47 protein-coding genes and 1 tRNA gene are annotated in these 55,470 nt (G+C 71.9%); 24 read left to right on the plus strand and 24 right to left on the minus strand.

All coding sequences use genetic code 11. The features are described from left to right. Nucleotides 1-119: 119 nt before the first annotated feature. Together MRBLMG1_RS03550 and MRBLMG1_RS03555 are read right to left on the minus strand one after the other, a co-directional pair. The gene (locus tag MRBLMG1_RS03550; protein ID WP_015032448.1) at nt 120-1,007 is read right to left on the minus strand and encodes a tRNA (adenine-N1)-methyltransferase; all 888 of its coding nucleotides are present in this window, start codon (nt 1,005-1,007) and stop codon (nt 120-122) included. Nucleotides 1,008-1,026: 19 nt separating this feature from the next. Next, nucleotides 1,027-2,160: a site-2 protease family protein gene (locus tag MRBLMG1_RS03555; protein ID WP_367820695.1), complete on the minus strand. Its 1,134-nt coding sequence runs from the start codon at nt 2,158-2,160 to the stop codon at nt 1,027-1,029. A 180-nt stretch (nt 2,161-2,340) separates the two neighbouring features. Here MRBLMG1_RS03555 and MRBLMG1_RS03560 point away from each other — a divergent pair, with 180 nt between their 5' ends. Together MRBLMG1_RS03560 and MRBLMG1_RS03565 are read left to right on the plus strand one after the other, a co-directional pair. Further along, nucleotides 2,341-3,243 (plus strand): RecB family exonuclease, encoded by a 903-nt coding sequence (locus MRBLMG1_RS03560; protein ID WP_367820601.1) that lies wholly within the window; start codon nt 2,341-2,343, stop codon nt 3,241-3,243. A 64-nt stretch (nt 3,244-3,307) separates the two neighbouring features. Then, nucleotides 3,308-3,982 carry a response regulator gene (locus tag MRBLMG1_RS03565; RefSeq protein ID WP_367820603.1) on the plus strand — a complete coding sequence of 225 codons (675 nt, stop codon included), beginning with the start codon at nt 3,308-3,310 and terminating at the stop codon, nt 3,980-3,982. Nucleotides 3,983-4,068: 86 nt separating this feature from the next. Here MRBLMG1_RS03565 and MRBLMG1_RS03570 read toward each other — a convergent pair whose 3' ends face one another. The 4 genes from MRBLMG1_RS03570 to metH all read right to left on the minus strand — a co-directional run bounded on the left by MRBLMG1_RS03570 (nt 4,069) and on the right by metH (nt 12,196). After that, a complete protein-coding gene (locus MRBLMG1_RS03570; protein ID WP_367820605.1) occupies nt 4,069-5,649 on the minus strand; it encodes an ABC transporter substrate-binding protein in 1,581 nt (526 codons plus the stop codon). Nucleotides 5,650-5,725: 76 nt separating this feature from the next. Further along, the gene (locus MRBLMG1_RS03575; protein ID WP_367820607.1) at nt 5,726-7,318 is read right to left on the minus strand and encodes an ABC transporter substrate-binding protein; all 1,593 of its coding nucleotides are present in this window, start codon (nt 7,316-7,318) and stop codon (nt 5,726-5,728) included. A 466-nt stretch (nt 7,319-7,784) separates the two neighbouring features. After that, entirely contained in the window at nt 7,785-8,483 is a 699-nt protein-coding gene (locus MRBLMG1_RS03580) for an HAD family hydrolase (protein ID WP_367820609.1), read from the minus strand. A 200-nt stretch (nt 8,484-8,683) separates the two neighbouring features. Beyond that, nucleotides 8,684-12,196, minus strand: a complete 3,513-nt coding sequence (metH, locus tag MRBLMG1_RS03585; protein ID WP_367820611.1) for a methionine synthase — start codon at nt 12,194-12,196, stop codon at nt 8,684-8,686. Nucleotides 12,197-12,440: 244 nt separating this feature from the next. On the opposite strand from metH, the gene MRBLMG1_RS03590 reads away from it, so the two are divergent. The 6 genes from MRBLMG1_RS03590 (at nt 12,441) to MRBLMG1_RS03615 (ending at nt 19,873) form a co-directional block, all read left to right on the plus strand. Continuing rightward, nucleotides 12,441-13,205, plus strand: a complete 765-nt coding sequence (locus MRBLMG1_RS03590; RefSeq protein WP_367820613.1) for an IclR family transcriptional regulator — start codon at nt 12,441-12,443, stop codon at nt 13,203-13,205. Between the two features lie 278 nt (nt 13,206-13,483). Further along, nucleotides 13,484-14,242: an MIP/aquaporin family protein gene (locus MRBLMG1_RS03595; protein WP_367820615.1), complete on the plus strand. Its 759-nt coding sequence runs from the start codon at nt 13,484-13,486 to the stop codon at nt 14,240-14,242. A 35-nt stretch (nt 14,243-14,277) separates the two neighbouring features. Then, nucleotides 14,278-15,804 carry a glycerol kinase GlpK gene (gene glpK / locus MRBLMG1_RS03600; protein ID WP_367820617.1) on the plus strand — a complete coding sequence of 509 codons (1,527 nt, stop codon included), beginning with the start codon at nt 14,278-14,280 and terminating at the stop codon, nt 15,802-15,804. Nucleotides 15,805-15,810: 6 nt separating this feature from the next. Continuing rightward, the gene (locus tag MRBLMG1_RS03605; protein WP_367820619.1) at nt 15,811-17,415 is read left to right on the plus strand and encodes a glycerol-3-phosphate dehydrogenase/oxidase; all 1,605 of its coding nucleotides are present in this window, start codon (nt 15,811-15,813) and stop codon (nt 17,413-17,415) included. A gap of 100 nt (nt 17,416-17,515) precedes the next feature. After that, the gene (locus MRBLMG1_RS03610; RefSeq protein WP_367820621.1) at nt 17,516-18,577 is read left to right on the plus strand and encodes an LLM class flavin-dependent oxidoreductase; all 1,062 of its coding nucleotides are present in this window, start codon (nt 17,516-17,518) and stop codon (nt 18,575-18,577) included. 153 nt (nt 18,578-18,730) lie between these two features. Continuing rightward, nucleotides 18,731-19,873 (plus strand): PAC2 family protein, encoded by a 1,143-nt coding sequence (locus tag MRBLMG1_RS03615; protein ID WP_367820623.1) that lies wholly within the window; start codon nt 18,731-18,733, stop codon nt 19,871-19,873. A gap of 72 nt (nt 19,874-19,945) precedes the next feature. Here the strand turns inward: MRBLMG1_RS03615 and MRBLMG1_RS03620 are convergent, their stop codons facing one another. The 6 genes from MRBLMG1_RS03620 to MRBLMG1_RS03645 form a co-directional block, all read right to left on the minus strand. After that, on the minus strand, nt 19,946-20,920 hold the full coding sequence (locus tag MRBLMG1_RS03620) for a superoxide dismutase (RefSeq protein ID WP_367820625.1): 975 nt from the start codon (nt 20,918-20,920) through the stop codon (nt 19,946-19,948). 102 nt (nt 20,921-21,022) lie between these two features. Continuing rightward, nucleotides 21,023-24,079, minus strand: a complete 3,057-nt coding sequence (locus tag MRBLMG1_RS03625) for an NPCBM/NEW2 domain-containing protein (protein ID WP_367820627.1) — start codon at nt 24,077-24,079, stop codon at nt 21,023-21,025. A gap of 114 nt (nt 24,080-24,193) precedes the next feature. Continuing rightward, nucleotides 24,194-25,423, minus strand: coding sequence for a cysteine--1-D-myo-inosityl 2-amino-2-deoxy-alpha-D-glucopyranoside ligase (gene mshC / locus MRBLMG1_RS03630; protein ID WP_367820629.1), 1,230 nt, complete (start codon nt 25,421-25,423; stop codon nt 24,194-24,196). 151 nt (nt 25,424-25,574) lie between these two features. Continuing rightward, complete coding sequence (locus MRBLMG1_RS03635) at nt 25,575-26,381, minus strand: SCO1664 family protein (protein WP_367820631.1); 807 nt, start codon at nt 26,379-26,381, stop codon at nt 25,575-25,577. Continuing rightward, on the minus strand, nt 26,378-26,968 hold the full coding sequence (locus tag MRBLMG1_RS03640; protein WP_367820633.1) for a DUF3090 domain-containing protein: 591 nt from the start codon (nt 26,966-26,968) through the stop codon (nt 26,378-26,380). The genes MRBLMG1_RS03635 and MRBLMG1_RS03640 overlap by 4 nt, the downstream gene beginning before the upstream one ends. A gap of 67 nt (nt 26,969-27,035) precedes the next feature. After that, nucleotides 27,036-27,725 carry a histidine phosphatase family protein gene (locus MRBLMG1_RS03645; RefSeq protein WP_367820635.1) on the minus strand — a complete coding sequence of 230 codons (690 nt, stop codon included), beginning with the start codon at nt 27,723-27,725 and terminating at the stop codon, nt 27,036-27,038. Between the two features lie 97 nt (nt 27,726-27,822). On the opposite strand from MRBLMG1_RS03645, the gene corA reads away from it, so the two are divergent. Next, nucleotides 27,823-28,815: a magnesium/cobalt transporter CorA gene (corA, locus tag MRBLMG1_RS03650; protein ID WP_367820636.1), complete on the plus strand. Its 993-nt coding sequence runs from the start codon at nt 27,823-27,825 to the stop codon at nt 28,813-28,815. A gap of 12 nt (nt 28,816-28,827) precedes the next feature. Here corA and MRBLMG1_RS03655 read toward each other — a convergent pair whose 3' ends face one another. After that, on the minus strand, nt 28,828-29,613 hold the full coding sequence (locus MRBLMG1_RS03655) for a ferritin-like domain-containing protein (protein ID WP_367820637.1): 786 nt from the start codon (nt 29,611-29,613) through the stop codon (nt 28,828-28,830). A gap of 360 nt (nt 29,614-29,973) precedes the next feature. Then, nucleotides 29,974-31,023, minus strand: a complete 1,050-nt coding sequence (locus MRBLMG1_RS03660; RefSeq protein WP_367820639.1) for an LLM class F420-dependent oxidoreductase — start codon at nt 31,021-31,023, stop codon at nt 29,974-29,976. 129 nt (nt 31,024-31,152) lie between these two features. Here MRBLMG1_RS03660 and MRBLMG1_RS03665 point away from each other — a divergent pair, with 129 nt between their 5' ends. Together MRBLMG1_RS03665 and MRBLMG1_RS03670 are read left to right on the plus strand one after the other, a co-directional pair. Then, a complete protein-coding gene (locus tag MRBLMG1_RS03665; RefSeq protein WP_367820641.1) occupies nt 31,153-32,130 on the plus strand; it encodes an aldo/keto reductase in 978 nt (325 codons plus the stop codon). Next, complete coding sequence (locus tag MRBLMG1_RS03670) at nt 32,127-34,535, plus strand: helix-hairpin-helix domain-containing protein (protein ID WP_367820643.1); 2,409 nt, start codon at nt 32,127-32,129, stop codon at nt 34,533-34,535. The genes MRBLMG1_RS03665 and MRBLMG1_RS03670 overlap by 4 nt, the downstream gene beginning before the upstream one ends. 115 nt (nt 34,536-34,650) lie before the next feature. Here the strand turns inward: MRBLMG1_RS03670 and MRBLMG1_RS03675 are convergent, their stop codons facing one another. Further along, complete coding sequence (locus MRBLMG1_RS03675; protein WP_367820645.1) at nt 34,651-35,394, minus strand: hypothetical protein; 744 nt, start codon at nt 35,392-35,394, stop codon at nt 34,651-34,653. A 47-nt stretch (nt 35,395-35,441) separates the two neighbouring features. Here MRBLMG1_RS03675 and MRBLMG1_RS03680 point away from each other — a divergent pair, with 47 nt between their 5' ends. Further along, complete coding sequence (locus MRBLMG1_RS03680) at nt 35,442-35,630, plus strand: DUF5703 family protein (RefSeq protein ID WP_017241661.1); 189 nt, start codon at nt 35,442-35,444, stop codon at nt 35,628-35,630. Nucleotides 35,631-35,700: 70 nt separating this feature from the next. Here MRBLMG1_RS03680 and MRBLMG1_RS03685 read toward each other — a convergent pair whose 3' ends face one another. The 3 genes from MRBLMG1_RS03685 to MRBLMG1_RS03695 form a co-directional block, all read right to left on the minus strand. Continuing rightward, nucleotides 35,701-36,501 (minus strand): chaplin, encoded by an 801-nt coding sequence (locus MRBLMG1_RS03685; RefSeq protein ID WP_367820646.1) that lies wholly within the window; start codon nt 36,499-36,501, stop codon nt 35,701-35,703. A 138-nt stretch (nt 36,502-36,639) separates the two neighbouring features. Further along, complete coding sequence (gene chpH / locus MRBLMG1_RS03690) at nt 36,640-36,873, minus strand: chaplin ChpH (RefSeq protein WP_318107813.1); 234 nt, start codon at nt 36,871-36,873, stop codon at nt 36,640-36,642. A gap of 140 nt (nt 36,874-37,013) precedes the next feature. Next, nucleotides 37,014-38,348, minus strand: a complete 1,335-nt coding sequence (locus MRBLMG1_RS03695) for a M20/M25/M40 family metallo-hydrolase (RefSeq protein ID WP_367820648.1) — start codon at nt 38,346-38,348, stop codon at nt 37,014-37,016. A 209-nt stretch (nt 38,349-38,557) separates the two neighbouring features. Here MRBLMG1_RS03695 and MRBLMG1_RS03700 point away from each other — a divergent pair. Further along, nucleotides 38,558-38,645, plus strand: a tRNA-Leu gene (locus MRBLMG1_RS03700). Between the two features lie 53 nt (nt 38,646-38,698). Further along, a complete protein-coding gene (locus MRBLMG1_RS03705) occupies nt 38,699-39,625 on the plus strand; it encodes a pseudouridine synthase (RefSeq protein ID WP_367820649.1) in 927 nt (308 codons plus the stop codon). On the opposite strand, the gene MRBLMG1_RS03710 is transcribed toward MRBLMG1_RS03705, so the two are convergent. The 4 genes from MRBLMG1_RS03710 to MRBLMG1_RS03725 form a co-directional block, all read right to left on the minus strand. Then, nucleotides 39,609-40,238, minus strand: coding sequence for an MBL fold metallo-hydrolase (locus MRBLMG1_RS03710; RefSeq protein WP_367820651.1), 630 nt, complete (start codon nt 40,236-40,238; stop codon nt 39,609-39,611). The genes MRBLMG1_RS03705 and MRBLMG1_RS03710 overlap by 17 nt on opposite strands. Next, the gene (locus tag MRBLMG1_RS03715) at nt 40,238-41,323 is read right to left on the minus strand and encodes an S-(hydroxymethyl)mycothiol dehydrogenase (RefSeq protein WP_367820653.1); all 1,086 of its coding nucleotides are present in this window, start codon (nt 41,321-41,323) and stop codon (nt 40,238-40,240) included. Before MRBLMG1_RS03715 ends, MRBLMG1_RS03710 begins: the two co-directional genes overlap by 1 nt. A 121-nt stretch (nt 41,324-41,444) precedes the next feature. Beyond that, on the minus strand, nt 41,445-42,905 hold the full coding sequence (locus MRBLMG1_RS03720) for an amino acid permease (RefSeq protein ID WP_367820655.1): 1,461 nt from the start codon (nt 42,903-42,905) through the stop codon (nt 41,445-41,447). 156 nt (nt 42,906-43,061) lie between these two features. Then, nucleotides 43,062-43,763: a FadR/GntR family transcriptional regulator gene (locus MRBLMG1_RS03725; RefSeq protein WP_367820657.1), complete on the minus strand. Its 702-nt coding sequence runs from the start codon at nt 43,761-43,763 to the stop codon at nt 43,062-43,064. 156 nt (nt 43,764-43,919) lie between these two features. Here MRBLMG1_RS03725 and MRBLMG1_RS03730 point away from each other — a divergent pair, with 156 nt between their 5' ends. From MRBLMG1_RS03730 to MRBLMG1_RS03740, 3 genes are read left to right on the plus strand one after another with little or no spacing between them, the layout of a single operon-like run. Beyond that, nucleotides 43,920-44,444 (plus strand): gluconokinase, encoded by a 525-nt coding sequence (locus MRBLMG1_RS03730; protein WP_367820659.1) that lies wholly within the window; start codon nt 43,920-43,922, stop codon nt 44,442-44,444. A gap of 52 nt (nt 44,445-44,496) precedes the next feature. Next, nucleotides 44,497-45,894, plus strand: coding sequence for a gluconate:H+ symporter (locus MRBLMG1_RS03735; protein WP_367820660.1), 1,398 nt, complete (start codon nt 44,497-44,499; stop codon nt 45,892-45,894). Nucleotides 45,895-45,949: 55 nt separating this feature from the next. Further along, nucleotides 45,950-46,387, plus strand: coding sequence for an ASCH domain-containing protein (locus MRBLMG1_RS03740; RefSeq protein ID WP_367820661.1), 438 nt, complete (start codon nt 45,950-45,952; stop codon nt 46,385-46,387). Nucleotides 46,388-46,548: 161 nt separating this feature from the next. Here MRBLMG1_RS03740 and MRBLMG1_RS03745 read toward each other — a convergent pair whose 3' ends face one another. Continuing rightward, nucleotides 46,549-48,204 carry an FAD-binding dehydrogenase gene (locus MRBLMG1_RS03745; protein WP_367820663.1) on the minus strand — a complete coding sequence of 552 codons (1,656 nt, stop codon included), beginning with the start codon at nt 48,202-48,204 and terminating at the stop codon, nt 46,549-46,551. A gap of 94 nt (nt 48,205-48,298) precedes the next feature. On the opposite strand from MRBLMG1_RS03745, the gene MRBLMG1_RS03750 reads away from it, so the two are divergent. From MRBLMG1_RS03750 to MRBLMG1_RS03775, 6 genes are all read left to right on the plus strand, one after another. Continuing rightward, nucleotides 48,299-48,928: a TetR/AcrR family transcriptional regulator gene (locus tag MRBLMG1_RS03750; protein WP_367820665.1), complete on the plus strand. Its 630-nt coding sequence runs from the start codon at nt 48,299-48,301 to the stop codon at nt 48,926-48,928. A 21-nt stretch (nt 48,929-48,949) separates the two neighbouring features. Beyond that, the gene (locus MRBLMG1_RS03755; RefSeq protein ID WP_367820667.1) at nt 48,950-49,714 is read left to right on the plus strand and encodes a glucose 1-dehydrogenase; all 765 of its coding nucleotides are present in this window, start codon (nt 48,950-48,952) and stop codon (nt 49,712-49,714) included. 160 nt (nt 49,715-49,874) lie between these two features. Next, nucleotides 49,875-50,408, plus strand: a complete 534-nt coding sequence (locus MRBLMG1_RS03760; protein WP_367820669.1) for an NUDIX hydrolase — start codon at nt 49,875-49,877, stop codon at nt 50,406-50,408. Nucleotides 50,409-50,432: 24 nt separating this feature from the next. Further along, the gene (locus tag MRBLMG1_RS03765) at nt 50,433-50,828 is read left to right on the plus strand and encodes a YidH family protein (protein WP_367820671.1); all 396 of its coding nucleotides are present in this window, start codon (nt 50,433-50,435) and stop codon (nt 50,826-50,828) included. Then, on the plus strand, nt 50,825-51,142 hold the full coding sequence (locus MRBLMG1_RS03770; protein WP_367820672.1) for a DUF202 domain-containing protein: 318 nt from the start codon (nt 50,825-50,827) through the stop codon (nt 51,140-51,142). The genes MRBLMG1_RS03765 and MRBLMG1_RS03770 overlap by 4 nt, the downstream gene beginning before the upstream one ends. A 261-nt stretch (nt 51,143-51,403) precedes the next feature. After that, on the plus strand, nt 51,404-52,786 hold the full coding sequence (locus MRBLMG1_RS03775; protein WP_367820673.1) for an FAD-binding oxidoreductase: 1,383 nt from the start codon (nt 51,404-51,406) through the stop codon (nt 52,784-52,786). A 67-nt stretch (nt 52,787-52,853) separates the two neighbouring features. Here MRBLMG1_RS03775 and MRBLMG1_RS03780 read toward each other — a convergent pair whose 3' ends face one another. Next, complete coding sequence (locus tag MRBLMG1_RS03780; protein WP_367820675.1) at nt 52,854-53,783, minus strand: NADP-dependent oxidoreductase; 930 nt, start codon at nt 53,781-53,783, stop codon at nt 52,854-52,856. Nucleotides 53,784-53,992: 209 nt separating this feature from the next. On the opposite strand from MRBLMG1_RS03780, the gene MRBLMG1_RS03785 reads away from it, so the two are divergent. Then, a complete protein-coding gene (locus MRBLMG1_RS03785; RefSeq protein ID WP_367820677.1) occupies nt 53,993-54,904 on the plus strand; it encodes an MBL fold metallo-hydrolase in 912 nt (303 codons plus the stop codon). Nucleotides 54,905-55,470 lie beyond the last annotated feature (566 nt).

Raw genomic sequence — 55,470 nt, forward strand, 5'->3', positions numbered from 1 at the left:
CGGGCGGCGCGGTCGGGGGCGCGGGCGGCGGGATCCGGAGGCGAACATGAGGACGCCGCCGTCGAGTTCTCTCCCGTGGGCGGGGAACTCGACGGCGGCGCTGTGCGGATGTCGGGACGTCAGCCCTTGTTGGGGCCTTCGTAGTCCTCGCCGTACGCGCCCTTGGCGGGACGGCGGCGGCGCATCGGGGGCTCGACACCGTCCGCGAGGCGGCGGGCGGTGACGAGGAAGCCGGTGTGGCCGATCATGCGGTGATCGGGGCGGACGGCGAGGCCCTCGACGTGCCAGTTGCGGATCATGGACTCCCAGGGCTGCGGCTCGGCGTAGCAGCCGAACTCGCGGATGGACTCCACGGTGCGGGCGAGCTGGGTGGTGGTCGCCACGTAGCAGCAGAGGATGCCGCCGGGGACGAGCGCCTTGGAGACGGCCTCCAGGCACTCCCAGGGAGCCAGCATGTCCAGGATGACGCGGTCGACGTCGGTGTCGGACAGGTTGTCCTGGAGGTCGCCCACGGTCAGCTGCCACGCGGGGTGCGGGCCGCCGAAGTAGCGCTCGACGTTGCCCTTCGCGATCTCGGCGAAGTCCTCGCGGCGCTCGTAGGAGTGCAGCATGCCGCTGTCGCCGATGGCGCGGAGCAGGAAGCTGCTGAGCGAGCCGGAGCCCACACCCGCCTCGACGACGCGCGCGCCGGGGAAGATGTCGGCGAAGGCGAGGATCTGACCCGCGTCCTTCGGGTAGACCACGGCGGCGCCGCGGGGCATGGACAGGACGTAGTCGGGGAGCAGGGGGCGCAGCGCGAGGTAGGCGACGTTTCCGGTGGTACGGACAACGCTGCCCTCGGGGGCGCCGATCAGTTCGTCGTGCGGGAAGGAACCCTTGTGGGTGTGGAAGTTCTTTCCCTCTTCGAGCGTGAACGTGTAGTGACGGCCCTTGGGGTCGGTCAGCTGAACCTGGTCCCCGACCTTGAAGGGCCCGCGTCGGCGGGCGGCACCGGTCGGTTCGGACATGTGAACAAGAGTACCGGGGTTACGAGGACGGTCGTGCCATGGCCTTGACGAAGGCCCGCTCGACGTCGGTGGTGGCCAGGACGCCGTAGATCTCGCCGGTGTCCTCGACGACGAGGTACTCGGTGGCCGGGCTGGCGCGGAGGTGGTCGAGGAGGGGCTGGCCGGTGAGTTCGGCGGGGACCCGCATGCCGTCGGCGATGTCCTGGGCGAGGGTGCTGACGGCGACCCAGGGGCGGCGGTGCTGGGGGACGGCGGCGATGGCGGCCTCGCGGACGATGCCGGTGGGCTCGCCGCCTCCGTCGACGACGACGAGGGCGCGGGCGCCTGCCTCGTTGGCGCGGCGGAGGGCCTCGGAGAGCGGGGTGGTGTGCTCGACGGGGATGGCGCGGCGGGTGAGGACGCGGGCGCGGAGCTCGGGGAGGTGCTCGCGGAGCCGGGCCATGCGGAGGCTGTTGCCGGCGCCGGTCCAGATGATGGCGGCGAGGATCGCGGCGAGCAGGGCGTCGGTGACGGTGGTGAAGCCGCTGATGTCGTCGGTGGAGTTGCCGAGGAGGCCGGTGCGGGTGAGCAGGGGCAGGCCGACGAGGACGAGGACGGCGAGGGCGCGGCCGACCCAGGCGGCGGCGACGGTGCCGCTCATGGGCTTGCCGGTGATCTTCCAGACGACGGCGCGGAGCATCCGGCCGCCGTCGAGCGGGAGGCCGGGGAGCAGGTTGAAGGCGGCGACGATGAGGTTGGAGATCATCAGGCCGGCGAGGAGGACGCCGGGGACGGTGCCGGGCTCGACGGCGTACAGGGAGAGATAGAACACGCCGGAGAGGACGAGGGAGAGGAGGGGCCCGACGAAGGCGAGGACGAACTCGCGGCCGGGGGTCTCGGTCTCCTTCTCGATCTCGGAGACGCCGCCGAAGAACTGGAGCTGGATGCGGCGCACCGGGAGCTTGAAGCGGAGCGCGGCGACGGTGTGCGCCAGTTCGTGGACGAGCACGGAGGCGTAGAACGCGACGGCGAAGAAGAGGGAGACGAGGTAGCGTGCGGCGCCGAGTTCGGGCAGGACGCGTTCGATCTGGTCGCCGAAGACCCAGGTGATGAGGGCGGCGACGAGGAACCAGCTGGGGGCGACGTAGACGGGCACGCCGAAGGGGCGGCCCATGAGGATGCCGCCGCCGGGCTCCTCGGTCCGCTGCGGCTTGGGCTCGTCCTGGTTCACGGGTTCCTCTCGTCGCGTGGTGTGACCCGCGTCGGTGCGTCACGGTTCGATCATGCAGTGCGACGGGGTCCCGGGTCGATGGTATTCCGCGCGATGTCGGTGGCGGGTCGTAGGGTCTTCGTCATGAGTACGAGCGAGCAGGTGCCGGCGGAGCCCCGGGCGCCCATGTCGTTGTCGCCGTCGCGGGCGAGCGATTTCATGCAGTGTCCGCTGCTGTACCGGTTCCGGGTGATCGACCGGCTGCCGGAGAAGCCGAGTCCGGCGGCGACGCGGGGCACGCTGGTGCACGCGGTGCTCGAGCGGCTCTTCGACGATCCGGCGGTGGACCGGACGGCGCCGCGGGCGAAGGCGATGGTGCCGGGGCAGTGGGACCGGCTGCTCGAGTCGAAGCCGGAGCTGGGCGAGCTGTTCGCGGAGGATCCCGACGGGGAGCGGCTCGCGGGCTGGCTGGGCGAGGCGGAGCGGCTGGTCGAGCGGTGGTTCACGCTGGAGGACCCGTCGCGGCTGGAGCCGGCCGAGCGCGAGCTGTTCGTGGAGACGGAGCTGGACTCGGGGCTGCGGCTGCGCGGGGTGATCGACCGGATCGACGTGGCGCCCTCGGGTGACGTGCGGATCGTGGACTACAAGACGGGGAAGGCGCCCCGGCCCGAGTACCGCGACGGCGCGCTGTTCCAGATGACGTTCTACGCGCTGGTGGTCTGGCGGCTGCGGCGGGTGCTGCCGCGCCGGCTCCAGCTGGTCTATCTGGGCAGTGGGGACGTGCTGACGTACGACCCGGTGGAGGCGGACCTGCTGCGGGTGGAGCGGAAGCTCCTCGCGCTGTGGGACGCGATCCGGCTGGCGACGGAGACGGGTGACTGGCGGCCGCGTCCGACGAAGCTGTGCGGTTGGTGCGACCACCAGGCGGTCTGCCCGGAGTTCGGGGGCACTCCCCCGGTCTATCCGCTGAAGATCGTCTCCGCGCGCCCGCCGGAGTCGGGTGAATCGGGGCAGGGCAGAATGGACCCGGCCCCGCCCGCACCGTGAGCCTTGCCCGCACCGTGAGCCGGGTCGCCGTCGTGTGCCCGGCCCGCCCCGTGAAGGAGCCCTTGTGACGATCCGCGTCCTCTTGGTCGACGATCAGCCGCTGCTGCGCACCGGCTTCCGGATGATTCTGGAGGCGGAGCAGGACATCGCGGTGGTGGGTGAGGCCGGGGACGGTCTCCAGGCGCAGGAGCAGGTGCGCGCGCTCCAGCCGGACGTTGTGCTGATGGACATCCGGATGCCGCGGATGGACGGCGTCGAGGCGACCCGGCAGATCACGGGTCCCGGCCGCGACGGTCCGGCGAAGGTGCTCGTGCTGACCACGTTCGATCTGGACGAGTACGTGGTGGAGGCGCTGCGGGCGGGGGCGAGCGGCTTCCTGCTCAAGGACGCTCCGGCGAACGAGCTGGTGCAGGCGATCCGGGTGGTGGCGGCGGGCGAGGCGATGCTGGCGCCGTCGATCACGCGCCGGCTGCTCGACAAGTACTCGGCGCACCTGCCGACGGGCGAGGAGCGGATGCCGGACACGCTGAGCACCCTGACCGACCGTGAGGTGGAGGTGCTGAAGCTGGTGGCGCGGGGCCTGTCGAACGCGGAGATCGCGGCGGACCTGTTCGTCAGCGAGACGACGGTGAAGACGCACGTGGGCCATGTGCTGACGAAGCTGGGGCTGCGCGACCGGGTGCAGGCCGCGGTGTACGCCTACGAGAGCGGTCTGGTGCGGCCGGGCGCCGGCCAGTAGCGGGTCCGCCCGGTCCAGGGCACGGGAAGGGCCCGGCACGCGGTGCGTGCCGGGCCCTTCCCGTGTGCCGTGCGGCGCGCCGGCGGTCAGCCCTTCCGGATCTCCCAGAAGCGGAAGACGGTGGACGCGTCGAGGGTCCATTCGAGGCCGGTGATGTCGTCGCGGGCGACGGCGTACTGCTTGCCTTGCCACAGCGGGAGCATCGGGAGCTCCTCGGCGACGAGGTTCTGGAGCTGTCCGTACTCGTCGCCGGTCCCGGCGCGGTCGGTGATGGCGGCGGTCTCGGGGAGGAGGCGGCCGGTGATGGCGGCGTTCTCGTAGTGGTTGCCGAGGACGTTGCCCTCGCCGAAGAACGGGGAGGTGAAGTTGTCGGCGTCGGGGTAGTCGGGGACCCAGCCCTTGACGTAGACGCCGTACTTGCCGGCCTCGATGTCCTTCTCGTACTGGTCGTAGGCGACGGACTTGACGTCGGCGTCGAAGAGGCCGCTCTCGTTGAGCTGGCCTGCGATGGCCTTCAGCTCCTGGTCGGTGGCCGGGCCGTAGCGGCTGGGGGTGGACCAGAGGGTGAGCTTCACCTTGTCGGTGATCCCGGCGGAGCGCAGGGCCTTCTTGGCCTTGGCCGCGTCGGGGGTGCCGTAGGTGTCGAAGAAGGCGGTGTTGTGGCCGGCTATGCCGGTCGGGACGATCGAGTAGAGCGGGGTGGCCGTCGACTTGTAGACGTGCTCGACGAGGGCCTCGCGGTCGACGAGGTGGGCGATGGCCTTGCGGACGCCGAGCTTGCCGACGACCGGGTCCTTCATGTTGAAGACGAGGTGCTGGACCTCGGCGCTGCTGCCCTGGATGACCTCGATGCCCTTGTCGTCCGTGGTGTCGGAGGTCTCGAGGGCGGCGATGTCGTCGGCGGAGAGGCCTCGGTAGGCGATGTCCACGTCGCCGTCGGCGAGGGCCTTGGCGAGGGCGGCGCGGTCGCCGCGGTACAGCTTGAGGGTGATCCCGTTGTTCTTGGGCCGGGCGAGGCCGCGGTAGCCGTCGTTGGCGGTGAAGGTGGCCGCGGTGTCGCTGATGGATTCCAGCTTGTACGGGCCGGAGCCGGTGGCCTTGCCGTCGGTGCGCAGGGCGTCGGCGGGGTACTCGCGGTGGTCGACGATGGAGCCGGCGCCGGAGGCGATCTTGCTGGGGAAGGTGGCGTCGGGGACCTTGAGGTGGAAGACCACGGTCCGCTCGTCCGGGGTCTCGATCTTGTCGATGGTGGAGAGCAGCGGCGCCGGGCCGGACGGGTCGTCGATCTTGAGGGCGCGCTCGAAGGAGAACTTGACGTCCTCCGAGGTGAGCTTGTTGCCGTTGGAGAAGGTGAGGCCGTCCCGCAGGGTGCAGGTGTAGACCTTGCTCCCGCCGGCGAAGCCGCACTTGTCGGCGGCCTCGGGCTCGGGCTCGAAGCCGCCCTTCGGGAAGGCGAGCAGCGACTGGAAGACGTTGTTGAACAGCAGCCAGGAGCCGGGGTCGTAGCCGGCGGCCGGGTCGGTGGCCAGGATCTCGTCGGACATGCCGACGCGCACGCCGTCACCGGAGCCGCCGGAGCCGCCCTGTTCGGTGCCGCAGCCGCTGAGGAGCGCGGCGGACAGGCCAGCGGCGAGCGGGGCCGTCAGCCACTTGGAGTGTGCCTTCACAGAACGTGCCTCTTGATCTCTATGTCAGACCGGCCGCGCCCTGGTGGCGGCCGGTACCACCGATCGGGACAAGGGGTTATGCGGTCCCGCGGCCCAGTTCCCAGAGGAGCAGGTCGGAGGAGGTGTTGAGGGCGTACTCGACCCCGTTGAGGTCATTGCGCGCGGCGACGTACTGCTTGCCCTGCCACAGGGGCAGGACGGGCACGTCCTGGGCGACGATCTTCTGGATCTGCGCGTAGACGGGGGTCGCCGCGGTGCGGTCGGCGATGCGGCGCGAGCGCGGGATCAGCTGGTCGCGGACGACCTTGTTCACGTAGGGCGTGTTGAGGAAGTTGTCGCTGTCGAGGAAGGGCGCGACGTAGTTGTCGGGGTCCGGGAAGTCCGGGAACCAGCCGAGGCCGTAGACGGCGTAGTCGCCGCGCTTCTGGGCGGTGCGGAACTGCGACCACTCGGAGCCCTTGACGGTGGCGTCGAAGAGTTCGGAGGCGACGAGCTGCTTCTTGATCGCCTCGAACTCCTGGGCGGTCTCGGAGCCGTAGTGGTCGGTGGTGTAGTTCAGGGTCACCTTGACCGGGGTCTTGACGCCCGCGTCCTTGAGGAGCTTGGCGGCGCGCGCGGTGTCGGGCTCGCCGTACTCGTCGAAGAAGGGGGTGGCGTGGCCGGTGATGCTGGAGGGGATGAGCGAGTACAGCGGCTCGGCGGTGGGGCCGTAGACGAGGTTGACCAGGGCGCCGCGGTCGACGACGGAGGCCATCGCCTGGCGGACGGCCTTCTCCTCCACGGAGGGGGCCTTGGTGTTGAAGCCGAGGTAGCGGATCTCCAGGCCGGGGACCTCGGTGATCTCGATGCCGTCCTTCGGCGTCTCGGTGAGGTCCTTGATCTGCTTCTGCGACAGGGAGCGGGCCATCATGTCGATGTCGTCGCTCTCCAGGGCCGCGCCCATGGCGCCGGCGTCGGCGTAGGGACGCAGCTCGACCTTGTCGTTGCGCAGCGTGATGTCGCCCTTGTAGGACGGGTTCTTGGTGAAGACGAACCGGGTGGCCTTCTCGCCGTCACGCTCGACCTTCAGGGTGTACGGCCCCGAGCCGTCGACGTCGAAGCCGTCGCGGAGCCGGTCGGCGGCGTACTTGTCCTTGCTGAGGATGCCGGCGACGGGGGTGGAGAGCTTGTACGGGAAGGTGGCGTCGGGGCTCTTGAGGTGGAAGACGACGCCGTCGGTGCCCTGGGTCTCGACCGTGTCGACGTTCGCGAGGAGCGCGGCCGTGCCGTTGTCCGACTTGATCTTCAGGACGCGCTCGATGGAGTACTTGACGTCCTCGGCGGTGACGGGGGTGCCGTCGGCGAAGGTGAGGCCGGGGCGGAGCTTGCAGCGGTAGCTCTCGCTGGCCTTGTCGGAGAAGCCGCAGCTCTGGGCCGCCTCGGGGACGGGCTCGCCGCCGCCGCGGGGCGTGTGCATCAGGGTCTGGACGGTCTGCCGGAGGATGTTCCAGGCGCCGGTGTCGTAGGCGAAGGCCGGGTCGAGCGGGGCGGGCGCGTCCTCGGTGGCGATGAACTGGTCCGTGGTGCCGACGACGATGGTCGCGGCGCCGTCCTCCACTCCTCCACAGGCGGCGAGCAGAGGGGCGAGCAGTCCGGCCACGGCCGGCAGCACCAGGGTCTTGCGGTTCATCAGGGACGATCTCCTCATCCGGCACTGGGATACAGCGGTCAGTGGGAACTCCGCCGCCGGCCGCCCGGTCGGGGCGGGAGCGATCGGGCCGGGTGTTGCGATCGGTCCTGTGCTCACGGCGGCTTGGGTGTGCGCCGGTGCACGCGGTTATACGGCGAAGTACTCGCGAAAGATTAGTGGGCGGCGCCGCTATTGCCGGACCGCCGGCGGCGGCGGGGGCTGCCACAGTGTGATCATGAATGCGTGGTTCCCGATAGTCATGCGCCGTCACGACAGGGACGCGCATGCCCGAATCGGGACACATGAGGGCAACAGAACAGGCCCATTTCGGACGGGAAACACAGACGGGCCACCCACCGCCGGGCACTCTGCGTGACGAAGGTCACGAGAATGCCGCCTCGGTGAATGGCCCGCCGGATTCCCTCGCGGGAAAGCGCATTAGCTCCCGGGAAAGCTCAGATAAAGCTCAGATTCCGGAGATCAGAGTACGCAGGAAAGGCACGTCGACCTCTTCGAGGGAGCGCACGACGACCCGGCCGGCGGAGGCGGCGATCGGGGCGACCGAGGGGACGGCGACGACCCGGCAGCCGGCGGCCTCCGCGGCCGCCACACCGGTCGCCGTGTCCTCGATGACCGCGCACAGCGCGGGCTCGGCCCCGACCCCGCGGGCGGCCGTCAGATACGGCTCCGGGTGCGGCTTGGTCCGCACGACCTCGTCCCCGGCGACGGTCAGGGTGAAGCGGTCGCGGCCGAGCGAGGCGAGGACCCGGTCGATGATCCGCCGGTGCGAGGCGGAGACCAGGGCGGTCGGGATGGAGTGCCGGGCCAGTTCGGCGAGCAGCCGCTCGGCGCCCGGCATGAGCGGGACGCCCTGGTCGATGCGCTGCTCGAACTTCTCGTTGAGCAGCACGGTCAGCTCTTCGAGCGTGATGTCGGCGCCGGTGGACTCGATGAGGTAGCCCGCGCTGCGGGTCATCGGACCGCCGACGACGACGTCCCTCCACGCCTCGTCGAGCCGGTGTCCGAGGTCGGCGAAGACCTCGACCTCCGCGTCCCACCAGAACCCCTCCGTGTCGACGAGGGTCCCGTCCATGTCGAGGAAGACCGCCTGCAGGGCGGAGCTGCCGTTCGTACGGAACAGGGACGCGGGGACCGTACTGGTCATCCGGCACACCTCCATGGAGGGACGAGAAGGCCGGCCCCCCTCCCCGGTACGGGGAGGAAGACCGGCCTGCACTGGACCGACAAGTGTACGTCCGGATCATCGCGGACGCGTGGATTTAGCCGACGCGTCGACGGCGTCGGTCCCCGGGCGGCCGCCCGGGGGCGTCGGTCACGTCGGTCACCGGGCGGCCGCCCGGGCGGTCACCGTGCGTTGAAGTACTTCGCCTCGGGGTGGTGGATCACGATGGCGTCGGTGGACTGCTCCGGGTGGAGCTGGAACTCCTCCGAGAGGTGGACGCCGATCCGCTCCGGGCGCAGCAGGTCCGCGATCTTCGCGCGGTCCTCCAGGTCGGGGCAGGCGCCGTAGCCGAGGGAGAAGCGCGCGCCGCGGTACTTGAGGTCGAACATGGACTGGACGTCCGCCGGGTCCTCGCCCGCGAAGCCGAGCTCGGCGCGGACGCGGGCGTGCCAGTACTCGGCGAGGGCCTCGGCGAGCTGGACGGAGAGGCCGTGCAGCTCCAGGTAGTCGCGGTAGGAGTCCGACTCGAAGAGCTTGGCCGTGGCCTCGCCGATCTTCGAGCCGACGGTGACGACCTGGAGGCCGACGACGTCGGTCTCGCCGGACTCCTCCGGGCGGAAGAAGTCCGCGAGGCAGAGGCGGCGGCCCCGGCGCTGGCGGGGGAAGGAGAAGCGGGTCCGCTCGTGGCCGGCCTCGTCCAGGATGATCAGGTCGTCGCCCTTGGAGACGCACGGGAAGTAGCCGTGGACGACGGCCGCCTCCAGGAGGTTCTCCGTGTGGAGGCGCTCCAGCCAGCCGCGCAGCCGCGGTCGTCCCTCGGACTCGACGAGCTCCTCGTACGAGGGGCCGTCGCCGGCGCGGTTCTGCTTGAGGCCCCACTGGCCCTTGAAGAGGGCGCCCTCGTCGAGCCAGGAGGCGTAGTCCTTCAGCGGGATGCCCTTGACGACCCGGGTGCCCCAGAACGGCGGGGTCGGCACCGGGTTGTCGGTGGCCACGTCGGAGCGGCCGCCGGGCTCGGGCTCGTCGACCTGGAGGGCGGCGGTGTCGCGCTTGACGACGCGGCGCTGCTTGAGCTCGGGGAGCGCGGCTCCGGGGACGCCCCGCTTGACGGAGATGAGGGCGTCCATGAGGCGCAGGCCCTCGAAGGCGTCGCGGGCGTAGCGGACCTCGCCCTGGTAGATCTCGTATAGGTCCTGCTCGACGTACGCGCGGGTGAGGGCGGCACCGCCGAGGATCACGGGGTACTTGGCGGCCAGCTCGCGCTGGTTCAGCTCCTGCAGGTTCTCCTTCATGATCACGGTGGACTTCACGAGGAGGCCCGACATGCCGATGACGTCGGCGGAGTGCTCCTCGGCGGCTTCCAGGATCGCGGAGACGGGCTGCTTGATGCCGATGTTGACGACGTTGTAGCCGTTGTTGGAGAGGATGATGTCGACGAGGTTCTTGCCGATGTCGTGGACGTCGCCGCGGACGGTGGCCAGGACGATCGTGCCCTTGCCCTCGGCGTCGGACTTCTCCATGTGGGGCTCCAGGTGGGCCACCGCGGTCTTCATGACCTCGGCGGACTGGAGCACGAACGGCAGCTGCATCTGGCCGGAGCCGAACAGCTCGCCGACCACCTTCATGCCGTCGAGAAGGGTCTCGTTGACGATGTCGAGGGCCGCCCGGGACGTCAGGGCCTCGTCGAGGTCCGCCTCCAGGCCGTTCTTCTCGCCGTCGATGATGCGGCGCTTGAGGCGCTCGTCGAGGGGCAGGGCGAGGAGTTCCTCGGTCTTGCCGGCCTTCATCGACTTGGTGTTGACGCCCTCGAAGAGCGCCATCAGCTTCTGCAGCGGGTCGTAGCCCTCTGCGCGCCGGTCGTAGATCAGGTCGAGGGCGGTGGTGACCTGCTCGTCGTCGAAACGGGCGATCGGCAGGATCTTCGAGGCGTGCACGATCGCCGAGTCGAGGCCGGCCTTCACGCACTCGTCGAGGAAGACGGAGTTCAGGAGGATGCGCGCGGCGGGGTTGAGGCCGAAGGAGATGTTGGAGAGGCCCAGGGTCGTCTGGACGTCCGGGTGGCGCCGCTTCAGCTCGCGGATCGACTCGATCGTCGCGATGCCGTCCTTGCGGGACTCCTCCTGACCGGTGCAGATCGTGAACGTCAGCGTGTCGATGAGGATGTCCGACTCGAGGATGCCCCAGTTGCCGGTGAGGTCCTCGATGAGCCGCTCGGCGATGGCGACCTTGTGCTCGACGGTGCGGGCCTGGCCCTCCTCGTCGATGGTCAGGGCGATCAGCGCGGCCCCGTGCTCCTGGGCGAGGCGCGTCACCTTGGCGAAGCGGGAGTCGGGGCCGTCGCCGTCCTCGTAGTTGACGGAGTTGATGACGGCGCGGCCGCCGAGCTTCTCCAGGCCGGCGCGCAGGACGTCGACCTCGGTGGAGTCGAGGACGATCGGGAGGGTGGAGGCGGTCGCGAAGCGGCCGGCCAGCTCGCGCATGTCGGCGACGCCGTCGCGGCCGACGTAGTCGACGCACAGGTCGAGCATGTGCGCGCCTTCGCGGATCTGGTCGCGGGCCATCTCGACGCAGTCGTCCCAGCGGCCTTCGAGCATGGCCTCGCGGAACTTCTTGGAGCCGTTGGCGTTGGTGCGCTCGCCGATCGCCATGTACGAGGTGTCCTGGCGGAACGGCACGGTCTGGTAGAGCGAGGCGGCGCCGGGCTCGGGCTGCGGGGAGCGCTCCGGGGGCGTGAGGCCCTGGACCCGCTCGACGACCTGGCGCAGGTGCTCGGGCGTCGAGCCGCAGCAGCCGCCGACCAGCGAGAGGCCGTAGTCGCGGACGAAGTTCTCCTGCGCGTCGGCCATCTCCGGCGCCGTCAGCGGGAAGTAGGCGCCGTCCTTGGTCAGGATCGGCAGGCCGGCGTTCGGCATGCACATCAGCGGCGTGCGCGAGTGGCGGGCGAGGTAGCGGAGGTGCTCGTTCATCTCGGCCGGGCCCGTCGAGCAGTTCAGGCCGATCAGGTCGATGCCGAGCGGCTCCAGCGCGGTCAGCGCGGCGCCGATCTCCGAGCCGAGCAGCATGACGCCGGTGGTCTCGAAGGCGAGCGAACAGATCAGGGGCACGTCCAGGCCCAGGGCGTCCATCGCGCGCCGCGCCCCGATCAGGCTCGCCTTGGTCTGCAGGAGGTCCTGCGTCGTCTCCACGATGAGGGCGTCCGAGCCGCCGGCCAGCAGGCCCTCGGCGTTCTGCTGGTAGCCGTCCCGCAGTACGTCGTACGTGGTGTGGCCGAGCGACGGCAGCTTGGTGCCGGGGCCGATGGAGCCGAGGACCCAGCGCTGGCGGCCGTCCCGGGCGCCGAACGCGTCGGCGACCTCGCGGGCGATCCGGGCTCCGGCCTCGGAGAGCTCGAAGATGCGGTCGGCGATGTCGTACTCGCCGGCGGCCGAGTGGTTGGAGCCGAAGGTGTTGGTCTCGACGCAGTCGACGCCGGCCTCGAAGTACTCCTCGTGGACCGAGCGGACGATGTCGGGGCGGGTGACGTTCAGGATCTCGTTGCAGCCTTCGAGGTTCTGGAAGTCCTCGAGGGTGGGGTCCTGGGCCTGGAGCATGGTGCCCATGGCTCCGTCGGCGACGACGACCCGGCTCGCGAGCGCTTCGCGAAGGGCTGTGGCGCGGGTCCGGCTGTCAGCGGAAGGGGTCGGCGACGAGGCCATGGATGAGCTCCCTGGGATGCGACGGCTGTCGGCTTTGCACCCTCGGTGGAGGGTGCACGTGGCCAGCGTAACCGCGCACGGCCCGGGGTGGACACGGCGTCCCACGGGGCGGACGGCATCCTGTGTGCGGGGACTCCCGGTCCGACCCGGTCTTGACCGACACTGTGAGGTGTAACGCAAGGTCGGCATCGACCGATAGTGTTCAGCATTGTCGAACAGCGTGAGAGGGATAAGGGGCCGGGCGATGGCGAAGAACATCCAGTCGCTTGAACGGGCGGCGGCCATGCTGCGACTGCTCGCGGGCGGCGAGCGCCGGCTCGGACTGTCCGACATCGCGTCCTCACTGGGACTGGCCAAGGGCACGGCGCACGGCATCCTGCGCACCCTCCAGGCCGAGGGCTTCGTGGAGCAGGAGCCGGCCTCCGGCCGCTACCAGCTGGGCGCCGAACTGCTGCGGCTCGGCAACAGCTATCTGGACGTGCACGAACTGCGGGCGCGCGCCCTCGTCTGGACGGACGACCTGGCGCGGTCCAGCGGCGAGAGCGTGCACCTGGGGGTGCTGCACCAGCGCGGCGTCCTGATCGTGCACCACGTCTTCCGCCCGGACGACAGCCGCCAGGTCCTCGAGGTGGGGGCCATGCAGCCGCTGCACTCCACGGCGCTCGGCAAGGTCCTCTCGGCGTACGACCCGGTGGCGCACAGCGAGGTGCTGGAGGTCGAACGGGAGGCGTTCACCCCGCGGACGACCACGGAGCCCGGGGAGTTCGAGGAGCTGCTCGACCTGGTGCGGGCCCGCGGCTGGGCGGCGGACGCGGAGGAGACCTGGGAGGGCGTGGCGTCGGTGGCGGCGCCGATCCACGACCGCCGGCGCATGCCGGTGGGCGCGGTGGCGGTGACGGGCGCGGTGGAACGGATCCGCCCGGGCGGGGAGCTGCGTCCCGAGCTGGTGGCGGCGGTGCGGGACTGCGCCCGGGCGGTGTCGCGGGACCTGGGGGCCGGCCGCTTCTGACCCGCGGAGGCAGTCCGTCCGCCAGCGCCGCCCGAACACGACTGAACCCGCCGGTAACGATCGCGTTATCGGCGGGTTTTTCGTGTCCCGGACCCTTGACGTGCTGTTGACCGGGGGCAAAACTTCCGTTCATCGGTCGGCATTGTCGAACACCTAACGGCAATACACGTTAGAGTGTGGCAGTGCCAAGGGCCGGTAACGCCCTCAACACGAGGGCGCGGACCACCGGAGGGACCCGGGGTTCGCCTTCCCCTGGACGAAGGACAAAGGAGTCGCGGGTGTCCAGCTCCGACATCTTCCTCGGCGAGACCATCGGTACCGCCGTACTCATTCTGCTCGGCGGCGGCGTGTGCGCCGCCGTGACGCTCAAGGGCTCCAAGGCCCGCAACGCGGGCTGGCTCGCGATCACCTTCGGGTGGGGCTTCGCCGTCATGACGGCCGTCTACATGACGGCTTCCCTCTCCGGCGCCCACCTGAACCCCGCCGTCACGGTCGGAATCGCGATCAAGGACGGCGAGTGGGGCAACGTCCCCGTCTACATCGCGGGCCAGATGCTCGGCGCCATGATCGGTGCGGCGCTCGTCTGGGTGGCCTACTACGGCCAGTTCCAGGCGCACCTCGCCGACCCCGAGGCCTCCGGCAAGAAGCCGATCGAGGGCCCCGGCCCGGTGCTCGGCATCTTCTCCACCGGCCCCGAGATCCGGAACACCTGGCAGAACCTGGCCACCGAGATCATCGGCACCATCGTGCTCGTCCTGGCCGTGCTCACCCAGGGCCTCAACGACAGCGGCAAGGGCCTCGGCGTCATAGGCGCCCTGATCACCGCGTTCGTCGTGGTCTCCATCGGCCTCTCGCTCGGCGGCCCGACCGGCTACGCGATCAACCCGGCCCGTGACCTCGGCCCGCGCATCGTGCACGCCCTGCTCCCGCTGCCGCACAAGGGCACCTCCGACTGGAGCTACTCCTGGATCCCGGTCGTCGGTCCGCTGATCGGTGGCGCCATCGCCGCGGGTATCTACAACATCGCGTTCGCCTGAGCCGTCCTTCTTCCAGACCTCCCTTGGAGCACACCGTGACCGACGCACACACCTCCGGCCCCTTCATCGCGGCCATCGACCAGGGCACCACCTCCTCGCGCTGCATCGTCTTCGACAAGGACGGCCGGATCGTCTCGGTCGACCAGAAGGAGCACGAGCAGATCTTCCCGAAGCCGGGCTGGGTGGAGCACGACGCCGCCGAGATCTGGACCAACGTCCAGGAGGTCGTCGCCGGCGCCCTGACGAAGGGCGGCATCGCCTCCTCCGACGTCAAGGCCATCGGCATCACCAACCAGCGCGAGACCACGCTGCTCTGGGACAAGAACACCGGCGAGCCCGTCCACAACGCCCTCGTCTGGCAGGACACCCGCACCGACAGCCTCTGCAAGGAACTCGGCCGCAACGTCGGTCAGGACCGCTTCCGCCGCGAGACCGGCCTGCCGCTCGCGTCGTACTTCTCCGGCCCGAAGGTCCGCTGGCTGCTCGACAACGTCGAGGGGCTCCGCGAGCGCGCCGAGCGCGGCGAGATCCTCTTCGGCACCATGGACTCCTGGGTCATCTGGAACCTGACCGGCGGCGTCGACGGCGGTGTCCACGTCACGGACGTCACCAACGCCTCGCGCACCATGCTGATGAACCTGCACACCATGGAGTGGGACGACAAGATCCTCCAGTCCATGGAGATCCCGGCGGCCGTGCTGCCCGAGATCCGCTCGTCCGCCGAGGTCTACGGCCAGGTCAAGGGCGGCGCCCTGGACGGCATCCCGGTCGCCTCCGCGCTGGGCGACCAGCAGGCGGCCCTCTTCGGCCAGACCTGTTTCGCCGAGGGCGAGGCGAAGTCCACGTACGGCACCGGCACGTTCATGCTGATGAACACCGGCGACAAGATCATCAACTCCTACAGCGGCCTGCTGACCACGGTCGGCTACCAGATCGGCGACGCCAAGCCGGTCTACGCCCTGGAGGGCTCGATCGCCGTCACCGGTTCGCTGGTGCAGTGGATGCGCGACCAGATGGGCCTGATCAAGTCCGCCGCCGAGATCGAGACCCTGGCGTCCTCGGTCGAGGACAACGGCGGCGCCTACTTCGTGCCGGCCTTCTCCGGCCTGTTCGCCCCGTACTGGCGCTCCGACGCCCGCGGTGTGATCGCCGGCCTCACCCGGTACGTCACCAAGGCGCACATCGCCCGCGCCGTCCTGGAGGCCACCGCCTGGCAGACCCGCGAGATCACCGACGCCATGACGAAGGACTCCGGCGTCGAGCTGACCGCGCTCAAGGTCGACGGCGGCATGACCTCCAACAACCTGCTGATGCAGACCCTCTCGGACTTCCTGGACGCGCCCGTCGTGCGTCCGATGGTCGCCGAGACCACCTGCCTCGGTGCCGCCTACGCCGCCGGCCTGGCCGTCGGCTTCTGGCCCGACACCGACGCGCTGCGCGCCAACTGGCGCCGTGCCGCGGAATGGACCCCTCGCATGGACGCCGACAGGCGTGACAGCGAGTACAAGAGCTGGCTCAAGGCCGTCGAGCGGACCATGGGCTGGATCGAGGACGAGGAGTAGATCGACATGACCACCCTGCAGAGCGTCCCTGCCCTCGGGACGCACCCGGCGTCCGGCTCCCTGCCGAGCCGCGCCGAGACCCGGGACCAGCTTTCCAAGGCGACGTACGACCTCCTGGTGATCGGCGGCGGCATCCTGGGCATCTCCACCGCCTGGCACGCCGCGCAGTCGGGCCTGCGGGTGGCCCTGGTGGACGCCGGCGACTTCGCCGGCGCCACCTCCTCCGCCTCCTCGAAGCTCCTCCACGGCGGTCTGCGCTACCTGCAGACCGGCGCGGTGAAGCTGGTCGCGGAGAACCACTTCGAGCGGCGTGCGGTCTCCCGTCAGGTGGCACCGCACCTCGCCAACCCGCTCACCTTCTACCTGCCCGTCTACAAGGGCGGCCCGCACGGCGCTGCCAAGCTCGGCGCCGGCGTCTTCGCCTACAGCGCCCTCTCGGCCTTCGGCGACGGCGTCGGGCACCTGCTCTCGCCCGCCAAGGCCGCGCAGGACGTGCCGGAGCTGCGGACGGACAACCTGAAGGCCGTGGCCGTCTACGGCGACGACCAGATGAACGACGCCCGGATGGCCCTGATGACCGTCCGTGCGGCGGTCGCCGCCGGCGCCACCGTCCTCAACCACGCCGAGGTCACCGGACTGCGCTTCACCCGGGGCCGGGTCACCGGCGCCGAGCTCAAGGACCGCACCAGCGGCGACGAGTTCGGCGTCACCGCCCGCCTCGTGCTCAACGCGACCGGCCCGTGGGTCGACCACCTGCGCAAGATGGAGGACCCGAACGCGGCCCCCTCCATCCGCCTCTCCAAGGGCGCGCACCTGGTCCTCAAGCGGACCTCGCCCTGGAAGGCCGCGCTGGCCACCCCGATCGACAAGTACCGCATCACCTTCGCCCTCCCCTGGGAGGACATGCTGCTCCTCGGCACCACCGACGAGGAGTACGAGGGCGACCCGGGCCGGGTCGAGGTCACCGAGAAGGACACCGCCCAGATCCTGGACGAGGCCGCCTTCTCCATCCGCGACCAGCAGCTGTCGCGCGACCTCATCACCTACTCCTTCGCCGGTCTGCGGGTGCTCCCCGGTGGCCCCGGCGACACCTCCAAGGCCAAGCGCGAGACGGTCGTCACCGAGGGCCGCGGCGGCATGCTGTCGGTCGCCGGCGGCAAGTGGACGACCTTCCGCCACATCGGCCGTACGGTCATGAAGAAGCTGGAGCAGCTCCCCGGCCACCCGCTGGGCGAGGACTACGAGCCGGTGTCGACGCTGCCGAAGCGGCTGCCGCTGCCCGGCATAGCCAACCCGAACGCGGTCGCGCACCGGCTGCTCGTCGACGGCCCGGCGCCCGGCCCCCGGATGGCCGCCGACACCGCCAAGCACCTGGCGACGCACTACGGCTCGCTGTCGTTCGAGATCGCCCGCATGGCGAACGAGAACCCGGACCTGGCCCGCCGGATCCACCCGGACGCGCCGGAGATCTGGGCGCAGGTCGCCTACGCCCGCGACCACGAGTGGGCCGAGACGGCGGACGACGTGCTGCGACGCCGTACGACGCTGACGATCCGGGGCCTGGCGACGGACGAGGTCCGCGCCGGCGTCGAGTCGATGCTGCGGAAGTAACACCCGTACAGCCGGGGGCGGTTCCTCTTCGAGGGGCCGCCCCCGCGGCGTGCCACGCGCCGTCCACACCGCCGCAACACTCGGCGCGCAGAGTGGGGGCATGAAGTTTCAGGTGCTCTCGATCGTCCCTCACTCCCCCCACCCACTGACCGGCGAACTGCCCACCGCCGCCGACCGGTTGGAGCAGGTCGTCGCGCTCGGCGAGACCGCCGAGCGCCTCGGCTTCGACGCGTACGCGGTCGGGGAGCGACACGCGGGCCCGTTCCTCTCCTCGGCCCCGACCGTCCTGCTCGCCGCGCTCGCCGCGCGCACCACCCGGATCAGGCTGCTCACCGGCGTCACGGTCGTCGCGATCCTCGACCCCGTCCGGGTCGCCGAGGACTACGCCACCCTCGACCAGCTCTCCCGCGGCCGGCTCGAACTCGTCGTCGGCAAGGGCGCGGAGGCCGGGCACTTCGACCTCTTCGGTCTGGACGAGGGGCGGCAGTGGGACCTCCAGAAGGAGAAGTACGAGCTGCTCCGCCGGCTCTGGACGGAGGAGGGCGTCGACTGGGAGGGCGAGTTCCGTCCCCCGCTGAAGGACGTCACCACGATCCCCCGCCCGTACGCGGGCGCGCCCCGGATCTGGCACGGCTCGGCCACCAGTCTGAACTCCCCCGAGCTCGCGGCGAAGCACGGCGATCCGCTGTTCACCGCCAACGCGATCCAGCCGCGCGAGGCGTACGCGAAGCTCATCGCCCACTACCGCGAGAAGTTCGAGGAGTACGGCCACGACCCGGCGCACGCGCGCGTGGCGGCCGGTTCCGGCGGCCTGCTCATCGCGGACACGGCCGAGCGGGCCGTCTCCCGCTACAAGGACCTGTACGAGGCGAAGGTCAGGCAGAGCTTCAGGCCGCACCTGGAGGGGAAGGCCGGGTACAACACGCCGTTCCGCACCGTCGAGGACGCCATCGCGGGCGGTCCTCAGCTGATCGGCTCGCCGCAGCAGATCATCGACAAGATCCTCGGCTGGCACGCGCACTACGGCCACGACCTGCAGTCGGTGACGGTCGACGCCTTCGGCCAGTCGACGGCGGAGCAGGCCGAGACCCTCCAGCGCTTCGCGGAGGAGATCGCGCCGGTGGTGCGGAGGGAGGCTCCGAGCTCGCTCTGGGAGGAGTGAGGGGAGGTGCGGGGCCGCCGTGTGCGGAGGGGAGTTCCTGGGTAGTCGATCAAGGCCGCACGGGTTTTCGGGGATGTCCGGGGGCTGCGGACGGGTCGCCGGAAAGCCGTAAGGTTGGTCCGTACGACAGGAACTTCGAAAAGGAGGCGCTGGGTGATCGAGCTCGAGGGGGTACCCGAGCTGATCGACCCGGTCATGGTGGCCGCGTTCGAAGGCTGGAACGACGCCGGCGACGCTGCCTCCACCGCGGTCGCCCATCTGGACCGGGAATGGAAGGGCGAGGTGTTCGCGGCGCTCGACGCCGAGGACTACTACGACTTCCAGGTCAACCGCCCCACGGTCTTCCTGGACAACGGTGTCCGGAAGATCACCTGGCCGACGACCCGGCTCTCCGTGGTCCGGGTCGGCGGCGACAAGCCCCGCGACCTGGTGCTGGTCCGCGGGATCGAGCCGTCGATGCGCTGGCGCTCCTTCTGCAACGAGCTGCTCGCCTTCGCCCACGAGCTGGGCGTGGAGATGGTGGTGATCCTGGGCGCGCTGCTCGGCGACACCCCGCACACCCGGCCGGTCCCGGTCAGCGGGGTCACCTCCGACCCCGACCTGGCGCGGACGATGGACCTGGAGGAGACCCGGTACGAGGGCCCGACGGGCATCGTCGGCATCCTCCAGGAGGCGTGCACCCACGCGGGCGTGCCGGCGGTGAGCCTGTGGGCGGCGGTGCCGCACTACGTGTCGCAACCGCCGAACCCGAAGGCGACCCTCGCGCTCCTCAACCGCCTGGAGGACCTGATCGGGCTGCGCATCCCGCTGGGCGAGCTGCCCGAGGACGCGCGGGCCTGGCAGGTGGGCGTGGACCAGCTGGCCGCCGAGGACAGCGAGGTCGCCGAGTACGTGCAGACCCTGGAGGAGGCGCGGGACACGGCGGAGCTGCCGGAGGCCTCGGGCGAGGCCATCGCCCGCGAGTTCGAGCGGTATCTGCGGCGGCGCGAGCCGGGCACCGGTCCGGGCCCGGGCGTGGCGACGGACGGCGGCGACTCGCCGTTCCTGCGGGATTCCGGCAGCGGCCGGACGCGGCCGCCGAAGCCGGAGCAGCCGGGACCGGAGGCCGTGCCGGGCACGGAGCAGCCGGATCCCGCGCAGCGGCCGGACGCCGAGCAGGGCGCGGAGCCGGGTGCGGAGGCGGCCGGCGGGCCGGCGGAGGAGTCCGGCGGCGGTCGGGGTGCCGAGTCCGCGAAGGACCCGGGAACCGAGCCCGAGCCGCCGGTCGAGGGCGCGGGCGGCGACGCCGAGGAGTGACCGGTACGGGAGGGGTGGCGCGGCCGCCCCTCCCGTACGGCTTTCCGGGCCCGTTCGGGCCCTGACCGCGGATCAGACGCGCGGCACGGACACCGCGTCGTAGGCGACGGTGGTGGGGTCCGGGTCCAGGCCGAACCGGGCGTTGGGCAGGTAGATCCGGTCGCCCCAGGCCGCGGCGGTGGTCGGGACGCGGAACCGCTCCGGGTCGGTGATCCGGGCGATGGCGGTGCCGCGCGAGCCGGTCGGGTCGAGCCGGACCACGTCGATCTGGTTGATCGCCTGCTGGACGACGTACAGGTCGCGGCCGAGGAGCAGCAGACCGTCCCCGTGCGGGATCCGCAGGTCGCCGAGGTCGACCGCGCGGGCGGTGCCGGTGCGCGGGTCGACGCGCAGGAGCGTGCCGCCGTCCCGGAAGACGTTGACCACGAGCAGTGCCCGGCCGTCGGGGGTGCGTTCGATGCCGTTGGCGGTGAAGTCGGCGCCCTGTGTCCAGTCGCCGCCGAGCGGGACGGTGGTCACCGTGTGGCCGGGTTCGCCGGTGCGGTCGAGGTCGAGGCGGTAGAGCTGGGGCTGGAAGGAGTCGGTGAACCAGGCGGCGCCGGGGGTGAGGACGACGTCGTTGACCATGGTGGTGTCGGCGCCGAGCCCGGTGACGTGGCGCAGGAGCGCGCCGGAGCGGGCGTCTACGACGCGGATGTCCCGGCTCCAGCCTCCGGAGAGGAAGAGCCGCCGCTCGGCCCGGTCGATCTTGAGCCCGACGGTGGAGTACCCGTCGCCGAGGCCCTGGTGGACGATCCGGCCCTCGCCGGTGGCCAGCGAGGCCCGGTAGACGGCGCCGTTCCCGAGCGAGCCGAAGTAGGCGTACGGGCTGTGGCCGATGGCGATGCCCTCCGGCTGGAAGCCCAGCGGGAGGGGGATCCCGGTGGGCCACCGGCCGCCGGGTGCGGTCGCCTGTGCCGTGCCCGCGGCGAGCGGGCCGGTGAGAGCCGCCGCGCCGAGGGCGGCGGCGGCTCCCAGGAATCCTCTGCGTGCGAGGCGATGCTGCACTGAGTGCCCTTTCGTACAAACGGTCTACTGGCACGCACAGCCCATCACAACACGCTCATCCCTCACGGGACTTGGCCGGATCTCGCGGGTGCGAGGCGAAGATCAGCCGCAGCGGAGACGGGCCGCCGCCCAGTCCCCGTGGTCGCCGCTCTTGGACCCGTTGGTGTCCGTGATCCGCAACCGGAGGTGGCGCGCCCCGGTCACGTCGACGTTCACGGGCACGGTCGCGGAGGCGCCGGTCAGCCGCGGCGAGGTCCACAGGACCCGGCCGTCGGCCTCCACGGAGAAGGCCACCTCCCCGTAGCCGTCGATCTCGTCGTCGATGCCGACGTCGGCCGTGAGCGCGGTGCAGCGGCCGCCCAGGTAGACCTCGATGTCGGAGTCGGCGTGGGCGCCGATCCCCTTCTCGTAGGTCGTGCCCGCGAGGGTGAGGGTCCGCCCGTCGGCGGCGCCGGACTCGCCGTTGGAGCGGTCGCGTTCGGGCGGCCCCCAGCCGTTCGTGGAGCGCAGCCACACCAGGTCGCTCGCCCAGGCGTCGCCGGTGGGCGGCGCGGGCATCACGCCGACCGCGAGCCGCTGGGTGGCGGTGCGGTCGGTGCCGGCGGCGCGGTGGCGGGCGGTCGCCGTGAGGGTGGTCTCGCCGGGCTTCGCGTCCGCCGCGGGCGTGACGGCGACCTCGACCCGGCGGGTGGTGCCGGCCGGGACGCGGGTGAGCGGCGCGGCCGGGGTGACCTGCCAGCCGGTCGGGGCGTCCAGGGAGACCCGGACGTCGGTGGCGTCCCGGGAGCCGGCCGTGACGTCGACGGCGACGGTGCCGGGGGTGCCCGCGCCGAGTTCCTGCCCGGTGGGTGCGGCCAGGGCGGCGGAGGCGCCCGGTACGGCGCCGCCGACCGCGCTGGTGGCGGTCAGTCGCAGTTCGAAGCCGCGGCCGGTGGACAGGGCCTTGGTCTTGACCCGGACCACTCCCCCGCGCTCGTCGGTGTCGTACCACCAGCCCTCGGCGGCGGCGTCGAGGGCGGCGCGGGAGGTGAGGCCGGGCAGCCTGCGTCCGTCGAGCCGGACGCCGTCGGGGGCGTCGCCGGTGTGGACGGTGAAGGCGTACGGCCGGGCGGCCGGCTTGCCGGTGTACGTGCCGGTGCTGGGGCCGACGCGGACGGAGACGTCCCCGGGGCCGGCGTTCGGGGCGCTGACCTCGGCGCGCTGGGTGGCGTACCGGCCGGTGCGGTGCTCGCGGGTGACGCCGTCGTCCTCGTACAGCTCGAAGGAGGAGCTGCCCTTGGGGTAGACGTCCCAGGCGAGCGGGTCGCCGGGGGCGCGGTCGGTGTACGAGCGGATGCCGCCGGGCCACATCGGGACGGTCGCCCCGGCCCGTACGAAGAGGGGCAGGGTGTCGAGGGGCGCGTTGTAGTCGTCGATCGTCACCGGGCCCTCGTAGGTGCGCCCGTTCCAGTAGTCGATCCAGGTGCCCCGGGGGAGGTAGATGCCGTCGCGTTCGACGGCGTCCTGGTAGACGGGGGCGACGAGGAAGTCCTCACCGCTGAGGAACTCGTACTTCGCGGCGTCGCTCGCGGCCTTGGGGTCGTCCGGGTATTCGAGGGCCAGCGGCCTGGCGAGGCCGACTCCGGTCTTCGTGGCCCGGTAGGCGTGGCTGTAGACGTACGGGAGCAGGGCCTCGTGGAGCTTGAGGGAGGCGCGGTTGACCGTGGTGTACGGCTCGCCGTAGCGGAAGGGCTGCTTGTCGTTGGCGGCCCAGCCGTCCATGGTCATGGTGACGGGCAGGAAGGTCTTCCACTGGAGGTCGCGGGTGTACGTCTTGGCGCTGCCGCCGAAGATGCCGTCGACGTCACCGGTGGTGTACGCGAGGCCGGACATGGACGCGCCCGCGTAGGTGGGTATCTGCCAGCGGATGTACTCCCAGCTGCCGGACTGGTCTCCGGACCACTGGACGCCGCAACGCTGGGCGCCGGCCCAGCTCTCGGGGGCCCAGGTGAAGCCGCGGGCGTCGCTGTTGGCCTCGATGCCGGCGTGGGCGTCCTTGCAGCCGTCGAGGGCGAACTTGTAGCCCTCGCCGACCCAGGCGACGTCGAGCTTGGCGACCCGCTGGCCGGCCTTGACCTGCTCTCCGAGCCGGGCGATGCCGTCCTCGGTCCACAGGCCCAGCTTCATGCCGCGCTCGCCGAGTCCGGTGGAGGCCTCGGCGAGGTTCTCGTAGCCGCAGCCGTAGCCGTCGTTGACGAGCATCCAGCCGTTGGGCATGTCGTTCGCGACGTAGCCGTCGGCGACCTTCAGGGCGTCGAGGGTGTGGCGCTCGCCGCGGTTGGCGTTGTGGAGGTAGCAGTCGGCGTCGCCGATCTCCAGGCCGTACACGGGCGGCATGAAGGGCTTGCCGGTGAGCCGGGTGTACTGGCCGATGACGTCCTTGGCGGCGTCGGCGCCGGTGCCGGTGAAGTAGTAGGCGTCGAAGCGCTGTTCCTTCGCGGTGGTGGTGACGGGCTCGGTGAAGGCGTACGTGTTGGGGGCGTAGGTGTTGCGGTAGACACCGTAGCCGGCGGAGGAGAGGTAGAACGGGACGGAGTTGGGGTGGCCGCCGTCGTTCCAGTTGTAGTCGACGCCGACCTCGACGGTCTTGTCGCGGTGGGACGTGTTGCCGCGGCCGTTCTGCATGCCGGCGCCGTAGAACTGCTCGGTGGCGCCGCGGGCGAGGGTCTGGACGGTGCGGTCCTGGTTCCAGGTGAGGCCCCGGGTCTCGGTCCAGAGGGTGGTGCCGTCGGCGCGTACGGCCGCGAAGCGGAGCGGCGACTTGTAGGCGCGCAGGGTCACGTCGGCGGTGCCGAGTTCGTACCGGTCGCCGAGGTCGCGCCAGGTGGTGGTCGGCGCCGGGCCCTGGGGCAGGGTGATGTCGGTGCCGGTGGGGTCGGTGAACCTGCCGTCGGGGGCGAGTTCGATGCGGAAGGTGTCGGCGGTGACGAAGGAGACGCGGGCCTCGGCGTGACCGGCGGTCAGCCGGTAGACGGGCCCGTCGGCGGCGAAGCCGGTGACGTCGCCGACGGTGGTGTCGGACGGATCGGCCGTGGCGGTGGCACCGGGTCCCGCGAGGGTGGCGACGAACCCGATGAGTGCACCGACGACTGCAGCTCTCATGCGCATTGATGATTGCATGGAGCCTATTTAGCGCAGATTCGAGCATCGCGACAGGACAAAAAGGAACCGCCCCCGGACTTCCTGAAGAAGTCCAAGGGCGGTTCCACACGAGCGAGTTGCACCGGACGGCTGTTACAGGGCGACGCCCAGCAGCGCGTCGACCGCGCGGGAGACGAGTCCGGGGGCGGATTCGTCGTCGCCGCCCTCGGCCGTCTGGAGCGCGGCCCAGCGGTCCACCGCCGCGAGCGCCGCGGGGGTGTCGAGGTCGTCGGAGAGCGCCTCGCGGAGCTCCTCGACCAGCGCGTCGGCGGGCGTGCCGTCGGGCCGGGACACGGCGGCGCGCCAGCGGCCGAGACGCTCCACGGCGTCCTGGAGGACCTGGTCGGTCCACTCCCAGTCGTCGCGGTAGCGGTGGGACAGGAGCGCGAGCCGGATGGCGGCCGGGTCGACGCCGTCCTTGCGCAGCTTGGAGACGAAGACCAGGTTGCCCCGGGACTTGGACATCTTCTCGCCGTCGAGCGCGACCATGCCGGCGTGGACGTACGCCTTGGCCATCGGGTACTCGCCGGTGAGGGTCTGGGCGTGGGAGGCGCCCATCTCGTGGTGCGGGAAGATCAGGTCGGAACCGCCGCCCTGCACGTCGAAGCCCATGCCGAGGTGGTCGAGGGCGATGGCGACGCACTCGATGTGCCAGCCGGGGCGGCCGTGGCCCAGGCTGCCGCCGTCCCAGCTCGGCTCGCCCTCGCGGGCCGCCATCCAGAGCATCGGGTCCAGCGGGTTCTTCTTGCCGGGGCGCTCCGGGTCGCCACCGCGCTCGGCGGAGAGGTGGCGCATCAGCTCGGTGCTGTAGTGCGAGACCTCCCCGAAGTGCGGGTCGGCGTCGACGGAGAAGTAGATGTCGCCGTCCAGCTCGTACGCCGCGCCCGCGTCCCGGAGGCGCTCGACGAGCGGCACGATGCCCGGTATGGCCTCGACGGCGCCGATGTAGTGCTGCGGGGGCAGCATCCGCAGGGCGGTCATGTCCTCGCGGAACAGGGCGGTCTCGCGCTCGGCGAGGCCGACCCAGTCGATGCCGTCGCGGATCGCGCGCTCCAGGAGCGGGTCGTCCACGTCCGTCACGTTCTGGACGTAGTGCACCTGCCGCTTGGTGTCGAGCCACACGCGCTGAACGAGGTCGAACGCGTTGTAGGTCGCCGCGTGACCCATGTGGGTCGCGTCGTACGGCGTGATGCCGCACACGTAGATACGGGCGACGGGGCCGGGGGCGAGGGTGACTCGTCCGCCGGTCGCGGTGTCGTGGATCCGGAGGTCGCGGCCCTTGCCGGGAAGGGCGGGGACCTCAGAAGCGGGCCAGGCATGCATGACCCGAGCGTAACCGGACAGGTGTTCCGGATACGAACCGGATCCGGGATCTTGACCGATTAGGCGCTCTTGCGGGTCGGAGGCTTGCATGCATACCCCCCAGGGGTGCATGCCCGCACCGGCGCCATGGCCGAAACCTTTCGGCCCGGTCTCAGACCGGCGGCCAGGGGATCGCCGGCCACTGCCCCGAGGGCTCCGGGTGCCGTCCAGTCGCCCGCAGCGCCCCCACGCGGGCGCGTACCGCCGCGACCTCGGCGCCGGTCAGCAGTTCCGCCAAACGGGCGGCGAGCGGCGCTCCCGGGGCCAGGGAACGATCGAGACCGTCGAGCACCCCGGCCGCCTCGGCGGGCAGCTCCTCGCCCGCCCAGCCCCACAGCAGCGTCCGCAGCTTGTCGTCGACGTGGAACGTGACGCCGTGGTCGATCCCGTACAGACGCCCGTTCGGCGCCGGCAGCAGGTGCCCGCCCTTCCGGTCGCCGTTGTTGATGACGGCGTCCAGGACGGCCAGCCGCCGCAGCTCCGGGGTGTCCGCGTGGACGAGGAGCGCCGTGCGGTCCTCGTCGACCTGGGCGGGCCCCACGGCCTTCCAGCCCTCGCCGGCCTCGTCGTCCTCGGTGAGGGCGAGCAGCCGCGCCCCGGGGTCCGCCTCGATCCACAGCTGGACCATGCCCTCCCCGTACGGCCCGTCGCGGAGCACGGTCGGCGGGATCAGCCCCCAGCCGGTGGCCTCGGAGAGCTCGTACGCGGCGACCTCGCGCTGCGCGAGGGTCCCGTCGGGGAAGTCCCACAGGGGCTGCTCCCCCGCGACCGGCTTGTAGACGCAGGCCGCCTCGCGGCCCCCGTACGCGACGGAGCAGTACAGCACGGCGTTGGACGCCTCGCGGACCCGGCCGCGCACGGTCAGCTCACCTCGGGCGAGCAGCTCGGCGTCCGTCGGGGTCGAAGGGCTGCTGCTCATGCTCCGCGGCGGTATCCGTTCTGGCGCGGGCAGACGTGCCCCTCGGGGTCGAGCGGCAGGCTGCACAGCGGGCACGGCGGCCGGCCGGCGTTGACGACGTCCAGGGCCCGCTTGGCGAAGGCCCGGGCCTGGGCCCCGCTGAGGCGGACCCGGAGCATCGGCGGGCCGTTCTCCTCGTCCTGGAGCAGTCGCTCCTCGGCCTCGGCGAGGTCCTCCTCGGAGTCCGCGTCGAGTTCCACGAGGGCCTGCGCCTCGACGATCATCCGCTGTTCCTCGCCGTCCCAGGCGAGCGCCATGGTGCCGACCCGGAACTCCTCCTCGACGGGGGCGTCGAGCGGGGCGGTGTCGGCGATCTCGGCCGGGGCGACGGCGGGGACCGGGGCGTTGCCGCCGGTGCGGCGCACGACCTCGTCGAGGAGTTCGTCTATGCGCTCGGCCAGCGCGGCGACCTGTGTCTTCTCCAGCGCGACGCTGGTGACGCGGCCGCCCGCGGACGCCTGGAGGAAGAACGAACGGCGGCCAGGCAGCCCGACCGTGCCGGCCACGAAACGCTCCGGTGGGTCGTAGAGGAACACCTGACGGGACACGTTCCCGACTCCCTTGCGTCTCGACGGTCGTACTACAGCGGCGCGTCCACCCTACTGCGCAAGGGGATCACGCCGCGCCCGCACCACCCCCGACCTCCGCGGTCCCACTGCTGTCGGGGTGCTCGCGGGGGGCGAGTCCGGCGAAGTCCCCCGTGTCGCCGAGGCGGAGGAGGAAGGGACGCAGGCGCGTGTAGCGGATGACGGTGACCGAGCAGGGGTCGACGTGGACCCGCTGGAAGAGGTCGAGGTGCAGGCCGAGGGCGTCGGCCACGATCGACTTCACGATGTCCCCGTGGGAGCACATGAGGTACGTGGCGTCCTCGCCGTGCTCGGCCTCGATCCGGGCGTTCCAGTCGCGTACGGCCTCGACGGCCCGGTCCTGCATCGCGCGCATCGACTCGCCGCCGGGGAACGCGGCGGCGGAGGCGTGCCCCTGGACGACGTCCATCAGGGGCTCGTCGTTGAGCTCGGCCAGCTTGCGGCCCGACCAGTCGCCGTAGTCGCACTCGTTGATCCGGTCCTCGACGTGGAGGGGGAGCTCCGGGCGGGCGTCCAGGAGGGGCCGCAGGGTCTCCCGGCAGCGCTGGAGGGGGCTGGAGACGGCGGCGGCGAGCGGGACGCCCGCGAGGCGCCCCGGCAGGGCGGCGGCCTGCGCGGCCCCGCGCTCGTCGAGCGCGATCCCGGGAGTGCGCCCGGCGAGGACCCCGGAGGTGTTGGCGGTGGAGCGTCCGTGCCGGACGAGGATCAGCGTGGCCATGCGGGCCAGCCTACGGGGGCGTCCGGCCGATCGGGGCGGGCTCCGGCCCTACGTGAGCCGGCCGCCCCGCGTGCGTGGCCCGGCCGTTCGGGGGAGAATGCGCCGCGTGATCGTGGACTCTGCCATCTACCGCGACGGGCGCCGCACGGACGGACCCGTCGACCTCTCCGACGCCCTGCAGGAGGCCCGGGCGGCCGGGGACGCCTTCCTGTGGGTGGGACTGTACGAGCCGACGGAGGCCGAGTTCGACCACGTGGCCTCGGAGTTCGCGCTCCATCCGCTGGCCGTCGAGGACGCGTTGAAGGCCCACCAGCGACCCAAGCTGGAGGTCTACGACGACTCGCTGTTCGTGGTGCTCAAGCCGGTCCTGTACGAGCCCGAGAGCGACCGGGTCTCGTCCGGCGAGCTCATGCTGTTCATCGGCGACTCGTTCGTGGTGACGGTCCGGCACGGCGAAGGCTCGCCCCTGATGGCGGTGCGCAAGCGCCTGGAGGCCGACCCGGAGGTCCTGAAGCACGGGCCGACGGCCGTGCTCTACGCGGTGAGCGACGCGATCGTGGACCACTACCTGGACGTGACGGGCGAGCTCCAGGTGGACCTGGAGGAGCTGGAGGCGGACGTCTTCGCGCCCTCCGGGGGCAATCCGGCGAACACCGCCGCGCGGATCTACACGGCCAAGCGGCAGGTCCTCGAGTTCCGCCGGGCCAGCGGCCCGCTGGCCGGTCCGATGGCCCGGCTGACGGCCGGCGTGGTGCCGTTCGTGAACGAGGAGGCGCAGCCCTTCTTCCGCGACGTCAACGACCACCTGCTGCGCTCCAACGAGCAGGTGGAAGGACTCGACCGGCTGCTCTCCGACGTGCTGTCGGCCCATCTCGCGCAGATGGGCGTGCGGCAGAACGACGACATGCGGAAGATCTCCGCGTGGGCCGCCATGGCCGCGGTCCCGACGATGGTCGCCGGGATCTACGGGATGAACTTCGAGCACATGCCCGAGCTGCGGTGGGAGTGGTCCTACCCGGTCGTGATCGTCGTGATGACGGGCATCGTCGTCGCGCTGTACCGGCTCTTCAAGCGCCGCGGCTGGATGTGACGCCGGGCGGCCTCAGAAGGCGGGTGCGGGGACCGGGGGCCCGCCGAGGGCGTCTCGCCGCTCCGGCATCCGCAGGCCGACCATCCGGTGCCAACCGGCCGCCCGTTCGTACGCGTACACGCCGTGGATCCCGGCGGCGAGGACGGCCGCCTTCGGCCGGGGCCACTCCAGGATCCGGCCCATGTGCCGCATCACCGCGAGGCTGACGTCCCGGTAGACCCGGATCTCGGCCAGGGCGGACTCGCGCAGGGTCCGCTGGATCAGCCGGCCGTGGCCCGCGCGGGCCAGCCGGAGCAGCTCCTCGTGGCAGTAGGCGAGGTGGTTGTCCTCGTCGTTGCAGATCATCCGGATCGCCTTGCCGAGTTCCGGATGGTCCCCGAAGTACCTCACCAGGAGCTGCATCTGCGCGGCCGCGCGCTCCTCGGTGACCCTGCTGTGCGCGAGGTAGACGACGACGTCCTCCTCGGTCAGCGGCTCGTCGCGGCGGAGCTTGTCGTGCGCGAGGCCGATGCCGCGCTTCTCGAGCAGCATCGTGTAGTCGGTGTCGGGCGGCACGGGGACGGGTTCGAGGCCGCGCTTCTTCATCAACGCGTTGAAGATCCGGCCGTGCTTGTCCTCGTCGGCGCCGTGCCGGGTGATCTTGGGCGTGAGGTCCCGCATCCCGGGCGCGACGAGGGTCGCGATCCGGGCGTTCTCCCAGCCGCCCTGGGCCTCGCCGCTCGCGGCGATGGAACAGAAGAGCCGGAAGGACTCGTCGTTGTCGATGATTTCCTGGAACAGGCCCTTGGCCGTGAGCATCGCCGCCACCTCCGTGCGGACGCCCGTACTCCGGTACGTCCGGGAAGAACGAGTCAAGTCCGGTCCCGCACGACGGGCAACAGGAGGGGCCGACGGCTCGGCCGAAAGAGTGAGACCCGAAGGCGTAACCGGGGGCCCCGCAAAGGCGTTGTGCTGCATGACGGCCGTGGCGGGGAAGACCCCCGAGCCCCCACCACGGCCGCAGACCACCTTTTCCCGACGGCGCTCTCGCACCGCGAGGCCCCTGGGGGCCTCGCGGGCTTCGAGCGCCTGCGCCGGACTCCGTCCGGCGGGATCCCGGGGCGGGACCCGCATTCTGATCCGGCTCCGGCTCCTCCCGGTGCGGGTGCGGCCTCGGCGTTACGCCAGGCTCGCGTGCTCCATCGCCTCGACGCCCGCCCGCAGGGCCGCGAGCCGCTCGTCGAGGGTGAAACCGGCCGGGGCGAGGGTGAGGGTGGTGACACCGGCCTCGGCGTACGCGGTCATCCGCTCGGCGATCCGCTCGACGGAGCCGAGCAGGGTGGTCTGGTCGATCAGCGAGTGCGGCACGGCGGCCGCGGCCCCGGCCTTGTCGCCGGCCAGGTACTTGTCCTGGATCTCGGCGGCCTCCTTCTCGTACCCCATCCGCTGCGCGAGCTGGTTGTAGAAGTTCTGCTTGCGGCTGCCCATGCCGCCGACGTACAGCGCGGTGTACGGACGGAACACGTCGGCGAGGGCGTTCACGTCGTCGCCGAGGGCCAGCGGCAGGGTGGGGCAGACGTCGAAGCCGTCCATGGTGAGGCCGGCCTTCTCGCGACCCGCCCGCAGATGACGGAGCGCGGTCTCCTCCAGGTGGTCGGCCGAGGGGAAGATCAGCAGCGCGCCGTCCGCGATCTCGCCCGTCTGCTCCAGGTTCTTGGGGCCGATCGCGGCGATGTAGAGCGGGATGTGCTCGCGCTCCGGGTGGACGGTCAGCTTGATGGGCTTGCCGGGGCCGCCCGGGAGCGGCAGGGTCCAGTGCTCGCCGTCGTAGCTGAGGCGCTCGCGGGTCATGGCCTTGCGGACGATCTCGACGTACTCGCGGGTCCGGGCGAGCGGCTTGTCGAACTTCACGCCGTACCAGCCCTCGGAGACCTGCGGTCCCGAGACGCCGAGGCCGAGGCGGAAGCGGCCGCCGGTGAGCGAGTCGAGGGTGGCGGCGGTCATCGCCGTCATGGCGGGCTGCCGGGCCGGGATCTGCATGATCGCGGAGCCGACGTCGATCCGCTCGGTCTTCGCCGCGACCCAGGCGAGGACGGTGGGCGCGTCGGAGCCGTACGCCTCCGCGGCCCAGCAGACGTCGTAACCGAGGCGGTCCGCCTCCTGGGCGACGGCGAGGTTGTCGCCGTCCATTCCGGCGCCCCAGTAGCCGAGGTTGATGCCGAGCCGCATTCCACACACCTCTTACCCATCGGTAACGTCTTTGTGGGCCGGACTCTAGCGCGCGCCCGGGGCATCCGTCAGGGCACGGTTGTCCACAGGCTCTCTCCGCGTGGTGCCCTGGCCAGTAATCTCGCGCCCATGGAGCAGAGGCATCTCGGACGTACCGGCCTGCGCGTGTCGCGCATCGGACTCGGCACCCTCACCTGGGGCCGGGACACCGACGAGCACGACGCCGCCGAGCAGTTGAAGGCGTTCTGGGACGCGGGCGGCACACTCGTGGACACCGCCGACGTGTACGGCGGGGGCGAGGCGGAGTACCTGCTCGGCCGTCTGATGGACCGGCTCGTGCCCCGCCAGGACCTCGTCCTGTCCACCAAGGCGGGCAGCGTGCCGGACCCGGACCGGCGCACCGACGGCTCGCGCGGACACCTGCTCGCCGCGCTCGACGCCTCCCTCGCCCGGCTCGGCACCGACCACGTCGACCTTTGGCAGCTGCACGCCTATGACCCGAACACGCCTCTGGAGGAGTCCCTCCAGGCGCTCGACATCGCCGTACGCAGCGGGCGCGCCCGGTACGCGGGCGTGGCGAACTTCTGCGGCTGGCAGCTGGCCAAGGCCGGTACCTGGCAGCTCGCCGGCGACCGGACCCGCCTCGCCGGGGCCCAGCTGGAGTACTCGCTGCTCCAGCGCGGCATCGAGCGCGAGGTACTGCCGGCCGCCCTGGACCTCGGCATAGGCCTACTGCCCTCGTCACCGCTCGGCCGCGGGGTCCTGACCGGCAAGTACCGCTCCGGGACCCCGACGGACTCCCGGGGCGCCTCGGAGACCATGGCGCCGTTCGTGGAGCCGTATCTCGACGACGCCGCGAGCCGGATCGTCGACGCGGTCACGACGGCTGCCGACGGCCTCGCGACGACCCCCCTCCACGTGGCCCTCGCCTGGGTCCGCGACCGGCCCGGAGTGACCGCCCCGATCGTCGGCGCGCGCACGGCACGGCAGCTCACGGCCGCGTTGTCGGTGGAGACCCTTAGTCTTCCTGACGAGATCTGTCGGGCGCTGGACGATGTGTCGGCGCCCGTGCACCGCTATCCGGATCACGACTGGAGCACCTTGTGACCGAGCCTTCCGGGGAGACCGCGCCCGAGGCCGCGAAGCCCACCGAGGACGCGCAGGAGGCCGCCGCCGAGGCCCGGCCCCCGGCCCCTGCCGAGGCACCCGCCGCCTCCGAGGAGCCCACCGCGGCGGACGCGGACGAGGCACCGGGCGCTGCCGAAGAACCGGGCGCTGCCGAGGAGCCGGACGCCATCGAGGAGTCGGACGCTTCCGAAGGGCCCGCCCCCTCCGAAGGACCCGACGCGGCCGAGGACCCCGAGGCGACCGACGAGCCCGGCGCTTCCGCGGGCACCGGTGACGCCGAGGAGCCGGAGGCCGGTGGAGAGCCGGAAGCCGGTGGAGAGCCGGAAGCCGGGGGAGAGGCCGCCGCCGGGTCCGGGGGCGCCGGGACGACCGACGCGACCGACGCGACCGACGCGACCGACGCGACCGAGTTGAGCGACGCGCAGGCCGAGCTCGCCGCGCAGCGGGAGCTGCGGGCAAGGATCGAGGCGCGGAAGGCGGAGAAGGAGGGCACGGTCGCGAGCGGTGCCAAGCTGAGCGGCACCGCTGCGGACCTGCTCGCGGCGGTACGGGCGGTGGAGGGCGGCGCTGCCTCGGGCAGCACCTTCTACGAGAGCCCGGAGCCCGCACCCAGGCGCCCCTCCCCCGAGGCGGCCCCGGCCGCGACCGTACGGCCCCCCGCGCCCGAGCGGGCCTCCGCGCCCGCGCCCGGGACCACGGCCGCCGTGCGGGAGGTGCTGGCCAAGGGCGGCGCGCCCGAGGCGCTGGCCGACCAGGTCGCCGCCGCACTCGGCGAGAACGCGGCAGCGGCACTGAGCGAGGACCCCTGGCAGCTGCTCGCCGTGCCCGGGGTGCGCCCGGAGCAGGCCGACGGTTTCGCCCGGGCGCTGCTCGGCGCCGCGTGCGGCCCCGGGGACCCGCGCCGGACCGTCGCTCTGACCGTGTGGCTGCTGGAGCGCGCCGCGCTCCAGGGACACACGGCGCTGGAGATCCAGGCCGTGCGCGCCGGATTGGCCGGGCACGGGGTGCCCGACCCGGAGGAGGCCGTCGAGACGGCCGTCTCCGAGGCGGCGGTCCTCGTCTTCCAGGAGGAGGAGACGGCGGAGCCCGAGTCCGACGAGGACGAGGAACCGGCCGAGGAGCCGGCGCAGCCCGCCGCGGAGGTGCCGGCCTCGCCCGTGCTGCTCGGGCTCGACCGGTACGCCCTCGCGGAGGAGAGCCTGGCGGACGGTCTCGCCCGCCTGGTCAAGACCGCGACGGCCCAGCCGTGGGAGGGCTCCGAACTCGAACGTGCCGCCGGTGAGCACGGGCTCGTCCTGCACACGGGCGGCGAGGCCTCCCGGGCCGAGCCGGTCGCGCTCGCGGAGGCGGCCCGCGCACGGGGGCTCCGCACCCTGGTCGCCGTCCACAGCGACGCCGGCCGGCACGCGCTCGGCGACGCCGGGGCGGCCGCGGTGACGGTCGGCGGCCTGCTCTCCGGGGCCGCCGGTCCGGCCCGTGACGAGGACGGCGCCTTCGCCCTCGACCTGCTGGTGGTCCTCGACGCGCCGCAGCTGGACGTGGAGACGGCCGCGCTGCTCGTGGAGTCCCTGCCGGACGGCTGCCGCCTGGTCCTGAGCGGCGACCCCGAGGTCCTGGGGGCGCCGGGCGCCGGGCGGGTCTTCACCGACGCGCTCGCGGCCCGGGTGTGCCCCCGGATCGCCTCGCGGCTCCCCGACCCGGGGCCGCTCGGCGAGCTGGTCTCGGGCATCGGCGTGGGCGAGCTGAACCAGGTGGAGGCCCCCGGCAAGGAGGTCGTGATCGTCCCCGTGCGGGACGCCGGCGAGGCCGTGCACCGTACGGTGCAGCTGGTCGCCGACTCGGTGCCCCGGGCGATCGGAGTGCCGTCCGAGCAGACCCAGGTCGTCACGGTCGGCCACGGCGGCTCCGCGGGCACCCGCGCGCTGAACGCCGCCCTCAAGCAGCGGCTCAACCCCGGCCCCGGCCGGTTCGGCGGCTACGACCCCGGCGACCGGGTCGCGTACGCGCCGGCCCCGGGCCGGACGGTGACGGGGACCGTGCTGTCGGCCGACGCCGAGGGGCTGCGCCTGCGGTGCGGCGACGAGGGGGTCCTCGTACCGAAGGAACGGGTGGAGGCCACGCTGCGGCACGGCTGGGCGCTCACCGCGCACCAGGCCGCCGGGACGCGGTGGCCCGCGGTGGTCGTGGTGCTCCCCGGCGACGCCGCCGGCGGTCTGAGCCGGCCCTGGGTGTACACGGCCTTCGGCCGGGCCGAGCGTCACCTGTCGGTCGTGCACGGCGTGGACCAGGCCCTGGCCCGCGCGGTGGCCGAGGGGGTGGCCCCGGAGCGTACGACGCGACTGCGGCCGCTCCTGGAGGCGCTGCTCGCCACCCCCGAGGACTAGCACCGGGAAACAGCACCGGGAACGGCCGGAGGGCCGGGCCACCGCACTGAGCGGTGACCCGGCCCTCCGTCGTTCGCGCGAGAAACCGGCTCAGGGCCGCCTCGGGGACCGCCTCTCAGAAACCGGCCCCCGCGTGCTGGTCGGCGCCGGCGACGGCCCTCGGCACGCCGGGCCCGTCGTCCACTCCGCCCTCGAAGTCCCCGTCCCCGCCTCCCTCATCGTCTTCGTCCCCGTCCTCGTCCTCGTCCTCGTCGAAGACGGAGCTGACGTCGAAGCGGCAGACGATCCGCTCGGGGTCGGCGTGATCGAAGGGCGCGTTGAGCCACTCCCCCGGTTCGGGGAGCTCGTCGGAGGCGGTGACCCACAGGGTGGAGTCGCCCTCCTCCAGGCCGAACTCCTTGTGCCGGGAGGCGATCTCGTCCGGCTCGTACTCGCCGAAGAGCACGCCGAGCGCGGCGAGCGGCGACGCGCCCGCCCTGGCGGCCGCCCCGGTGGTCTCCTCGTCGCCGTCGAGCTCGGCGACGCGCCTGGCCTGGGCGAGGAGGCGCTGCGGTTCGGCCACCGCGTAGTCGCGGCGGATCAGCAGGCTGAGGGCATGGGGTTCGTCAGGTCCGGCGTACGGCGGCAGGGCACCGTCCGCCCCGGGAATCTCGAAGGGAGTGACCTCGTCGTAGCGGTCGTAGAGGAGTTCGTCGTACGCCTCGGCCGCCGCGGCCAAGGCGTTGAAGGCCTCGTAGACGGCCTTGTCGTCGTCTCCCGTGCGGAGTTCGACCGCCGCGAGGTGACGGTCCAGTGCGGTCTTGACCGCCTCGGCGGCGGCACGTACCTCGGCAGCGGTGGGCTGCGCAGCATCAGACATGGGATAGACGCTATCCGTACCGGGCCCGTGCCCGCACAATAGATGCGATGCCGGAATACGAATTTGTCGATGTGTACGTGCCGCGCGGTGTCTCCCGCAAGGAGGCGACGCGCCTGCTGACCGACCACGCCGAGTACGGACACTGGGAGTTGGACCGCCTCAGCCTGCACCGGGACGGAAGCCGCAGGGTGCGGCTCAAGCGGCGGATCATCCGCCAGATCCGGGCGACCTGGTAGGCGCACGATAAGGGGCCCCGCGGTGTGCGGGGCCCCTCTGCGTGTCGCGCCGTGCGCGGAGAGCGACGGCTCAGGCGGCGCCGCGCGTCCTGCGGTAGATCAGCGAGCCCGCCAGCAGCAGTCCCGCACCGGCCGGGACGATCACTCCGAGCGGCCCCGCACCGGTCTCGGCGAGCTCCTCGGTGGCCCGGGGCGGCGTCATGCCGTGGGGACCGGGCGTGTTCGGACCGCCGTCGGTACCGGGGGTGCCGGGGGTGCCGGGGGTGCCCGGCGTGCCAGGAGTTCCCGGGGTGCCGGGAGTGCCCGGAGTGCCGGGCGTGCCAGGAGTTCCCGGGGTACCGGGCGTCCCCGGGGTGCCGGGAGTGCCCGGAGTACCAGGGGTACCCGGGGTGCCGGGCGTACCCGGGGTCCCCGGGTTGCCCGGCTCCTCCTCGCCGTATCCCGTGTCCCCGCCGCCGCCGTTGCCGCAGTCGTTGTCGGCGACGGCGTTGCCGAGGCCGACGCCGGTGAAGCTGTTGCCGCACACGTTGACGGGGACGTCGATCGGCACCTGGACGGTGTTGCCGGAGCCCACACCGGGAGAGCCGCTGGTGTGGCCGCCCGCGGAGGAGCCGCTGCCGGGGCGGGAGGTGTTGGCGCAGTTGTTGCCCATCGCCGGATTCAGGAGTCCGACGACGTTGACGGTGTTTCCGCAGGCGTTCACCGGTGCATGCACCGGGATCTGGACGGAATTGCCGGACGCGACGCCCGGGGAATTCGTGGCCGTACCGTTCGCTCCGGAATCGGCGTGCGCATAACCGCCGCCGACGGCGGCGAAAACGCCTCCGGCGGCTGCCACGGTGATAAGGCCCTTGCGCGTGACCTGTCGCATAGCTGTTCCCTGCTGCTCGGCTTCGAAAGAGTGCCACCGGGCGGAACACCCGGGGCGGAAATGGCCACCGGCCCCGGAGTGCATGGCACGCACTCCGGGGCCGGACCGGCTCACACCCTCACGGGGCGAGGCACAACGTCAGGCGTTGACGCAGGTGTTGCCGAAGGTGGGGTTCAGCAGCCCGATCACGGAGACCGTGTTGCCGCACACGTTCACGGGGACGTGAACCGGCACCTGGACGACGTTGCCCGAGAGGACACCGGGGGAACCGATGGCAGCACCCTGGGCACCCGCGTCGGCAACGGCCATGCCCGCACCCGCGAGAACGAGACCGCCCGTGGCAGCCGCAGCAGCGACGACCTTCTTGATCATTATTCCTCCTAGTTGGAAATGCGGTCCCAGCCGCGGACCGCACACCTGTAACGAGGGGGAATGGTGGGGGCTACGAGCCCCCGGGTTCATTCACTCTTTCCGGTCACATACAAACGCACGGACGAATTCGACGGCCTTCCTCAGCAGGCGTCGATGAAACGGTCCAGGACGCGGACGCCGAACTTCAGGCCGTCGACGGGCACCCGCTCGTCGACGCCGTGGAACATGCCGGCGAAGTCGAGCTCCGGCGGCAGCTGGAGCGGGGCGAAGCCGAAGCAGCGGATGCCGAGGTCGTCGAACGACTTGGCGTCCGTGCCGCCGGAGAGCATGTACGGCACGGCGCGGGCGATCGGGTCCTCGGCGCGCAGCGCCAGCTGCATGGCGTCGACCAGGGCGCCGTCGAAGCTGGTCTCCAGGGCCTTGTCGCCGTGCACGTCCTCGCGCTTCACGCGGGGTCCGAGGATCCGGTCGAGGTCGGCGAGGAACTCCTGCTCGTACCCGGGCAGGAAGCGGCCGTCGACGTGCGCCGTGGCCTGGCCGGGGATCACGTTCACCTTGTAGCCGGCGCCGAGCATGGTCGGGGCGGCCGAGTTCCGCAGGGTGGCGCCGACCATCTTGGCGATGCCGCCCAGCTTGGCGAGGGTGCCGTCCATGTCCTCGGGGTCGAGCGGGGTGCCCAGCGCGTCCGAGAGCTCGTCCAGGAAGGACCGCACGGTCTTGGTGACCCGCACGGGCCACTGGTGGCGCCCGAGGCGGCCCACGGCCTCGCAGAGCTCCGTGATGGCGTTGTCGTCGTTGGTCATCGAGCCGTGGCCTGCGGTGCCCTCGACGGTCAGCCGCATCCAGTGCATGCCCTTCTGGGCCGTCTCGACCAGGTAGAGGCGCAGGTTCTCGTTCACCGTGAAGGAGAAGCCGCCGACCTCGCCGATCGCCTCGGTGACCCCGTCGAAGAGGTCCCGGTGCTTGTCGACGAGGTGCCGGGCGCCGTAGGTGCCGCCGGCCTCCTCGTCGGCCAGGAAGGCGAGGACGATGTCGCGCGGGGGCTTGCGGCCGCTGCGCAGCCGGTCCCGTACGACCGCGAGGGTCATCGCGTCCATGTCCTTCATGTCGACCGCCCCTCGGCCCCACACGCACCCGTCGGCGACCTCGCCGGAGAAGGGGTGGTGGGTCCAGTCCTCGGCGTTGGCCGGCACGACGTCGGTGTGGCCGTGGATGAGCAGGGCCGGCCGCGACGGGTCCTCGCCCTCGATGCGGGCGACGGTGGAGGCCCGCCCCTTGTGCGACTCGATGATCTTCGGCTCGAGCCCGACCTCCGCGAGCTTCTCGGCGACGTACTCGGCCGCCGCCCGCTCCCCCGGGCCGGAGTGGTCGCCGTAGTTGCTGGTGTCGATGCGGATGAGATCGCGGCAGAGGTCGACGACCTCGTTCTCGCCGGTCTCGCCCCTCACGCCCTGGGCCGTCTTCGACTCGCTCACGCTGCTTCCTCCCACTACGTGCCCCACGTGCTTGCTGGTGGTCGCCCCCATCCTCGCGCGTGCCCCCCTCACCCCCCAAGGGCGCCCTTCGGCCGACATGCGGCTGTCACATGACAGCGGCCGACCAGGGGTGGTGATCGACCCCCTCAGATCTTTGCTATTGTTCTGTTCGTCGGAAGGGCCGAGCGGCCAAGAAGACAAAACACCTAGTCCGGGTGGCGGAATGGCAGACGCGCTAGCTTGAGGTGCTAGTGCCCTTTATCGGGCGTGGGGGTTCAAGTCCCCCCTCGGACACCAGCGAAAGACCCCACATCTTGTGGGGTCTTTCCTCGTTACGGCGGTAGGTCCCGGTGCGGCGCAGATCCAAGGTCCCTTCTTCCCCCCTCCCCCAGCGGGACGGCATCGACCCCGTGCGGGTGCGGTTGCCCGAGGACCCCGAGGGGGTCTGGGGGACGGTGGGCGCGCATCTGGTCGACCGGTACGCCGGGGCGATCGGGGCCGGGCGGGTCGAGGAGATGCTCTCGGGCGGCCGGTTCGTCGGGGTGGACGGGCCCGTCGGCGGGGACGAGCCGTACACGGTGGGTCGGTACGTCTGGTTCCACCGGGATTTCCCCGTGGAGAGGGCCGTGCCGTTCCCGGTCGGGGTGGTGCACCGCGACGAGCGGATCGTGGTGGTGGACAAGCCCCACTTCCTGGCGACGATGCCTCGCGGGCGGCATGTGACGGAGACGGCGCTGGCGCGGCTGCGGCGGGAGCTGGGGCTGCCTTTCCTGCAGCCGGCGCATCGGCTGGACCGGCTGACGGCGGGGTTGGTGCTGTTCGTGGTGCGGCCTGAGGACCGGGGCGCGTATCAGACGCTGTTCCGGGACCGGGTGGTGCGCAAGGAGTACGAGGCGGTGGCCGCGTACGTCCCGGGGGTGGAGCTGCCGGTGACGGTGCGGAGCAGGATCGAGAAAGAGCGCGGGGTGATGGCGGCCCGGGAGGTGGCGGGCGAGCCGAACGCCGAGAGCCGGATCGAGCTGGTGGAGCGGGCGGGCGGGCTGGGGCGTTACCGGCTGCTGCCCGTGACCGGGCGGACGCATCAGCTGCGGGTGCACATGAACGGGCTCGGGCTGCCGATCCTGCACGATCCGGTGTATCCGGTGGTGTGTGAGGACGGGCCGGAGGACTTCGGGCGGCCGCTGCAACTGCTGGCGCGGGCGCTGGAGTTCACCGACCCGTTCACGGGTGGGGAGTTGCGTTTCGAGAGCCGGCTGGCTCTCAGTGGCCTCGGTTGATCCACTCCTGGAGGTGGGGGGCCTCGGCGCCGACGGTGGTCGGGTCGCCGTGGCCGGTGCGGACGACGGTCTCCGGCGGCAGGGTGAGGAGCTTCTCGCGGATCGAGTCGACGATCGTCGGGAAGTCGGAGAAGGACCGGCCGGTGGCGCCGGGGCCGCCTTGGAAGAGGGTGTCGCCGGTGAAGACGGTGCCCAGGTCGGGGGCGTACAGGCAGACCGCTCCGGGGGCGTGACCCGGGGTGTGGAGGACCGTGAGGTCGGTGCCCGCGATGGTGAGGACCTGGCCGTCGGCGAGGTCGCCGTCGGGGCTGTGGTCGGGGTGGGTCTGCTTCCAGAGCGGCTGGTCGGCGGGGTGGAGCAGGATGCGGGCGCCGGTGGCGGCCGCGAGCGCCGGGGCCGCGTCGACGTGGTCGTTGTGGGCGTGGGTGCAGACGATCGCGCGGAGGGCGCGGCCGTCGAGGGCGGCGAGGATGGCGTCGGCGTCGTGGGCGGCGTCGATGACGATGGCCTCGGTGTCGTCGCCGACGATCCAGACGTTGTTGTCGACGTCCCAGGTGCCGCCGTCGAGGCTGAAGGTGCCGGAGGTGACGAGGTGGTCGATGCGGGCGGTCATCACAGCACCACCACCGAGCGGAGGACGTCGCCCTCGTGCATGCGGGCGAAGGCCTTCTCGACCTCGCCGAGGCCGATGGTCTCGGTGACGAAGGCGGCGAGGTCGATGCGGCCCTGCTGGTGCAGGTCGATGAGCATCGGGAAGTCGCGGGACGGCAGACAGTCGCCGTACCAGGAGGACTTGAGCGCGCCGCCGCGGCCGAAGACGTCGAGGAGGGGCAGTTCGAGCTGCATCTCGGGGGTGGGGACGCCGACGAGGACGACGGTGCCGGCGAGGTCGCGGGCGTAGAAGGCCTGCCGGTACGTCTCCGGGCGACCGACGGCCTCGATGACGACGTCGGCGCCGAAGCCGCCGGTGAGCTCGCGGATCGCCTCGACGGCGTCGGTGGAACGGGAGTTGACGGTGTGGGTGGCGCCCATCGTCGTGGCCGTCTCCAGCTTCCGGTCGTCGATGTCGACGGCGATGATCCTGGCGGCTCCGGCGAGGCGGGAGCCGACGATCGCCGCGTCGCCGACGCCGCCGCAGCCGATGACGGCGACGGTGTCGCCGCGGCCGACGTTCCCCGTGTTGATGGCGGCGCCGATGCCGGCCATGACACCGCAGCCGAGGAGGCCGGCGACCTCGGGGGCGACGGCGGGGTCGACCTTGGTGCACTGGCCGGCGGCGACGAGGGTCTTCTCGGCGAAGGCGCCGATGCCGAGGGCCGGGGAGAGCTCCGTGCCGTCGAGGAGGGTCATCCTCTGCTGCGCGTTGTGGGTGGCGAAGCAGTACCAGGGGCGGCCGCGCAGACAGGCGCGGCAGGTGCCGCACACGGCGCGCCAGTTGAGGATCACGAAGTCGCCGGGGGTCACGTCGGTGACGCCCTCGCCGACCGACTCGACGATTCCGGCGGCCTCGTGGCCGAGCAGGAAGGGGAAGTCGTCGTTGATGGCGCCCTGCTTGTAGTGGAGATCGGTGTGGCAGACGCCGCAGGCCTGGATCTTCACGACGGCCTCGCCGGGGCCGGGGTCGGGGATGACGATGGTCTCGACCCGTACCGGTTCGTTCCTGCCGGGGGCGATGACCCCCTGGACGTGCTGCGGCATCGCGAACTTCCTTTTCTCCGACCGGATCTTGTAAGGCTCCTGCGTACCACTATCTCCTGACAAAAGGCGAGACCCCCGCAGGCCGTGCCCGCGGGGGTCTCGCCGTTCCCGTGACGGGAGGTCAGTCGCGGTGCGTCGCGGCGGTCGTGCGGACCCGGCGGCGGACCAGGAACCAGCCGCCGACGAGCGCGGCCGCGATGAGCGGCAGGAGGTTCACGGTGGTGCGGCCGATGCCGCCGTCCATCCACATGAGGACGAGGACGGAGGCGAGGAAGACCAGCGTGACGATCTGGGTGTACGGGGCCCAGGGCAGGTTGTAGCCGGGGCGGGTGAGCTTGCCCTGCTCGGCGCTGCGCCAGAAGAGCAGCGAGCAGACCATGATCATGGCCCAGGTGCCGATGATGCCGATGGAGGCGAGGTTGAGGACCAGCTCGAAGGCCTCGCCGGGCATGACGTAGTTGAGGGCGACGCCGAGGACGCCGAAGCCCGCGGTGAGCAGGATGCCGCCGTAGGGGACGCCGCCCTTGTTCATGACGCCGGTGAACTTGGGCGCGGAGCCGGAGAGCGACATGGAGCGCAGGATGCGGCCGGTGGAGTACAGGCCCGAGTTGAGGCTGGAGAGGGCGGCGGTGAGGACGACGAGGTTCATCACGCCGGCGGCGCCGGGGATGCCCAGCTTGTCGAAGACGGTGACGAAGGGGCTCTGGTCGCCGGAGTAGGCCGTGTACGGCAGGAGCACGGCGAGCAGGATCACGGAGCCGACGTAGAAGAGGCCCACGCGCCACATGATCGAGTTGATCGCCTTCGGCATGATCTTCTCGGGGTTCTCGGTCTCGCCGGCGGCGACGCCGCACAGTTCGACGGAGGCGTACGCGAAGACGACGCCCTGGATGAGCAGCAGCATCGGCATCACGCCCTGGGGGAAGATGCCGCCGTTGTCCGTGATGTTGGCGAGGCCCGGGGTGTGGCCGCCGACGTCGTGCGAGGTCACGATGAGGAAGATGCCGACGAGCATGAAGGCGACGAGGGCGGCGACCTTGATGATCGCGAACCAGAACTCCATCTCTCCGAAGTACTTCACGGAGATGAGGTTGGCGGCGAGGACGACCGCGAGGGCGATCAGGGCGAGGATCCACTGGGGGACGTCGCTGAACATCGACCAGAAGTGGGCGTAGGTGGCGGCCGCGGTGATGTCGGCGACGGCGGTGGTCGACCAGTTGAGGAAGTAGAGCCAGCCGGCCGTGTAGGCGCCCTTCTCGCCCATGAACTCACGGGCGTAGGAGACGAAGGCGCCGGACGAGGGGCGGTAGAGCACCAGCTCGCCGAGGGCGCGCACCACGAAGAAGGCGAAGACGCCGCAGACCGCGTAGGCGATGAAGAGGGAGGGGCCGGCCTGGGACATCCGGCCGCCGGCGCCGAGGAAGAGGCCGGTGCCGATGGCGCCGCCGATGGCGATCATGTTGATGTGCCGGGACTTGAGGTCCTTGCGGTATCCGGCGTCGCCGGCGTCCACGTGGGGGGCGACGGCCGGGTCGGCCGGCGCGGCGGACAGCGGCTCGGCCGCGGTGACGCGGTCAGTCATGGAGTTGTTCGCCTTCGTGAGGGGGGAGCGGTGCGGTGCCCGGCCGTGCCCGATGGGGGGTTTCCCCGGCACGGCCAGCGCACATCCTCACGGCAGGGAGTGACGATGACAGTGGCGCATGTCACTGAACGCCCTTTTTTGAGCTAGTTCAGAGCTTCACGGAGCCAGTACGTCCAGTTCCTGGAGGGCGCCGACCGCGATCTGGCGGGTGAGCTCCTCGGCGCGGGCCGCGTCCCGTTCCCGTACGGCCTCGGCGACCTGGACGTGGAGGGTGACGGCGGCAGGGTCGGGGTCCTCGAACATCACGTGGTGGTGGGTGCGGCCGGTGAGGACCTCGGCGACGACGTCACCGAGGCGGGCGAACATCTCGTTCCCGGAGGCGTTGAGCACGACCCGGTGGAAGGCGATGTCGTGGACGAGGTACTCCTCCAGACGCCGGCCGCGCGAGGTGGCGACCATGCCGAGGGCCTGCTCGGTGAGCTCGCGGCACTGGTCGGGCGTGGCGTGGAGGGCGGCCAGGCCGGCGGCGACGGGTTCGACGGCCGAGCGGAGCACGGTGAGCGAGCGGAGCTGGCGGGGGCGGTCGGCGCCGGCCAGGCGCCAGCGGATGACCTGGGGGTCGTACACGTTCCAGCTGGCGGTGGGGAGCACGGTCACGCCCACGCGGCGGCGGGACTCGACGAGGTGCATGGACTCCAGCACGCGGACGACCTCGCGGACCACGGTCCGGGAGACGTCGAAGCGCTGGGCGAGCTCGTCGGTGCGCAGCACGGTGCCGGGCGGGTACTCCCCCGCGGTGATCGCGAGGCCCAGGGTGGCGAGGACCTGGGAGTGGAGCCCCTGGGCCGGTGTCGTCATGGTGGCAAGCCTATGCGCGCGGATCCCGGTGATCACACCCGGGAATGAAAAGTACGACTTTTATGTCACAGCCTCTTGAATACGTCGTACTCAATGGGTTTCATGAGCGCGACGGATTCACCGAATCGATGTCGAAGAAGACAGCGAGGCACCCCCATGAGCACCACCCCCCTCACCGCGCCCCCGGTCGTCGTCGTCATGGGCGTCGCCGGGACCGGCAAGACCACCATCGGTCCGCTGGTCGCGGAGGCCCTCGGCCTGCCGTACGCGGAGGGCGACGACTTCCACCCGGCGGCCAACGTCGCCAAGATGTCGGCCGGCGTCCCGCTGGACGACACGGACCGGGGGCCCTGGCTCGACGCCATCGGGGAGTGGGCTCACGGCCGGGCCGGGCTCGGCGGCGTGGTGAGCAGCTCCGCGCTGAAGCGGACCTACCGGGACCGGCTGCGTGCCGCCGCCCCCGGGGTCGTCTTCCTGCATCTGACCGGTGACCGGGAGCTGATCGAGGGGCGGATGGCCGCACGCAAGGGCCATTTCATGCCCACCGCGCTCCTCGACTCCCAGTTCGCCACCCTGCAGCCGCTGCAGGACGACGAGGCCGGCGTCGCCGTCGACGTCTCCGGCACCCCGGAGGAGATCACCGTCCGCGCCGTCACCGCGCTGCGCGGCCTGCCCGGCTGACCTCCTCCGTTCCCCCGTCTCCCCGCTCTCCTGCCCGTACGAAGGACCCACCGTGACCAGTCTCAGTGTCGAGATCCTGGCAGCGGACGCCGCCGAACCGATCACCTCGGCAGGCAACGCCCAGCTCGGGATCGCCGTGCTCGCCGGCATCGCCGTCATCGTCCTGCTCATCACCAAGTTCAAGATGCACGCGTTCCTGGCGCTGACCATCGGGTCGCTGGCACTCGGCGCGTTCGCCGGTGCGCCGCTCGCCGCCACCATCAAGTCGTTCAGCACGGGACTCGGCAACACCGTGGCCGGCGTGGGCGTGCTCATCGCGCTCGGCGCGATCCTCGGCAAGCTGCTCGCCGACTCCGGCGGCGCCGACCAGATCGTCGACACGATCCTGGCGAAGACCGGCAAGCGGGCCATGCCGTGGGCGATGGTCCTGATCGCCTCCGTGATCGGCCTGCCGCTCTTCTTCGAGGTCGGCATCGTGCTGCTGATCCCGGTCGTGCTCATGGTCGCCAAGCGCGGCAACTACTCGCTGATGCGGATCGGCATCCCGGCCCTGGCCGGCCTGTCCGTGATGCACGGCCTGATCCCGCCGCACCCCGGCCCGCTCGTCGCGATCGACGCGGTGGGCGCCAACCTGGGCGTGACGCTGGCGCTCGGCCTGGTCGTCGCCGTCCCGACGGTGATCATCGCCGGTCCGGTCTTCTCCAAGTACGCCGCCCGCTGGGTGGACATCCAGGCCCCGGAGAACATGATTCCGGCCCGGCCCTCCGAGGACCTGGAGAAGCGTCCCGGCTTCGGCGCCACCGTCGCGACCATCCTGCTGCCCGTCGTCCTGATGCTGGTCAAGGCGCTCGTCGACATCGTGGTCGACGACCCCGAGAACGGCGTGCAGAAGGTCACCGACGTCATCGGATCGCCGCTGATCGCCCTGCTCGCGGCCGTCATAGTCGGCATGTTCACGCTGGGGCGGGCGGCCGGCTTCACCAAGGAGCGGCTGTCCTCCACCGTCGAGAAGTCCCTCGCCCCCATCGCCGGCATCCTGCTCATCGTCGGCGCGGGCGGCGGCTTCAAGCAGACCCTGATCGACATCGGCGTCGGCCAGATGATCCTCGACCTCTCGGAGAACTGGTCGATCCCGGCCCTGCTGCTCGCCTGGCTGATCGCGGTCGCGATCCGGCTCGCGACCGGCTCGGCCACCGTGGCGACGATCTCGGCGGCCGGCCTGGTGGCCCCGCTCGCCGAGGGCATGTCGACCGGTGAGGTGTCGCTGCTCGTCCTCGCGATCGGTGCCGGTTCGCTCTTCTTCAGCCACGTCAACGACGCCGGGTTCTGGCTGGTGAAGGAGTACTTCGGCATGAGCGTCGGCCAGACCGTCAAGACCTGGTCGGTGATGGAGACGATCATCTCGGTCGTCGGCATCGTGTTCGTGCTGCTGCTCTCGCTGGTGTTGTAGCCCCGCTCCTCGTGTACGGCTCCGAGGGCCGGTCGTGGCTGACAGACTGTCGGCCATGACCGGCCCTCACGCGCTCAAGCCCTTCCTCCTCGCCTTCCCCGGCCCGCTCCGGGACCGGCTCGTCGCCGCCGTCCTCTCCGGCGAGAAGGTCGCCACGACCGGGCTCCTGGTGGAGTGGCTGGTCGAGGGCGAGGACCTGCCCGAGCCCGGCGAGCGCTCGGCGGTGATCGACTCGGACGGCCGCGAGGTCGCCGTCGTCGAGGTGACGGAGGTCCGGGTCCTGCCGCTCGTCGAGGCCGACCTGCGGCTCGCCCTCGACGAGGGCGAGGGGTACCTGTCGGTCGCCCAGTGGCGGGCCGCCCACGAGAGCTTCTGGCACAGCGAGGAGATGCGCGAGGCGCTCGGGGACCCGGACTTCACCGTGGACGACACGACGATGCTGGTGGTGGAGCGGTTCCGGGTGGTCGAGGTCCTGCCCCCGGCCGCGGAGTGACCACCGCCGGCTGACCGCTCTCCGCCGTCGAGACCGGCCCGTCGAGACCGGCTGTCGAGAGCAGCCGTCGAGAGCAGCCGTCGAACCCGGCCGTCGAGACCGGCCGTCGGGCCCAGCCCGTCACCCCGCCCCGTCGCCGCGCGGCCGGCCGCCCCGCCCCGTCAGCCCACCGCCTTCGCCGCGGCGCGGCCGGCCGCGCGGCCCGAGAAGATGCAGCCGCCGAGGAAGGTGCCTTCGAGGGAGCGGTAGCCGTGGACGCCGCCGCCGCCGAAGCCGGCTGCCTCGCCGGCCGCGTAGACGCCGTCGAGGGGCTCGCCGGTGGCCGTCAGGACGCGCGAGTCGAGGTCGGTCTCCAGGCCGCCGAGGGACTTGCGGGTGAGGATGTTGAGGCGTACGGCGATGAGCGGGCCGGCCTTGGGGTCGAGGATGCGGTGGGGGGCCGCCGTGCGGATGAGCTTGTCGCCGAGGTACTTGCGGGCGCCGCGGATCGCGGTGACCTGGAGGTCCTTGGTGAAGGGGTTGGCGATCTCGCGGTCGCGGGCGGTGATCTCGCGGCGGAGGGCGGCCTCGTCGATCAGCGGCTCGTCGGTGAGCACGTTCATGCCGCGGACGAGGGCGGAGAGGTCGTCCTCGACGACGAAGTCGACGCCCCGGTCCATGAAGGCCTGGACGGGCGCGGGCACGTCGGCGCGGGCGCGGCCGAGGACGTCTCGGACGGACTTGCCGGTGAGGTCGGGGTTCTGTTCGGAGCCGGAGAGGGCGAACTCCTTGCCGATGATCCGCTTGTCGAGGACGAACCAGGTGTGGTCGTGGCCGGTCCGCATGATGTGTTCGAGGGTGCCGAGGGTGTCGAAGCCGGGGAAGAGCGGGACGGGGAGCCGCTTGCCGGTGGCGTCGAGCCAGAGGCTGGACGGTCCGGGGAGGATGCGGATGCCGTGCCGGGCCCAGATGGGGTCCCAGTTCTCGATGCCCTCGGTGTAGTGCCACATCCGGTCGCGGTTGATGTGGTGGGCCCCGGCCTTCTCGGCGATGCCGAGCATCAGGCCGTCGACGTGGGCGGGGACGCCGGAGAGCATCCGGGCGGGCGGGGTGCCGAGCCGGGCGGGCCACTGGGAGCGGACGAGGTCGTGGTTGCCGCCGATGCCGCCGGAGGTGACGATCACGGCCTGGGCGCGCAGCTCGAAGGCGCCGGTGGCCTCGCGGCCGCTGGCGGTGCCGCGGGCGGCGGTGGAGGGTTCCAGGATCTCGCCGGTGACGGTGTCGACGGTCCCGCCGGTGCGGCCGAGGCCGGTGACGCGGTGGCGGAAGCGGAGCTGGACGAGGCCGCGGGCGACGCCTTCGCGGACCTTCCGCTCGAAGGGGGCGACGAGGCCGGGGCCGGTGCCCCAGGTGATGTGGAAGCGGGGTACGGAGTTGCCGTGGCCGTTGGCGTCGTAGCCGCCGCGCTCGGCCCAGCCGACCACGGGGAAGAAGCGCACCCCGCGCGCGTGGAGCCAGGAGCGCTTCTCGCCGGCGGCGAAGTCGACGTACGCCTCGGCCCACTTCCTCGGCCAGTGGTCCTCGGTCCGGTCGAAGCCGGCGGTGCCGTACCAGTCCTGGAGGGCGAGGGCGTGGCTGTCCTTGACGCGCATCCGGCGCTGCTCGGGCGAGTCGACGAGGAAGAGCCCGCCGAAGGACCAGTGGGCCTGGCCTCCGAGGGACTGCTCGGGCTCCTGGTCGAGGAGGATCACGGTGCGGCCGGCGTCGACCAGCTCGGCGGTGGCGACGAGACCGGCGAGGCCGGCCCCGATCACGATCACATCAGCGTCGTAGGACATGGACCGCATCTTGGATACACGGATGTATCGAGTCAACCGTTTCGCCTCGTCCGGGACCCTCCCGTTTTCTAATGTCGAGCATTAATATGGACGTATGGCAAGGACGTCAGGGCCCGAGACCCGGGACAAACTGATCCGCGCGGCGGAGGAACTCTTCGCCTCCCAAGGCGTCGACGGCGCACAGCTGAGGGACGTCGTGGCCCTGGCCGGGCAGGCGAACCCGTCCGCGGTGCAGTACCACTTCGGCTCGCGCGCCGGACTGCTCGACGCGGTGATGGCCGGCCGCCAGGCACGTACCGAACAGGTGCTCACTCCCCTCTTCGAAGCCGCCGGCGACGAACTGAAGGGCCTGGTCGCCGCCCTCGTCACCGCCGAGGCCAGCGAACTGCGCACCGACCGCGGCCGCCGCTGCCTGCGGATCTCCGCCCAGCTGAGCCACGAGAGCGGTGTGCGCACCCGCACCCCCCACCCCACGCTCGCCGGCACCGTCTACTGGCGCCTGATCGAGCGCGTCGCCGACCGCCTGGCCGCCCTCGGACTGCCCGAGCCGCTGCTCCTGGAACGCCTCGACCTCGCGCTCACCGTGGTGGGCGCGGCCATGGCGGACCGGGCCCGGCAGTACCTCGACGGCAGCGAGCCGCTCACCGGCGAGGCGCTCTTCCTCGCCGACCTGGTCGAGACCACCACCGCGCTTCTCCGGGCCGCACAGCCCCGGAGCCTCTGAAACACCCCGAAGGGACCCTTCATGAACGACCTCACCGGCAAGACCGTGCTCATCACGGGCGGCGCCCGGGGCCTGGGCGCCGAGGCCGCCCGGCAGGCCGTGGCCGCCGGCGCGAACGTCGTCGTCACCGACGTCCTCGACGACGACGGCAAGGCGACCGCCGACGCGCTCGGCGAGCGGGCGCGCTTCTTCCACCACGACGTGACCTCCGAGGAGGAGTGGGCGGCGGCCGTCGCGTACGCGGTGGCGGAGTTCGGCGGCCTGCACGGCCTGGTGAACAACGCCGGCATATCCACCGGCGCCTTCCTGGAGACCGAGTCCGTCGAGCACTTCCGCAAGGTCCTCGACATCAACCTGACCGGCGTCTTCATCGGCATGAAGGCCGCGATCCCCGCCATGAAGCAGGCCGGCGGCGGCTCGATCGTCAACATCTCCTCGGCCGCGGGCCTGATGGGCCTCGCCCTCACCGCCGGCTACGGCGCCTCCAAGTGGGGCGTACGCGGACTCACGAAGATCGGGGCGGTGGAGCTCGGCACGGCCAGGATCCGCGTCAACTCCGTCCACCCCGGCATGACCTACACCCCGATGACGGCGTCCGTCGGCATCGAGCGCGGCGAGGGCAAGTACCCGAACACCCCGATGGGCCGGGTCGGCGAGGCCGACGAGATCGCCGGCGCGGTCGTCTTCCTGCTCTCGGACTCCGCCTCGTACGTGACCGGCGCCGAGCTCGCGGTCGACGGCGGCTGGACCACCGGCCCGACGGTCAAGTACGTCATGGGTCAGTGACGGAGCCACTCACCCCGGCCGGTCCGCCGGTCGGTGCGTTGGTCGGTGCGTTGGTCGGTGCGTTGGTCGGTGCGCCGGTCGGTGCGTTGGTCGGTGCGTTGGCCGGTGCGCCAGCCGGTCCGCTCGCCGGTCCGCCGTCCGGCACTGGTTGGATGGCGGCATGAGTGCCGCTGAAGAGATCCTCGACGTCGTCGACGAGCACGACCGGGTGGTCGGGCGGGCCCCGCGCGGTGAGGTGTACGCACAGGGCCTGATCCACCGCTGCGTCTTCATCCGCGTCCGGGACGCGGAAGGCCGGATGTTCGTCCACCGCCGGACGCCGTCGAAGCTGGTCTTCCCCTCCCTGTACGACATGTTCGTCGGCGGTGTCGTCGGCGCCGGCGAGTCCTACGACGACGCCGCGCTCCGCGAGGCCGAGGAAGAGCTGGGCGTCTCCGGGCTGCCCCGTCCCGAGCCGGTGCTGAAGTTCCTGTACGACTCCGAGGGCGTCGCCGGCAAGTGGTGGTCGGCGGTGTACGAGGTGCGCTGCGAACTGCCGGTCGACCCGCAGGTGGAGGAGGTCGCCTGGCACGCCTTCCTCACGGACGACGAGGTGAGCGAACGGATCGACACCTGGGAGTGGGTGCCCGACGGGCTCGCCGCCTACGAGGAACTGCGGGCGCACGAGGCCGCCACGGGCGGCCGGGCGGGCTGATCACCCGGCCGTTAGGGTGCACGTGTGAGCGATTTCGTGCAGACCCTGCGGCTCTGGTTCGCGCCGCAGCGGGTCCGGGACGAGGGCGAGACCCCCGACTACCGCTTCTCCCTCGCCAACGAGCGGACCTTCCTGGCCTGGATCCGGACCGCGCTCGCGCTCGTCGGCGGCGGGTTCGCCGTCGACCAGTTCCTCCCCGACCTGCGGTGGGGCGTGCGCGTCGGGCTCGCGCTCGCGCTCCTCGCCGGCGGCGTGCTCTGCGCCCTGCGCGCGGTGAACCACTGGGTGCTCTGCGAGCGGGCGATGCGGCGCGGCGAGGACCTTCCCGGATCCCGCTTCCCCGCGGTGCTGAGCCTCGCCGTGGCCGGGGTGGCGCTCACCATGGTCGTCCTCGTCGTCTTCGGCTGGGCCGGACGGTGACCACGGCCGGCGAGGTCCGGGATCCCGGACTCCAACCGGAGCGGACGCGGCTCGCGTGGCGGCGGACGACCCTGTCGTGCACGGTCGTCGCGGTGCTCGCCGTGAAGCTGACCGTCAGCGACGAGATCGGGGCCCAGGAGCTCACCGGCCTCGCCCTCTCGGCCCTCGTCTGGGTCGGGTTCCTCGCCGTGGCCCATCGCCGGATCCGCGCCCTGGGCGCGGCACGGCCCGTACCGCTCTCGCACCGGGGCGCGCTGCTCGCGGCGGGGTGCACGATCGCGCTGGCCGTCTTCGGGGCGGCTTTGATCTTCTGAGCTTTTGAGCTCCTGAGCTCCTGAGCTTCCGATCTTCCCATCTGGTGGGGCGGGCGGGCCGTGGGGGCTTTCCGGTGGGGCTGCCTGGGGCCCCTCGATCCGCCGGACGGCCGGGCGGCCGAATCGCCTACCGATGGGTCCGGTCGCATACTGACGGCGTAGAGCAGGGCGGCCGGGGGCCGCGTCGGTCGAGCCGGGCCGTGCCCGCGACCGAGGTCGTGCGGCCGCCGTCGTCGTCGACGGCTCACCAGGGACCACGACATGACCACCACCCGACCCACCCACCGCATCCCGGGCTTCCAGGGCGAACTCGTCGGGCCCGCCGACCCGGAGTACGACACCGTCCGCCGGTGCTTCAACCGGGACCACGACCAGCATCCCGCCCTGATCGCACGGTGCACGGGCCCCGAGGACGTGCGCGCCGCCCTCGGGTACGCCCACGAGAACGGCCTCGGGATCGCGGTGCGCGGCGGCGGGCACGCCACCGCCGGCTTCGCGTCCTGCGAGGGCGGCCTCGTCGTCGACACCAGTCCGATGAAGCACGTCGAGATCGACGCCGAGGCGCGGACCGGCCGGTTCGGCGCCGGCCTCACCTGGGGCGAACTGGACGCGGCCGCGGAGGAGTTCGACCTGGCCGTGACCGGCGGGCGGGTGTCGGACACCGGGGTCGCGGGCCTGACGCTCGGCAGCGGCTCCGGCTGGCTGGAACGGATGTACGGGCCGTCCGCCTGGAACGTCATCTCCGCGCAGGTGGTGACCGCCGACGGGCGGATCCTCCACGCCGACGCGGAGGAGAACGCCGACCTCTTCTGGGGACTGCGGGGCGGCGGCGGCAACTTCGGCGTGGTGACCGAGTTCGGATTCCGGCTCCACCCCGTCGGACCGCTCCTGTACGCCGGGATGATCCTGCACCCCCGCTCGGCCGCCGGCGCGCTCGCCCGGTTCTACCGGGACTTCATGGAACAGGCACCCGACGAGGTCACGGGGGCCTTCGCCCTGATGACCGCCCCGCCGGAGGAGTTCGTGCCGGAGGAGGCCCGCGGCGAGCCCGCCTGCGGCGTGATCGTCGCGTACGTCGGCGACCCCGCGCGCGGCGAGGAGGCCCTGCGACCCCTCGTCGAATGGGGCGAGCCCTGGGTGCGGATGGTCCGGCCCATGCCGTACACGGCCGTCCAGAAGATGCTGGACGACGCCACCCCCACGGGAGTCAGCGAGTACTTCAAGATCGACTACCTGCCCGAGCTGGCGGACGGGGCGATCGACACCGCGATCGTCCAGGCCGATTCCGTCACCTCACCCCTCACCCAGCTCATCTTCTGCCCGCTCGGCGGCGCCATGGACCGGCTCGACGGGGACTCCATGGCCCTCACCGTCCCGTCGACGAAGTGGGTGTACTTCTGCCTGGCCGTCTGGTGGGGCGGCGAAGGGCGCCAGCGGCACATCGACTGGGCCCGCGACTTCCACGCCGCCCTGCGGCCGTGGACCACCGGCACCTCGGTGCCCAACTTCATCCTCAGCGACGAGGGCGCCCGCCTCCAGGCCTCGTACGGCCCCGAGAAGTACACCCGCCTCGTCGCCCTCAAGGACCGGTACGACCCCGGGAACGTCTTCGCCCTCAACCAGAACATCCCGCCGAGCGGGTGAACGCGAGCCCGGCCGGGTCGGCAGGACGCGCGGCGCCGCGGGCCAGGCGGGACTTTCCGGACCGGAACTAGGGGACCGTCACGACGACCTTGCCGTTGAGGCCGCCCTCGGCGTTGGCGCGCTGGGCGTCCGCCGCGCGTTCCAGGGGGAAGGTCCTGGCCACCCGTACCGTCACGATGCCCTCGTCGACGAGGTCGGCGAGCACCGCGAGGTCCGCGGCGTCCGGCCTGACCCAGAAGTAGCGGCCGCCCAGCGAGAGCACCTCGCCGTCGGCGATCGAGGCGAGCCGGCCGCCCGGCGCGAGCAGCCCGGCGGACAGCCTCAGGAACGGGCCGCCGATGGTGTCGAGCACGGCGTCGAGGCCCAGCGGGGCGAGGGCCCGGACCTGGTCGGCGAAGGTCGCCTCGTCGTAGCGGACGGGCTCGGCGCCCAGCGCCGCCACCTGTTCGAGACCCGCCTCCCGTGCCGCGCCGATCACCCGGCAGCCCAGATGCCGCGCGATCTGCACGGCCAGCGACCCCACCCCGCCGGCCGCCGCGTGCACGAGGACGGTGTCCCCCGCTCCGACGAGCAGCGCCTGGTGGAGCACCTGATAGGCCGTGAGCCCCACCAGGGGCAGCGCGGCGGCCTCCTCGAAGCCGACCGTGCGCGGTTTGCGGGCGAGGGTGCGGACGGGGGCCGCGACGTACTCCGCGAACGTGCCCCGGGACAGGAAGTCCTCGCGCACGTACCCCATCACCTCGTCGCCCTCCGCGAACTCCGTGACGGACACGCCGGGCCGGACCACCACCCCCGAGACGTCCCAGCCGGGAACGACGGGGAACACCGCGTCCATCATCCCGTCGAGGTACCCCGCCTGGCACTTCCAGTCGACCGGGTTCACCGACGCCGCCCGGACCTTGACCAACACGGCGTCCGGTCCGATCTTGGGGTCCGGCCGCTCGCCGTACTCCAGCACCTCGGGACCGCCGTACCGGCTGTAGCTGATCGCCTTCATACCCCTGACCCTCGGCGGAGCTCCGGGCGGCCGCAACTCGGGGATGCGGGGACGCGGGGGGGGAGAGAGAGGGGGACTCGGCGGGGGAAAGGGGAAGCGGCGGGGGTACGCGGGCCCCTTGCGGACCCGTCCGTTCCGACTTCCCCCGGGTCGGGGCCGACTGGCACGCTTCCCTCCTGTCCAATCGGGCTCTCAACCGGGGGAATCCCTTGTCTGCCACCGATCCCTATGTCGTCCCGCTCGCGCCGAACGTCCACGCCTACGTCCAGCCCGACGGCGGCTGGTGCCTCAACAACGCCGGATTCCTCGGCGACGCCCGCGAATCGCTGCTCGTCGACACCGCGGCCACCGAGCGCCGGGCACGGCTCCTCCGCGACGCGGTCCTCGCCGAAGGACTGCCCCTGCCGTCGACCATCGTCTCCACGCACCACCACGGCGACCACACCTACGGCAACGGGGTGTTCCGCCCCGAAGCACGCATCATCGGCCACGAGAACTGCCGCTCCGAGCAGCTCACCGCCGGCCACCAACTCCACCTCCTGTGGCCCCAGACCGACTTCGGACGCGTCGACATCCTCCCGCCGTCCCTCACCTACCACGACCGGCTCACCCTCTACGTCGGTGACATCGAGGTACGCGTCATCCACCCCGGCGCCGCACACACCACCGGCGACTCCATCGTCCACCTCCCCGAACACGGCGTCGTCTTCACCGGCGACCTGGTCTTCCACGGCGGTACCCCCTTCCTCCCCATGGGCTCCCTCGCCGGTTCCCTGCGCGCCCTCGACCTCCTCCGCTCACTCGACGCCCCGACCGTCGTCCCCGGACACGGCCCCGTCACCGACCCCTCCTCCTACGACTCCACCGAGCGCTACCTCCTCTGGGTACGCGAACTCGCCACCACCGGCCACGCCAAGGGAGCCACCCCCCTCGAAACCGCCCGCTCCACCGACCTCGGAGAATTCGCCGCCTGGCGCGAGAACGAGCGCCTCGTCGCCAACCTCCACCGCGCCTACGCCGAACTCGACGGCCTCCCCGAAGGCGCCCCCCTCGACCCCGTCGCCGTCTTCGGCGACATGGCGGCGATGAACGGGGGCGTACCGGTGGCCTGCCACGCGTAGCCCTCTCGGTCCGCCTCGGTCCCTTGCCGGGGGCCGCTCTCGGGTCGGTGGCAGGCGGTCTGCCGCGCCGATGCGCCGTACGTCGCGCCCGGCCCGTTGCGGGCCCGCCGGACAGCTCACCCCCGCCCACCCCCGTTGCGGGCACAACGGACGGCTCACCCCCGCCCACCCCCGTTGCGGGCACAACGGACAGCTCACCCCCGCCCACCCCCGTTGCGGGCACAACGGACAGCTCACCCCCGCCCACCCCCGTTGCGGGCACAACGGACGGCTCACCCCCGCCCTCCCCCGTTGTGGGCAATCGTTCCGCTGGGGCGGAACGGGTGGGCACAACGGAACGGCGCCCCCTGCCGGGCCTAGGCTTCCGCGCCTGAACCCGCACCACTGGCACGGCGCCGTATCGGTGCAGGCAGGTACGAGGGGCGCAGGCGCCGCCGAGGGCGCCGTCCCGTGTGCCCACCCGTCCCGCCCCAGCGGGACGATTGCCCACACGGGGGTGGGCGGGGGCGGCGGGCGCGGCCCGCACGGGGCGGGGGCGCGGCCCGCACGGGGCACGGGGGTGCGGG

The organism is Streptomyces sp. LMG1-1-1.1 (assembly GCF_040815545.1).
Classification (GTDB): domain Bacteria; phylum Actinomycetota; class Actinomycetes; order Streptomycetales; family Streptomycetaceae; genus Streptomyces.

What these genes read in the sequence shown, in the direction of transcription:
- MRBLMG1_RS03550 (WP_015032448.1), bottom strand. Translation starts at nt 1,007, where the DNA reads ATGTCCGAACCGACCGGTGCCGCCCGCCGACGCGGGCCCTTCAAGGTC.
- MRBLMG1_RS03555 (WP_367820695.1), bottom strand. Translation starts at nt 2,160, where the DNA reads ATGGGCCGCCCCTTCGGCGTGCCCGTCTACGTCGCCCCCAGCTGGTTC.
- MRBLMG1_RS03560 (WP_367820601.1), top strand. Translation starts at nt 2,341, where the DNA reads ATGAGTACGAGCGAGCAGGTGCCGGCGGAGCCCCGGGCGCCCATGTCG.
- MRBLMG1_RS03575 (WP_367820607.1), bottom strand. Translation starts at nt 7,318, where the DNA reads ATGAACCGCAAGACCCTGGTGCTGCCGGCCGTGGCCGGACTGCTCGCC.
- MRBLMG1_RS03580 (WP_367820609.1), bottom strand. Translation starts at nt 8,483, where the DNA reads ATGACCAGTACGGTCCCCGCGTCCCTGTTCCGTACGAACGGCAGCTCC.
- metH (WP_367820611.1), bottom strand. Translation starts at nt 12,196, where the DNA reads ATGGCCTCGTCGCCGACCCCTTCCGCTGACAGCCGGACCCGCGCCACA.
- MRBLMG1_RS03590 (WP_367820613.1), top strand. Translation starts at nt 12,441, where the DNA reads ATGGCGAAGAACATCCAGTCGCTTGAACGGGCGGCGGCCATGCTGCGA.
- MRBLMG1_RS03605 (WP_367820619.1), top strand. Translation starts at nt 15,811, where the DNA reads ATGACCACCCTGCAGAGCGTCCCTGCCCTCGGGACGCACCCGGCGTCC.
- MRBLMG1_RS03610 (WP_367820621.1), top strand. Translation starts at nt 17,516, where the DNA reads ATGAAGTTTCAGGTGCTCTCGATCGTCCCTCACTCCCCCCACCCACTG.
- MRBLMG1_RS03625 (WP_367820627.1), bottom strand. Translation starts at nt 24,079, where the DNA reads ATGCAATCATCAATGCGCATGAGAGCTGCAGTCGTCGGTGCACTCATC.
- mshC (WP_367820629.1), bottom strand. Translation starts at nt 25,423, where the DNA reads ATGCATGCCTGGCCCGCTTCTGAGGTCCCCGCCCTTCCCGGCAAGGGC.
- MRBLMG1_RS03635 (WP_367820631.1), bottom strand. Translation starts at nt 26,381, where the DNA reads ATGAGCAGCAGCCCTTCGACCCCGACGGACGCCGAGCTGCTCGCCCGA.
- MRBLMG1_RS03645 (WP_367820635.1), bottom strand. Translation starts at nt 27,725, where the DNA reads ATGGCCACGCTGATCCTCGTCCGGCACGGACGCTCCACCGCCAACACC.
- corA (WP_367820636.1), top strand. Translation starts at nt 27,823, where the DNA reads ATGCGCCGCGTGATCGTGGACTCTGCCATCTACCGCGACGGGCGCCGC.
- MRBLMG1_RS03655 (WP_367820637.1), bottom strand. Translation starts at nt 29,613, where the DNA reads ATGCTCACGGCCAAGGGCCTGTTCCAGGAAATCATCGACAACGACGAG.
- MRBLMG1_RS03660 (WP_367820639.1), bottom strand. Translation starts at nt 31,023, where the DNA reads ATGCGGCTCGGCATCAACCTCGGCTACTGGGGCGCCGGAATGGACGGC.
- MRBLMG1_RS03665 (WP_367820641.1), top strand. Translation starts at nt 31,153, where the DNA reads ATGGAGCAGAGGCATCTCGGACGTACCGGCCTGCGCGTGTCGCGCATC.
- MRBLMG1_RS03675 (WP_367820645.1), bottom strand. Translation starts at nt 35,394, where the DNA reads ATGTCTGATGCTGCGCAGCCCACCGCTGCCGAGGTACGTGCCGCCGCC.
- MRBLMG1_RS03680 (WP_017241661.1), top strand. Translation starts at nt 35,442, where the DNA reads ATGCCGGAATACGAATTTGTCGATGTGTACGTGCCGCGCGGTGTCTCC.
- MRBLMG1_RS03685 (WP_367820646.1), bottom strand. Translation starts at nt 36,501, where the DNA reads ATGCGACAGGTCACGCGCAAGGGCCTTATCACCGTGGCAGCCGCCGGA.
- chpH (WP_318107813.1), bottom strand. Translation starts at nt 36,873, where the DNA reads ATGATCAAGAAGGTCGTCGCTGCTGCGGCTGCCACGGGCGGTCTCGTT.
- MRBLMG1_RS03710 (WP_367820651.1), bottom strand. Translation starts at nt 40,238, where the DNA reads ATGACCGCCCGCATCGACCACCTCGTCACCTCCGGCACCTTCAGCCTC.
- MRBLMG1_RS03715 (WP_367820653.1), bottom strand. Translation starts at nt 41,323, where the DNA reads ATGCCGCAGCACGTCCAGGGGGTCATCGCCCCCGGCAGGAACGAACCG.
- MRBLMG1_RS03720 (WP_367820655.1), bottom strand. Translation starts at nt 42,905, where the DNA reads ATGACTGACCGCGTCACCGCGGCCGAGCCGCTGTCCGCCGCGCCGGCC.
- MRBLMG1_RS03725 (WP_367820657.1), bottom strand. Translation starts at nt 43,763, where the DNA reads ATGACGACACCGGCCCAGGGGCTCCACTCCCAGGTCCTCGCCACCCTG.
- MRBLMG1_RS03730 (WP_367820659.1), top strand. Translation starts at nt 43,920, where the DNA reads ATGAGCACCACCCCCCTCACCGCGCCCCCGGTCGTCGTCGTCATGGGC.
- MRBLMG1_RS03740 (WP_367820661.1), top strand. Translation starts at nt 45,950, where the DNA reads ATGACCGGCCCTCACGCGCTCAAGCCCTTCCTCCTCGCCTTCCCCGGC.
- MRBLMG1_RS03745 (WP_367820663.1), bottom strand. Translation starts at nt 48,204, where the DNA reads ATGTCCTACGACGCTGATGTGATCGTGATCGGGGCCGGCCTCGCCGGT.
- MRBLMG1_RS03750 (WP_367820665.1), top strand. Translation starts at nt 48,299, where the DNA reads ATGGCAAGGACGTCAGGGCCCGAGACCCGGGACAAACTGATCCGCGCG.
- MRBLMG1_RS03755 (WP_367820667.1), top strand. Translation starts at nt 48,950, where the DNA reads ATGAACGACCTCACCGGCAAGACCGTGCTCATCACGGGCGGCGCCCGG.
- MRBLMG1_RS03760 (WP_367820669.1), top strand. Translation starts at nt 49,875, where the DNA reads ATGAGTGCCGCTGAAGAGATCCTCGACGTCGTCGACGAGCACGACCGG.
- MRBLMG1_RS03775 (WP_367820673.1), top strand. Translation starts at nt 51,404, where the DNA reads ATGACCACCACCCGACCCACCCACCGCATCCCGGGCTTCCAGGGCGAA.
- MRBLMG1_RS03780 (WP_367820675.1), bottom strand. Translation starts at nt 53,783, where the DNA reads ATGAAGGCGATCAGCTACAGCCGGTACGGCGGTCCCGAGGTGCTGGAG.